This is a genomic window from Planococcus chinensis (assembly GCF_020071995.1).
GTDB classification, from domain to species: Bacteria; Bacillota; Bacilli; order Bacillales_A; family Planococcaceae; genus Planococcus; species Planococcus chinensis_A.
In genome coordinates, this window is the sequence record NZ_JABWTK010000003.1 from 340,120 (window position 1) to 397,507 (window position 57,388).

Consider the following 57,388-nt stretch of genomic DNA (forward strand, 5'->3'; position numbering starts at 1 on the left):
ATTCAACGCGAAACCAAGCAGCCGCTTGAGTTTCCTTCAGCGGGCAGTGTCTTTAAACGGCCGCCTGGCAACTTTGCCGGCAAACTGATCCAGGAAAGCGGACTTCAAGGCAAAGGGTTTGGCGGAGCGGAAGTTTCGACGAAGCATGCAGGCTTTATCGTCAACAAAAACAATGCGACGGCAAATGATTATATCCAAACGATTGAAATGGTCAAAGCTGCCGTCTTTGAAAAATTCGGCATTGATCTGGAACTGGAAGTCAAGATCGTCGGAGAAGATGCAATTTAACAAAAGCGATGTGCCCTTGAAGGGGCCATCGCTTTTTTCTATGGAGGTATACGCTTTTCATTTTCCTATTAAAGGAATTTCTTCCTCTGCGGTCGAAAAGATATAAGAGTACAAATTACACAATAGACACGAGGAGGAAAAAAAGTGGGGGAAAAGCCGAAGAATAGAAAGTGGCTGAAGTGGTTATTAGGGACGATGGGGGTATTGCTTGTGCTGGCAGTTGCAGCGCTTGTTTTTGTAAACGTTTACATAGGGAAGTCGAGTCCGGTGATTGAAGGGGAGAATACGGTGGCCATACTGGACGGGGACGTAAAAGTCACGCGCGATGAAATCGGAGTGCCGCATATCAAAGCGGATTCTGACGCGGATTTGTACCGGGCACAAGGATATGTGCAAGCTCAGGACCGGATGTTTCAGATGGATTTGTCGCGCCGGCAGGCAAGCGGCCGCTTAGCGGAAGTGGTGGGTGCGGCAGCTGTCGATACAGACAAATTCTTCCGGACATTCAGCTTGCGAGATGCAGCTGAAAAATCATGGGATGGCTATAACGATGAAGCCAAGCAAGTGCTTGAATGGTACGCAGAAGGCGTCAATGCTTATATGGAAGAAGCAAAAGAAGAAGGGACGTTGAGCTACGAATTTGCTTTGCTCGGGTATGAACCGGAGGAGTGGACGCCGGTCGATTCATTGACCATCGGCAAATTCATGGCATATGACTTGGGAGGCAACTGGTCGACGCTTGCCATCCGCCACTGGGCACTTAATGAGTTTTCGGAAGAAAAGGCGCGGGAACTGTTTATCAAGTATCCGGAAAATGCGCCGTCCATCATCGAAGCGAATTTGGAGCAGCCGGTGAAGGTGGCCGGACAATTTGATGCATCGGTCATTCCGCCTGAATTCAATGGCAGCAACAACTGGGTCGTGTCAGGAGATAAAACCGAAAGCGGAAAACCGCTGCTCGCAGACGATCCGCATCTTGGACTCAGTACACCGTCTATCTGGTATCAAATGCATTTGGAATCGCCTGAGCAAAATGTCAGCGGCGTCATCTTTGCCGGCATTCCGGGCATTATTCTTGGGCATAATGAAGAAATTGCCTGGGGTGTGACGAATGTCGGGCCGGATGTGCAGGATCTTTACATTGAAACGCCGAACCCGGATGATCCGACCCAGTTCCGCTATGAAGGCAAATGGGAACAGGCGGAAGTACGGAATGAGCCTATCAAAGTGAAAGATGGAAAAACCGAAGAGTTCGAAGTGGTCGTAACTCGCCACGGCCCAATCATTTCAAATGTGCTTTATGAAGAAGAAGACCCGGGAGCGCTGTTCTCGATGCAATGGACAGCGCTCGAGCCGACACTTGAATTGCAGGCAGTGCTAAGCTTCAATAAAGCTTCCAACTGGGAAGAGTTTGAAATAGCACTGGAGGATTTCCAGGCGCCTGCCCAGAACTTCGTGTTCGCTTCAACGGACGGAACGATTGCGTATAAAGCGAATGGCCGGATTCCGCTGCGCAAATCCGGAGACGGCCAGCTGCCGGTGCCAGGCGATTCAGCCGATTATGGCTGGGAAGGATATGTGCCGTTTGATGAATTGCCGAAGGCGGTGAACCCGGAAAATGGCTTTATTGCGACGGCGAACAATGAAGTGGTCGACGATTCTTACCCTTACCACATCACGGATTTCTGGGCGCAGCCGTACCGCTATGAACGGATTGCGGAAGTACTCGAAGCTTCGGATGACTTAACGCCCGAAGACATGATGGCGCTTCAGATGGACCAGAAGAATTTATACGCGGCTGAATTTCTGGATAGCATGATTGCAGCGGTTGAAGGGGAAACGGACGAATACGATGACTTGTTCGAAATGATGAAGAAATGGGACCAAGTGGACAGCAAAGATCAGGCAGCACCGCTTGTGTTTCATAAATGGATAAAGCAATTGCCGAAAACGATGCTGGCGAAAGACTTCCCTGAAGATGTCTATGAATTGCTGCCTGGCAAAAACCATATCACGGATCAGATGATGCGGGAGGCGTTCAGCGGCGAGGAAGGTGAATGGGTTACCGAATACGGCGGCACAGGCAAATGGCTGACCGATGCGCTCAAAACAAGTTTGGGTGAAATTGAAGAAGAATTCGGCAAAGATTTTAACGATTGGAAATGGGGAGAAGACCATCAATTGACGTTCCCGCATCCGATAGCTGGTGCTTCTCCGGTGCTTGGGCAATTCTTGAATCCGGATCCGGTGCCGATCGGCGGGTCGAACATTACGGTCCAGGCGGCGGCTTTTGATGCCGAAGGCAATGTGAACCACGGTGCTTCGTGGCGGTTTGTCGCAGACTTAAGTGATTTGTCGAGCGCTTACCATATTGTCGGGCCGGGGCTCAGCGGCCATATGAAATCGGATTACTTCCATAACCAGGTGGATGATTGGGCCGAAGGGGATTACCACGAAACAAAAATCGGGGAAGAGGCAGAAGGAAGCACATTAATTTTAACGGCTGATTGAGTTATACTGAAAGAAAACGATATGGGGCGGTTTTCTTGAAACGACTATTAGCGGTCGGCTTCGGCGGGATGGCGGGTTCCCTGCTCCGGGCCGGTGTTTATGCAGCGGTAACTTCTGCTGGCGGTTTATGGGCAGTGAATCTTGCGGGCAGTTTGCTGATCGGTTTTATCGCAGCCCGTTTTCCGGGTAAATCGGCTGAATTCCGGCTGTTTCTATCAACCGGCCTCATTGGTTCTTTTACGACATTCTCCGCCTTTTCCGCTGACTGGTTTCGCCTGATGGAAACTTCCTTCTGGCAAGGAATGGTGTTTGCTGTTTCCATGACCGCAGCTTCTGTAATGGCTGCAGCGGCAGGATTGGCGCTTGGCAGAAAGCGGGGAGCCAGATGATTGCAATTGCTGTAGGCGGATTTTTCGGTGCCATGGCGCGGTACGGATTTTACTGGCTGGCAGAAAGCCGGGCGAAGCATCCGAAATTCGCAACCTGGTTCGTCAATAGCGCCGGTTCGTTCGCAATGGGTGCGTTAATCGGCTCTGGAAACCATTCGGCTTTCTGGCTGACGGGCTTTCTCGGAGCCTTCACCACGTTTTCTACGATGGCATTGGATGCTGTAAAAGACTTTGAGGACGGCAAATGGCTTCAAGGAATAAGTTATTTGGCGTTCACCTTGCTTAGCGGAATTGTCTTGTTCGGTGCGGCATACACTTGGCTATAGAAAAGGAGTTGGGGTCTTAATGGATACCAAGAACTCTTGCTTATAGACAAAAGAATTTTTACACATGATAGCGGAAGTAACATATAACAGGACATCCCGGATCCTCCGTTTCAGCCGGACGCGTTCCGCGGGCTTGCGCCGAACTAACTCGGAACTGGCGTCCCGAGTGGATTTCGGCACTTCGCTATCCCGCAGGAGTCGCCGGCTTCCACTCTGGATTCTGAACCTGAAGGCTATCCAGAGGTGTCGCTTTACCTCATAAGGTGTCTGTTTAAGCTTCAACCCGATTCACATTCACCATCGAATCAAAGAGGGACACTCCAACCGGTTCGGCCACGGAGACTCCTGTGGGACAGCGAAAGCTGAAGACCCCGCAGGCAAGACATTGGCCGAAGAAAGTGAGGCCATGTCTTTGCGACGAAGCTAGCGCAGCGATGCAACGCTCTTTCATGTTTCGAAGCTAGCGAAGCGATGCAGAAACAGGAGCAGCGGGTTTTCAGAGCGGCGAGGAGGCTGAAGCTGAGCCCACGGAAAGCAAAGTGGCCAGTTCGGTTGGTTTTATCCGTCTGTATTTATCCAATCTAAAATTTGTCTATAGTAAAAAGGAGTTGGCCCCAAACGGGTGCCAACTCCTTTTTAATTAAATGCGCCTTTTTCAATTACGCGGCCTAAACGTCCCGTGGTCGTTTCTGCATGGAACAGCGACTGGTAAATGGCTTCTTCCGTCGCTTCGACACTCGCCTGGAACAATTCATTCATCAGCGGATGGTCATCCCTTAGGATTCGGGAAGCTTCGAACGCCTCTTTTGCTTGATGTGAAATGCGCTGGGCATTGGAGAAGGCGATAATGATATCGCCGCTCCCATTGCTGATGGAGGTGCCGGTCCGCCCAAGTCCGATTGCCGCGCGTTTAGCCAGGCGCTTCAGCTGACGGCTGTCGAGCGGGGCATCAGTAGCGACAACAATAATAACGGAGCCGTCCGGCTTGTCAGGAGCCGGTTCATCAGCTATCCAGTTGGTCAGAATGATGTCTTCTTTGCGCCCGAAATTGGTCAACGCCAGGACGCCGACTGTAAAACTGTTTTCCTCGGCCCGGGCGATGCGGGATGATGAACCAATGCCGCCTTTAACGCCGTAGCAGATCATGCCTTTGCCTGCTCCGACAGCACCTTGTAAAAAATCTTTGCGTGCATTATTAATGGCTTGTTCCGCATGAAGAGGTGTGACGGCCATACGGCGCATTGAATTCAAATAACTGTCGTTGCATTCGCCGACCACTAAGTTAAGTGAACTGGTTGAGTCGCCGATTGCCGGATTTTCCCGCAACATCCAATTCATCGTCCCTTGCAGTACAGCAGCGACACTGAATGTGTTTGTCAGCATAATCGGTGATTCCAAAAGTCCGAGCTCATCAATTTGGACGAGGCCGACTGTCTTGCCGAAGCCATTTAAGACAAAACTCGCCGCCGGCACTTTTTCTTCAAACCAGTTGTCCGGATGCGGCAATATAGCAGTGACGCCGGTACGGACGGCTTCTGTTTCTGATATGTCTTCTTCCAATGTGACATGTCCGACGGTTACGCCTTCGACATCTGCAATCGAATTCAATTTCCCTTGTTCCACTAACCTCACCATTTTCTTTTTGTTTGATTATACCAAAAAGAGCAGTTCCCAAAAATGCTTTCGGGAACCGCTCTTTCTTATTGTCCAGATGCCGGCGCTAAACCGGCGCTTCCGCTTTTCTTATTTAACAATGATGACCGGTGCCTGCACGCGCTTGGCCACTTTGTGGCTGACGCTGCCAAGCACCATTTCCTGCAGTGAGTTCAAGCCGCGGCTGCCAATAAAAACGACATCGTAGCCGACTTCGTTGGCGTGCTTCACAATCGTAGGGCCGGGTATGCCGTGCAGGGTTTTGGTTTCAAATGCCACTCCGGCGGAACGGAAAATTTCTTCAAGCGGCAATAAATGCCTGCGGCGCTCCAAATGGACTTCGTCGCTGCTTTGCCCGTGAAGGACTTCCGTACGCCCTTTTTCGTAATCAATAACATACAGGAGCGTCACGACTGCATCCGGGTTTGATTTGGCCATCTTCACGGCTTCCTGGGCTGCCCGTTTCGAGTGGTCCGAGCCATCCGCTGCAACTAAAATCTTCTGATACATTCCAAGTTCCCCCTTAATGTTGGCTTGAACTTCCTCCGGCATTTTTATAAGTGGCAAGTGTACTGACGAGTTTTTGGCTAGATGCATTAAGTCCGGTAATTTCGACCGTTTGCGCTTTTGCTTGCAGGCGGCCTATTACGTGGTCAATGGCACCCACTCCTGATTCATCCCAGACGTTAGCGTCTGAAAAATCAAGGACAATGTGTTCGGCCGGTTTGATCTGATCAAAAGCAGAAACAAAATCCTGTGTGGAAGCAAAGAATAATTGGCCGTGTATGGTATAAATATTCGACGTGCCTGCATCCATTCCTTTTTTGTGCACTTCCACTTTGGAAATTTTAGCGGCAAACAAGACGGCGCTTAAAATAACACCGGCGAATACGCCTTTTGATAAGTCATGGGTATAGACAACGACAACGACGGTCAGCAGCATGACGATGGCATCCGATTTGGGAGCTGTCACCACGTATTTAAATGAACCCCAATCGAATGTACCGATACAGACCATCACCATGATGCCGGCGAGAACAGGCATCGGAATCTGGACGACCCACTCGCCAAGGACGATGATCAAAAACATCAGCACCACACCCGCCACAAAAGTCGACAAGCGTCCGCGTCCGCCTGAACGGACATTGATGCCGGACTGGCCGATCATCGCGCAGCCCGCCATGCCGCCGAAAAATCCGGTAACAAAGTTGGCGATGCCTTGGCCGCGGGCTTCCTGGTTTTTATCGGAATCCGTTTGAGTGGCATCGTCCAGGATTGAAGCTGTCAACAGCGACTCAAGCAAACCGATGATTGACAAGGCAAGAGCCGTTGGGAAAATGATTTGCAAAGTCTCGAAATTGAACGGAACATTTGGAAGGAAGAAGCTGGGCAAGGTTTGGGAAATCGTGCCGAGGCTTCCGACATTCTGCATGTCGATGCCGGTATACATCACCACGCCGGATAACACCAAAATGGCAATCAGCGGCGCCGGAATGGCTGTAAAAAACCGGGGAAGAATATACACAATGGCAAGCGTCACCCCGACAAATACATAGGTCATGGCGTTAACACCGAAAATGAACGGGACCTGTGCCATGAAAATCAGGATGGCCAGCGAATTGACAAAGCCGATCATGACCGCGTTTGGAATGAATTTCATAAAACGGGCAATTTTCAAAACGCCAAAGAGAACTTGCAGAACGCCCGTTAAAATTGTCGCTGCCAGAAGGTAATCGAGCCCGTGATCCCGGACAAGCGTCACCATGGCAAGCGCCATGGCGCCGGTTGCCGCTGAAATCATAGCGGGGCGCCCGCCGACAAAAGCGATAATGACAGCGATGGAAAATGAAGCGTATAAGCCGACCATCGGATCGACTCCAGCGATGATGGAAAAGGCAATCGCTTCCGGGATTAATGCCAGTGCCACGACAATGCCGGAGAGGATATCTCCGCGGATATTGCCGAACCACTGCTCTTTGTATGATAAGGTGTTCAAAAAATTCCACTTCCTTTTGTTTGGTTTGGTGTCCAGCAACTACGCTTTTCTTAAATGACTTCCGACTCTCAGAGAAGTCCCGTGGCGTTAACAATAGCTAAAACTTTAGCATTTATTAAGAACGGTGTAAATACGGTGAACATTCAAATCTGCGTTTGACTATAATTATCTGAACATTTATACTGAAGCTAACAATCAAATGTATGTTTGAATGAAAGCGGGGATAGTTTTTATGAGAGAACTTTGCGAAGTAACAAAAGTGCATCCGGATGTGGTGGAGAACGTCCAAAATCATATGGCGGACTTAACGGAAGTGGCAAGTTTATTTAAAGCACTTGCGGACGAAACCCGCTTGAATATCGCATATGCGCTGACAATTGAAGAAGAAATGTGTGTGTGCGACATCGCTGCCGTCATTGGCTCATCTACAGCGACAGCTTCCCATCATCTTCGCTATTTGAAGGAGCGGGGGCTTGCCAAATCGGTACGGAAAGGCAAGCAAGTCTATTATTCCTTATCCGATAGCCATGTCTATCAGCTTGTGACCATTGCCCATGAACATGCGAAAGAGGGTGAACGGGATGCAAAAGACATACCGTCTTGAAAATTTATCGTGCACGAGTTGTGCAGCCAAATTTGAAAAGAATGTGCGGGAACTGCCGGACATCAACCATGTGAATTTGAATTTTGGCGCATCCAAACTAACGGTCGACGGCAATGTGTCCATTGAAGAATTGGAAAAAGCCGGCGCGTTTGACCATATCCGCGTGTTTCCGGAAAAGGAAAAAGTGGAATATGTGCCGTTTTATAAGCGCCGCCAATCGATTGAGACGATGATCTCGCTGCTGCTTCTGGTTGCAGGGGTTATTGTTTCTTTCCAGACTGCAGAAAGCGATCCGCTGGCGATTGCCTTGTTTGGCGGATCGATCTTGGTCGGCGGCTACGGGATGTTTTGGACAGGGCTGCAAAATTTAACAAAGCTTCAATTTGATATGAAAACCTTGATGACCATCGCAATTATCGGCGCGGTCATTATTGGGGAATGGCGGGAAGGCGCCGTCGTCGTATTCCTGTTTGCAGTCAGTGAAGCGCTGGAATCTTTTTCGATGAACAAAGCGCGCCAGTCGATCCGCGGCTTGATGGATTTGGCACCGGCACGTGCACTGATTCAGCGCCGTGGGGAATTGATGGAACTGAATACGGAAGAAATCCGCATCGGCGACATTCTGATTGTGAAACCCGGACAGAAAATCGCCATGGACGGTACGGTTTTAAGAGGAGCTAGTTCTGTCAACCAGGCGGCGATTACCGGCGAATCGATTCCGGCTGCAAAAGAAGTGGGCGATGAAGTGTTCGCAGGGACGCTCAACGAGGAAGGTGCACTTGAAGTCACTGTCACAAAACGGGTGGAAGACACCACTATCGCAAAAATTATCCACCTCGTTGAAGAAGCGCAGGCCGAGAAGGCGCCGTCGCAAAAATTCGTTGACCGGTTCGCCAAATACTATACCCCGGCCATCATCGCCATTGCATTCCTGGTAGCTTTAGTGCCCGGTTTCGTAACCGGCAACTGGGAATTGTGGGTGTATCAGGGTCTTGCAGTGCTTGTCGTGGGCTGTCCATGCGCATTGGTCGTATCGACTCCAGTGGCCATCGTCACAGCGATCGGCAATGCAGCGCGCCAAGGCGTTTTGATCAAAGGCGGCATCCACTTGGAAGAAACGGGCCGTATCAACGCCATCGCATTTGATAAAACGGGGACTTTAACAAAAGGCTACCCGGAAGTGACGGACGTCTTTGCTGAAGCCGGTTATGAGAAAGAAGAAGTATTGAAAATCGCCGCTTCAGTCGAAGCAATGTCGCAGCATCCGCTAGCCCGTGCTATTACGCTTGAAGCAGAGACGGTTTATCCATATGCCGATTTCAGCTCGGTTACCGGCAAAGGTGCCCATGCCATTGTCAACGGCCTGCGCATCTATGTGGGAAGTTTGAGCTGGGCGGAAGAATATGGCTATACGGTTCCTGAAGCCTACCGCACATTGCAGGAAAGCGGCAAATCGGTCATGGCAGTCTTTTCGGAAATGGAACTGATCGGGGCTGTTGCCGTGGCGGATGCCATCCGGACAGAAAGCCCGGAAATCATTCGCAAACTGAAAGCAATGGGCATTGTGGAGACGATTATGCTGACGGGAGACCATCCGGTGACAGCGCGTGCCATTGCATCACAAATCGGTGTTAAAGACGTACGGGCCGGGCTCATGCCGGAAGACAAACTGTCAGCGGTCAAAGAGCTTCAAAAAGAGTATGGCCGCGTTGCCATGGTCGGTGACGGCGTCAACGATGCACCGGCGCTTGCAGCTTCCTCAATCGGCATTGCCATGGGCGGAGCGGGAACCGATGCAGCACTTGAAACAGCGGACATCGCCTTGATGGCCGATGATTTGGAGAAACTTCCTTATACAATTCGACTCAGCCGAAAAACTTTGCGTATAATAAAGGAAAACATTGTTTTCGCGTTAGGCTTAAAAATTATCGCGTTGCTTTTGATTATTCCAGGCTGGCTGACGCTGTGGATTGCCATATTCGCAGACATGGGCGCGACGCTGTTGGTCATCATGAATGCCCTGCGGCTTGTGAGAATACAAAAGTAAGCAATAGCTTGGGGGATATGGGATTGAAGTTAACAGAGTGGACGATGGAAGAACAGGAACAGCTCATTGAATTTATGACAAATAATTCCTGGCCATTCCATGGCCAGGAACATCCGGTCCGTGCATTGATCGAAAAAACGATCGAAGAAGGCGGCTATAAATCGGACCAAGTCCGAACGTTTTGGATTGAAAATGATGAAGGCGAACAAGTGGGGGTCGTGAAGATTTTTGATCTGCAGGACGATATACCACTTTTCGATTTGCGGATTGCGGATCCCTACCGGGGCAAAGGATATGGTCCGAAAGCGTTGAAAATGATTGCAGATTTCGTCTTTTCGCTGCCGGAAAAGAAAATCCGGCTGGAAGGCAATACACGCCACGACAACTTTGCCATGCGCAAAGCTTTTGAACGCACGGGCTTTGTCAAGGAAGCCCATATCCGCCAAACTTGGTTTTCACCAAGAGAAAACCGCTATTACGATGCGGTGACTTACGGCATGACCCGGGAAGATTGGGAAGCAGGCGTAATCACGCCAGTCCATTGGGACGATGAATTCCTCAATGAAAAAAAGTCGAATTTCAATCCGGTGCTTTTTGATTTTCCGGATGAATTCGACTCCAAGCGGTTATTGATCCGCTCTCCGAGAAGAGAAGATGCCGGCCACATTTACGAAGCGATACTTCGCTCAATGGAGTCGCTGCGCCCGTGGATGCCGTTTGCCCAAAAAAAACCGGTGCTTGCGGAAATCGAGTCCAATTTGGTGGAATCGGAAGCGGATTTCAAGCTGCGCAAAGATTTGCGGCTGCATTTCTTTTCAAAAGAAACGGGAGAATTCATCGGATCATCGGGTTTGCACCGCATCGATTGGGAAGTGCGGAAGTTTGAAATCGGATACTGGGTGGACCATCGTTTTGAAGGGAAAGGGTACGTGACAGAGGCGGTAGAACGCATTAGCCGCTTTGCTTTTGAAGAGCTGGGGGCGAACCGTGTGGAAATCCGGTGTGATCCGGAGAATGTGCGGAGCCGTGCAGTTGCCGAACGCCTGAATTTTGAACTGGAAGGCATTCTGCGCAATGATTCGATTTCACGAATTGACAACAAATTGCGCGACACCTGTGTCTATGCAAAAATAAGACAATAAAAAGGCCGGGGACAAAGTGTCCCCGGCTTATTTATTGGTAAGTGGCTATACGCCTTTTCTGCCAGAAATTAAGTTAATAACTAAGATGATAGCCGCGATGATCAAAAGGATGTGAATCAATCCGCCGGCGACGTCCATTAAAAATCCAACTAACCAAATAACAATAATGACTGCTAAAATAATCCAAAGTATACGTCCCATGTTCCTCACCTATCCTTTCCGTTCAGATAGTAATAAGTACCCCTAAATATTTCGCGTCAAACATCCAGAATATTGGAATTGTCTTGAGGGGCTTGGAGGCAAGTTGTTTCAAAGGTTGGGGTATAGTAAACTTAAAAGAGTTACGTTAGGGAGGAACCGACTTTGCCTACTCCAAGTATGGAAGACCATATTGAAATCATTTATTCATTAATTGAGCAAAAAGGATATGCACGTGTATCAGATATTGCGGAAGCTTTATCCGTGCTCCCTTCTTCAGTTACGAAGATGGTGCAAAAACTGGATAAAGACGGTTATCTGATTTACGAGCGTTACCGGGGGCTTGTCCTGACACCGCGTGGGCAAAAGCTGGGGAAGCGTTTGTTGAAACGGCATGATTTACTGGAGCAATTTCTTCGATTGATTGGCGTTGATGAAGACCTCATCTACAAAGATGTGGAAGGCATCGAGCATCATTTAAGCTGGAATTCCATTAACCGCATCGCGGATTTGGTTCAAATGCTGGAAGAAAACCCGGATTTACTAATGAAACTGGAAAAATTAAAGAACGAACAAAAAGAGAGTTAATTGAAGGAGGCTGCATGATGGCATTGCACCCAGGAGTAAAAACAACATTACGCATTTTAGACCGGTCAAGTTCACAATGGGTTTTATCGGACGGTTCAGGCGACGAAGTACTGATGAACGCATCTGAATTGGAAGAAGGGCAAGAAGTCGGTGAAGTTATAGAAGTCTTTTTATACCGCAACCGCCAAGGCGGAATATCGGCTACCCCGATGATTCCGCATATTTTGCCGAGTATTTACGGTTGGGCGAAAGTGCTGAAGGTATCGTCGCGAGAAGGCTTGGTCGTCGATATCGGCACTACGAGAGAAGTATACGTCCTTCCGGCGGATCTTCCGCAATTTGAAGAGTTGTGGCCGAAACAGGGTGATCATATTTTCATGACGCTGCGTACAGACCGCTATGGTGATTTATACGGACGTTTGGCAACTGAAGAGAAAGTACAGGAACTTAGCATGCCTGCACCGGAAGAAGTGTTCAATAAAGATTTGAAAGCACGTGCTTACCGATTGCTGCCGGTCGGCTCATTTATGCTGTCAGTTCCGGAAATGTACCGGATTTTCGTACACGAAACGGAGCGTATAGAAGAGCCGCGCCTTGGGGAAGAAAAAACGGTTCGCATTATCGGCGTGAAAGAAGACCGCACATTGAACGGTTCTCTATTGCCGCGGAAACAGGAACGCTTATCGGACGATGCCGAAATGATTTTGAGCTATTTGAACGAATCAGGCGGCAAAATGCCGTTCACGGATAAATCCACGCCGGACGAAATCCAGGAAATCTTCGGCATGAGCAAAGCTGCCTTTAAACGTGCTCTTGGCCGTTTGTACAAAGAACGCCGCATCGTCCAAGAAGAAGGCTGGACAAAACTGATCGGTTAATGCAACCTTTTCAAATTAAAAGCGTACTAATTTGAGGAAGGGAGCAATAAATTATGAAAAAATTGATTACAGGAATTACCTTAACTTTCGCATTGGCATTTATGCTGCCGCAGGCCGGTTCAGCAAATGTAGGGATAAATGAGAAATTCGGTTTGCCAATCGTGGTTTATGGAGGCAACTTATCCGATGCTGAAAAAGAAAGCGTCGCGAAAGAGCTGGACGTAGCCGGAGAAGCTGAAGTCGAAGAAATCGAAGTGACGGGGCAGGACCTGGTCACTTATATTAAAGACGGCGATTCAAGAGCCCGCATGTATTCTTCAGCAAAAATCACCCGCAAAGATGCAGGGGCAGGGCTGGTTATTGAAATTGTGACGCCTGACAATATTACGCAAGTAACGAACGAAATGTACGCCAATGCCATGCTGACAGCGGGAATCGAAGACGCAACAGTAGAAGTGGCAGCACCGAAACCGGTAACGGGCCATTCGGCGCTGGTCGGCATTTACAAAGCTTATGAAGTAAACGGTGAGCAGCTGGATCCAGAACGCACGGATGTAGCCAATGACGAATTGGCAGTTGCCACTGAAATAGCAGACAGCGGTGTAGAAGATGCAAAAGTAAGTGAACTGTTAACAGAAATCAAAAAACAGATCGCTGAACAAGATCCGGCAACCAAAGAAGAAGTCCAAAAAATTGTGGAAGAACAATTGACCAAACTGCAAATTGAATTGAGCCCGGAAGACCGTCAATTATTGGTTGACTTGATGGACCGCATCCGCAAGCTTGACATCGATTTTTCGAAATGGTCGACACAGCTTGAAGACTTGAGCAAAACAATTGAAGACAAAATCGGCACAGTCGTAAACGACGAAGGTTTTTGGCAAAGCGTTAAAAACTTTTTCAACAAACTGATCGACGGAATCCGCGGCTTAGTGAGCTGATGACAAAACAGGTGAACCCAGGAATGTGGGTTCACCTGTTTTTTATTGATGTCAGAGAAGGGAATTCCTCTTATTCTTTCGGTTTCAGTTTCTTGCGCACCAAAAAAGAACATGCTATGATAAGGTTAATATCTCGAATTCAAGATAATTTAAAAGGAGGCACTACTATGAAACTAGAAGGCATTCACCATGTATCGGCGATTACCGCCAATGCAGACAAAAACCACGATTTTTTCACCCGGATTTTAGGCATGCGGCTTGTAAAGAAAAGCGTCAATCAGGACTCCACTTCGTCCTATCATTTGTTTTATGCAGATGCAGTCGGCACACCGGGGACAGACATGACGTATTTTGATATTCCGATGGCTGGCCGGACGTATCCGGGAGTTTCCAGCATCAGCAATACCGCATTTCGCGTACAAAGCAAAGAAGCCATACCGTATTGGATCGAGCGCTTTGAAGAATTCGGAGTTCCGCATGGCGAGCCCGAGGAAATCTTTGGTCGTTTGGCTTTAACTTTCCAGGACTTTGAAGGCTCACGGCTGATGCTTGTAGTAGACGACGGCTCAGGCATTGAGCCTGGTATTCCCTGGACAAAAGCGGGTGTGCCGGAAGAGTTTGCAATTGTTGGGCTGGGTCATGTGAGACTGACTGTACGCAAAAAAGACAAGACGGCCAGAGTTTTGACAGACATACTCGGGTTTGAACAAATCGGTTCCTACCCATCAAAAATTGAAGGCATGGCAGATATTTTGGTGTTTTCGACAGGAAAAGGCGGCCCTGCTGGCGAAGTACACTTAGAGGAGCGTACAGACTTGCCGCCGGAACGTCCCGGAAGAGGCAGTGTCCACCATGTCGCTTTTCGCGTTAAAACTTATGAAGAGTACAGCAAATGGAATGAGTATTTGCGTTCGAACGGCTTTATGACATCCGGGGAAGTGGATCGCTATTATTTTAAAGCCATTTATTTCCGTGAACCGAATGGCATTTTGTTCGAACTGTCCACCGATGAGCCGGGCTTTGCAACGGATGAACCGATGGACAGTCTAGGTGAAAAATTGGCTTTGCCGCCTTTTTTAGAGCCGAAACGCGAACAGATTGAGGCATCGCTTCGGCCGCTTGCCATTAACAAGTAACAAGGAGGAGGAACGGATATGAATTTTGATTTAATTGAACTCGGGCAAGAGGAATTTGCTTACCGTCTGGAAGAAGACGGAACGATAAAAGCGGAAATCACATGGACGCAGATGGCGAACGTGATGATTATTGAGCATACATTCGTAGATGAATCGATGAGGAACCAGGGGATTGCCAAGAAATTATTGGATAAAGCTGCTGATTATGCGCGGGAAAACCAATACAAAATGGAGCCGGTCTGTTCCTACGCAGTTGTGGCTTTCGATCGCTATAAAGAATACGACGATGTAAAAGTATAAAAATAAAAGCAACAAAAAAGCAATCCTCTATTTTCTTATAGTGGATTGCTTTTCTATGTCGAAAGTATGTAGCTGTTCATTTTTTTCCTCCGCATCATAGGGCTGTCATAAAGAACACAATTGCTGTTAAAATTGAAGCTCCGCCAACGCCATACATAAAGTCTGCTTGGTTAAATATTAACTTATTTTCCATTTTATAGAACCCCTTTCAAATGTTTGATATTATTAAATTACCCGCTGTGCATGGTATTAAACAGGTTTTGTTCATCTTTTTAAGGGAATTGAATAGGTGAAAACAAAATCTCCTTTATGAACATGGTATTTTAATAGGAGAAATTTTTGAAAGAGGTGACTTAGATGGATAGTCAACGCGATGTAAGCAGAGGCGCAGAAAAGGCGCTGGGCATTATTGGAATCATTTTTAACCTTTTAACGATTGCACTACTTATCTTTTCCATTTTGAGCTTTGGAAACTTACAGAACAATGCAGAATTCCGTCAATACATGGAAGACGAACTGATGGCTGATCCAACATTGTCATCAAGCCCGGAACAAGTTGAAATGATTGTTGATGGAGTAATGGCAAGCTTTGGAGTGGTAGGCTGGATCATTGTTGCACTTCTAGCAATCAGTACAATCTTTGCCTTGCTGGCAGTTGCCCGCCTTGGAAGAAACCGCAATCCGAAGTTGGCCGGCATTTTCTTCATCATCGCCGGGTTGTTTGCAGGGATCTTGTCTTTGACTTCGATCCTGTTCTATATTGCTGCAATTATGTGCTTTGTCCGCAAACCGCGCAACAACGGCAGAGAGATCCGGGATGACGGCAGAGGGCTTCGAGACGATGACAGAAACAGCACAATGCGCCACGAAAACGAGAGATTGCGTGATGACAACCAGTCTCTTCACCGTGAAGAACAGCGCCTTCGTGAAAAAGAAAACGAGCTGCGTGAAAAAGAAGAGCAGCTTCAAAGAGAACGCCAAGTACGCCAAACAGAAGAACAGCTTTCAAAAGAAGACCTGGTCCAGCGCGAGGATTTAAAGCGCCGGGCAGACGAACGCCTGCGTAAAGACGGCGATGACACGCCGCGCAGACCTTTATAGAAATCAAAAAAACACCTGCTTTTTACAAAGCAGGTGTTTTTAAGTCGTATACATATTTGGCAGTCCGCAGCGGATGCCCTTCAAATAACTCTTCGAATTCCTCGACAAATTCAAAACCGTTTGCCTCATAGAAGTTTCGGCCTTTTGTATTTTCGCTTTCCACATAGACGAATAACTGTGACCCTTCAATAAGATAGGAAAGTCCGCTGTTTAACAGCTGCTTGCCATATCCATTGCGCTGGTATTGAGGTTTTAAATAAATGGCGATCAATTCCGCATCGCCGTCCTCATCCAGTTTAGTGAAATTGGCAAAACCGATCGGCTCGTCTTCGTGCATGGCCAAAAGCACAATGGTCCTATTTATTCGCATTTCCATCATGGAAGTTGAGTAGGATTTATCTAAAAAACTTTTTTGGACGGGGGAGGGGATAATGCCTTCGTACGTATCATGCCAGCTGACATAAGCTATTTCCTGGACAGATGCTATATCTTCAATCGTGCCTGCGCGAATCAATGTGATCACCTCTAAAATTCTTTACGTAATGATAACAAAAAATCACCCGAATAGCCAATGATGTGGAATAATGATAGAAAAAGGAGGAGATATGATTTGAACTGGGAGACCTATCATTTTGATGAACTGACAGCGAGCAAATTGTATGATTTTTTAAAGCTGCGTGTGGATGTATTTGTAGTGGAACAAAACTGTCCGTATCCGGAACTGGATGGGTTGGATCAGGAGTCCGTCCACCTGGCGTATACTGAAAACGGCCAAACTTTGGCGTATGCGCGGCTTGTTCCAGCAGGCATTAAATACGAACTGCCCTCGATCGGCCGGGTGATTGTCCATCCTTCTGCCAGAAGCCGCGGCTTAGCGAAAGAATTGCTTGTCAAAGCGATGGATTACATTGTGACAGAGTGGCAGGCGAATGAGATTCAACTTCAAGGCCAAGTATATCTCCAAAATTTCTATGAATCGTTCGGCTTTTTGCCAATATCCGAGGCTTATGATGAGGATGGCATTCCACATGTCGATATGAAGTTTACAAAAAATAAAATGTAGGGCCTTTTTATGTATATTTTATGAGGAAGCGGGTATATATCAAAAAGGTAGAAAATACAAAGGAGTGAATGGGATGGCAAGAGGCAGAGGATTACTGATTGCAGGTTTGGCAGCTGGCGCTTACTCGTATTTTAAGAAACCGGAAAATCGTGAAAAAGCGACTGTCGCTTTTAACAATGCGAAGACGAAGGTGAATTCATTTATGGAATCGCAAAACTTGGACAAACTGAATAAATCAGAGGCAGTATTGAACACGACCGATTCACGTGAAGATGAAAAAGTAACCGAGGCTACAAAGCCAGGTGTTCAGTACTACAACGAAAATGCACAAGACAAAAACACAAATACAAAATTATCATCGAACGATACAAGTGGGGAGAAAGCGGAGAACACCGATTCGCTCTCACCGGAACAACGGATCAATACAGATAATATATAAAAAAGGATGGTTTTCGAACCATCCTTTTTGCTGCCCATTATTTTTCTTTTGTCAGTAAAACCAGTGCTGCGGCAGTGAGCAATAATCCTCCGCTTACCATAAACCCTTCATTTGGATTTAACTCGAGGGCGCCAGTGAAACTGGATCCGCCCACTACTCCCAATGAAAAAAAAGCATAAAAGTAACCATAGGCTTTTCCGCGGAAATGGCTTTGGGTTGAATCAATCAATAGTGAATTGATGGAAGGGAATAAAAAGGCGAATCCGATTCCATAGAGGCACATAGTGGCATACATCCATGGAACAGCAGAGACGGAGCTCAATAGGAACAAGGAAGCCCCCATTACGGAAAATCCAAAAATGAGCGTTCGGATCGGAGCAATCTTATCAAAAATCCGATTAATCGGCAAAAGGAATACCAGGATTGCTGAAATGCCGAAAATGCTCAGCAACAAGCCGCTCATTTCGGAAGGATAGTTCAACCCTTCCACTTTTAACGGCAGCATGTATGCCAGTACGCCTTGGGAAAACATCAGGAAAAAAGCTCCGGAAAAAGCAATGAGCAGCCCGCGGTTCCATACGACAGGAGACTTGGGTTCTGCAGCTACTGTTTTTGCCATGATTTTTTGTTTTTTTAGAAGGAAAAAAGCGACGATTCCCAATGCCAAAAGAAGGGTTCCAGTTAAAGCCATCATTTCCGGCGTGCTTGTCCGGCTCGCATAAATGGCACCGAATGCCGGGCCGATAATGGCTGCAAGCCCAACAAATGCACCGGAAACCGCTGCACTTTTGCCGCGCTTTTGCTTATTGGCCGAGTTGGCCATATAGGTGAAAGCGGCAGGAACAGTCAATCCTGCTGCCAGCCCATGGACAAATCGAACCGCAAGCAAGCTATACGGGCCGTCTGCCCATGCATAGGTAAACAGCAAAATGCCGCTGGTTAGCAGACCGGTCACCAAAATAGCGTAAGGCCCTTTTTTATCAGAGAAAATGCCGGATAAAATATTCCCGATGACATTCGACAAAGAATACATTCCAACGGCCAACCCTGCCAAGAAAGGCGTAGCGCCGAGCGAAACGGCAAATGGGCTCATGATCGGCAACTGGGCAAAGAGGTCAAAGAAAGTGAAGAAAATGATGATCAATATAAAAAAACGCACAAGAAGCCCTCACCTTCAAAAATAAAATCTTCATGGATTAGTATTACCCCAAAGAAGGGTAAAAGAGAAGTATGACCACATTATAGCACCGGAGGTACCTACATGAAAAAAGCCATGTTTATCTTAAACCCATCTTCTGGTAAAGAGAAGGCTTCCGATTACCGGGAGCAAGTTGTCTTCACACTGGAATCTATGGGATATAGCGTTGATACAAGAGAAACAGAAAAGCAGGGAGATGCCACCCACTTCGCGCGGGAAGCAGCGGAACAGCAGTATGACTTTGTAGTAGCCATGGGAGGGGACGGCACGATCAATGAAGCGGTTTCCGGACTCGCTGAACAGCCGCATCAACCGCTTTTTTCCCTCATCCCACTTGGAACGGTGAACGATTTTGCACGGGCGCTTGGCATTTCGCTGGATCCGCCCCAAGCAATCGAAGCGTTAAAAAGTGGAACAGAAAAATGGGTGGATATCGCCAAAGTTGGAAAGCAGTACTTTATGAACATTTTGGCACTTGGGCAAATTGCAGAGTCCACTTATGAAGTATCTCCGGAACAGAAAACACGGCTTGGAGCTTTGGCTTATTTTATCGAAGGCGTTAAAGCGATTACATCAGATGCCGAAGAATACTTCACCGTGGAACATGACCACGGATATTGGGAAGGCGATGCCAAACTGGTATTGGTCGCACTGACCAATTCAGTGGGCGGTTTTGAGAAGCTGGCTCCTGAAGCATTGACTGATGATGGATTGCTTCATGTCTACATTGTAAAAAATGCGGCTTTGCCGGCTTTTGTCCGAATTGCTGGAGCGATGCTGATCGGAAAGCTCGAAAAAGATCCGGCAGTGGAAGTAATTCACACGACAAAGGTTTCAATCGGGACAAATGAACCAATGTTCTGTAATATTGATGGGGACGAAGGCTGTGCGACTCCATTTGTGATTGAAGTACTGCCCCGCCACATCCGTGCTTTAGTTCCACCGGACAAAGAAGAGTTAGAAGCATAAAAACACAAGCGCCGCTTAGCTTCCACTGTTTACTATAAAATGATAAAAGTAAAATGGCCGGCCATTTTCAAAGGGCCGGCCTTAAATTTGTCTTATAAAAAATGGCAATTACATAGTTTTTGTGAAACCTTTTTAGCAGTAATACGTTATATATAATATAGTTTTAGGGAATTTATTTCCTATTTGTAAGGACTAAGGTAAAAAATTCTTACTGTTTATGACAAAAAAATTTAAAATATATGGTAAAAACTATGTTATTCTAATCAATTTCGGTATATAGTAAAACTAACGGCTGCAAAATCTGTACAAAGAAAGACGGGGAAAACATGAATATTATCGCAGTGCCTACGATTCAAGAAACCATTTCCAAGATTTTCATGAATGAAAGCGAAACTTTGAGCCAATTCGAAGGGGTAGAAAAGTTTTACGAAATCGAAACTCAACTGATTTATGAAATCAATCATTTGGAAAAAGAACGTGCAAAACAGACACTGAGAGTCTTGATTGATTTGATTGCTGTTCGTTCTGGAAAAGAAACCATCCGGCAAGTACGCAACTACTATATCGTCTTGTCATCTGTAATGGCGCGTAAATTATTTGAAATGCGGGTTCCACCAAAGAAAGCGTTCGCTTTTAATGTAGCTTGTGTGGAATTAGTCGAAAAACACATGAACGATTCTGAATTCCTTTATGTAGCAGATGAATTGATCGAGTTCTTTACATCGATTATTTCTGAGCGCAAACAGCCTTCTTTTGGCCACCAGACGGTCAACAAAGTGGTAATGTTTATTAATGATGAGGTGGAACGCGACCTATCAGTGGAAGACATCGCAAAACATTTCAATATTTCCACAAGCCATTTGTCCCGCATCTTCAGAGAACATGCTGGTATAACGCTTGTAGAATACTTGAATGTTCGGCGAGTAGAAGAATCCCAATATTATCTGCGTCATTCAGATAAAGGGATTTCCGATATTTCCAAGCAATTTCATTTCTGCAACCAAAGTTATTTCACACGGATTTTCAAGAAATATACAACTGTCACGCCAAAACAATTCCGCGACAGCCAGCATATTCCGTACTTCCGCTATAATTTGCCAAACGCGAAATAAGGAGAAGCAATTCTCCTTTTTTTCTTGCCTTTTCGGAGGCAGTCTTCCAGTTGCAGCCGTATTTTCGTCACAACTGGCAAGAAAATAAATGCTTCTGGAGTGTCTGATTGAATTTTATGCGTCTTATAGGTATACTTCTTTATAGTTGAAAAAGGTGAAGGTGACTAAAGTGAAAAAGAAATTAACATTACTATCTTTGCTGACAGCGGCTGTGTTGCTGTTAAGCGGTTGTTCATCAGTAGAGAATAAAGAAGGATTTTTCTATTCGATTTTTGTAGCGCCATTTGATTTTTCCCTCGATTACTTAGGGGCTTTATTTAATGGGAGCTATGGCCTGGCAATTGTAGCGATCACGGTAATTATCCGTCTTGTTCTAATGCCGTTCATGCTGCGCACGTATAAGCGCCAACAAGGCATGAAAGTGAAAATGGACAAATTGCGCCCTGAGATGGAAGACATTCAAAAACGTTTAAAAGAAACAAAAGACAAAGAAGAACAGATGAAAATCCAGCAGGAAATGATGGGGCTTTATAAAAAGCATGATGTGAATCCATTGAATATGGGATGCTTGCCTGTCATTATTCAAATGCCGATCATCATGGGTCTATACTTTGCCATCCTTTATTCTCCGGATGTGAAATCCCACGAGTTCCTATGGTTCAACTTGGGAAGCCCTGATATTTTGATGACATTGATTGCTGGAGCGGTTTATTTCTTCCAGGCACGTGTATCGTTGTGGACCATGCCTGAACAGCAGCAGAAACAGATGAAGCTGTTCATCTATATTTCACCGATCATGATTATGTTTGTATCGTTCAGTTCGATGGCAGCTTTGCCTGTTTACTGGGCAGTCGGCGGTATCCTATTGATTATCCAAACATTCATTGGACGGAAATTCTACTCGAACCACCCGGAAGTGGCGTTGGAATCTGTAGAAGAGAAAAAATAATTAAGAATAGCCGGCAAATCTGCCGGCTTTCTTTTTTTGGAGATGAATTTAGTGAATAACAAATTGATTCAAGGACTGGCAATTGCAGCCCTCAGTGTGGCGTCGCTTGTTTTTCTGATTATGGGGAATCTCGAAGTCGCTGTTTTGTTTATGACATTGCTCTTCGTGTGTACCAACAGTTTCCGTTACCGCCAGATGAAGGAGCGGGGAATGGACCGGGAAGCCAAATGGATGCTCGGAATGGCCATTATTTTCGCCGTGTTATTTGTAGTGGTTTTGGCAATGATTTTTATATAAAGCGCAAAAAGCAGCACAAGCCTAGGGCATGTGCTGCTTTTCTTATAGGTTAATGCTGTCGTCAAACAGCTGATGGTTGTTCGGTATATTCGAATTTCTCTTTTTGGCGCTCTTCCAGTAAAGCATCCAATTGGTGCATGAGAATTAAGATGTCTTTTTCTGAGATTCGTTTCAAATTGCCCAGCTCCTTGTAATTGTATATACATAGGTATTCGTATATTTCACAGGACTTTTGGGGGTCGGAATATTAATATTGAAACTTTTTCCGAGTCGCTAACACCACAATGATAGCCGGCAATGAAAAGCTGACCATGCCAAGAAACGAAAGGCCGGGGGAAATTTCATACAGGAAGCCGCCTGGAATCGTCAAAAGAGCAACACTTAAGCTCATGGCAAAAGCTGCATACATCCCTTGCGCTGCAGGCATATGGCTAGGTGCAAGTTTTTGGGAAATATATTGGATAAAGGCAAAATGGGCAACACCGAATGACAAAGCATGAAGTGCCTGCGACAAGATGAATACCCAGACGGATGGGAAGAGAAAAACCAGAATCCAACGCAAAGTAGAGCCGGCACCGGCCAATAAAAACATGGAGGAGACACTCCAGTTCCGGAACACATGATCCGCTTTTGCAAAAAAGAGGATTTCAAACAAAATAGCGATATTCAAGATAAATCCGATGTAAAAGCTGCTGACGCCTGTGTCCTGGAGATACAGAAATCCAAAATTGTAATAAGCGGCATGTGCTCCTTGGAGCAGGGTTGCCACCAATAGCAGGGTTAAAAAGGATTTGGATTTCAGCAGTTTTTTAGCTGCGTGTTTGCTGTCGCGGTTTTTCGGTTTTGGTTTAATCTGCAGTTGAGCGGGAGAGGTAGCAGATAAAGTCACGGCCATAAAGAGAAGGCCGGCCAGCATGACCCATAAAATGGCCCCTTCCTGCCAAAGAGCTGTTGCGCCTCCCACAATCAACAGCGCAATCGTGTATCCGAGCGAGCCGTAAGAACGGCTTTTGCCGTAATGAACCTGTTCGGTCTGCATCAAGACAGTAGCTCCGCTTTCCATTCCCGGAAGAATATTCGGATAAACCATATTAAATAAGAACGTAATGGCAAAGAGCAGGATATAGGAATTTGCCGGTATGTATAAAGCCATAATTACTACAGAAGCGAAAGCCAGAAGCTGCATAAGCTTCCCTAGTGATAACAGGCGAGTCAGCAAAGGGAAAAACAAGAAAGTGGAGAGGGCACGTGCCGCCATACCGGCCCCTAAAATGATGCTTGCAGCTGAAACGCTCAATCCTTTTTCATTGGTCAGCCAGCCAGTCCAGTATGGCAGGAATACCCCCCAAGTGAAAAAGAAGGCAAAAAAGTTAAGTGAAAGCCATTTTTGATTGTTCATAATCGATAACCTCATATTCCATTAAACTTCTAATTTCAGTATATCGGATGTCCAAGGGTTAGGGGAGAAATCCGGCGGAAGAAATGGTAGAATAAGAAAGAATTAGACAGAAAGAAGGCACATGATGAAATCACGCTCTCCGATAAATCCAAAAAATAAAAAAGCATATATAAAGTGGGCATCGATAGCTGCCGCCGCTTTGGTGGCGCTGGTCGCCGTATTCTGGCTCTATACCGAGGAAAAAAGTACAGATCCGGTGAATAATAATAGTGCAACAGCTCCGTCCCAAAGCCAGCAGCCGGCAACTTCGGAAGACAGTCCTGAAGAGAAAGCAGCGAAAGAGGAGGCTGCCAAAGAACAGGCAGCAAAAGAGAAAGCCGCGGAAGAACAAGCAGCAAAAGAGAAAGCAGCTGAAGAACAGGCGGCGAAAGAGAAAGCGGCCGAAGAAAAAGCGATAAAAGAACAAGCATCGAAAGAAGCAGCAGAAAAGAAAGTCGCCGAAGAACAGGCAGCGAAAGAGGTTGCAGAAAAGAAAGCTGCTGAAGAAAAAGCCGCAGAACAAAAGGCAGCTTCCGGCAAAAAACTGGATGCTACCCAATACGCGGAAGATACGGCGCTGCCTTCAAAACCGACAATCATATCCGGTGTTTTATTAGCGAACAAGCAACATCCGTTGCCGGCGACTTATGCACCCGGTGAAGTAAAAGAGGCAAGAAGTGCATTTGAATCCATGCGGGCGGATGCGTTAAAGGCCGGCATCGATTTGACGGCTTTCAGCACATACCGGGGTTTTGACCGCCAAAAAGAATTATATGCCGGCTATGTAGCAAAAGACGGCCAGCAAGCTGCGGACCGTTACAGTGCACGGCCAGGATATTCCGAGCATCAAACAGGACTCGCGTTTGACATCGGCGAATCCGGACAAGAACAGCATTGGGCTTCATCTTCTTTTGGTGATACCAAAGGCGGAAAATGGCTGAAGGACAATGCCCATAATTATGGATTCATCCTCCGTTATCCAAAAGGCGCGGAAAACATTACAGGCTATATGCACGAATCCTGGCATTACCGTTATGTTGGGAAAAAAGTGGCTACCGATATTCATTCCAAAGGAATTACATTAGAAGAATACCTTGGAGTAAATTAAAAGATCGTCTCCTCCGGGAGACGATCTTTTAATTTGTAGACAAAGTATAAATGAATAGAGGTGCATAAAACCAACCGGACCGGCTACTGCGCTTTCCCGCGGGAGTCTCCGCTGTTTTACTCCATATCAAGAAAGGGCAGGAAACTACAGGGTGCTTGATTTTCCCGCTTCTTTACACGTGACATCTTGTAAAGAAGCAGGAAAATGGAATGAAGCGGAAGGCGGCGACTTCTGCGGGAAAGCGAAGCCGTCGAGACCCTGGAGTCGCAAAGCGACGAAGCGGCTCGGCGCGAGCCCGCGAAAAGCGTCCGCCTGAAGCGGAATGTGTCAGACTGTCAGGGGTTCTCGACAGTCTAAAAAGATCGTCTCCTCCGGGAGACGATCTTTTTTATCGTTTAGAGAATCGGCGATAACAGTCTGGCAATCGATTCTTTTGTTTTGATCATTCTTGTTCGTGCATAGTAAAGGCCAAGTGTCAGCTCTTCGGATAGCTCCATATCCTGATAGAACAATTCGGCCAGTTCACTAGAGACTTTATGGTCGTAAATAAAAGCATTCACTTCAAAATTCAGCTTGAAGCTGCGGACATCAATATTGGCTGTACCGACCGTTGAAACTTTGTCGTCCACCACGATCATTTTCGTGTGAAGAAAACCATTGTCGTAGATAAACACACGGGCACCGGCTCGCAGCATCTGGCCGGCATAAGAATAAGTCGCCCAGTATACAAAAGGGTGATCCGGTTTGTTCGGGATCATGATGCGCACATCAATTCCCGATAACGCCGCAATCCGCACCGCGTCGTAAAAGCTGGGATCTGGTATAAAGTAAGGCGTCTGGATATAGATGTATTCCTCCGCCATGTTGATCATTTTCAAATAACCGTCTTTTATTTGCTCCCATTCTTCGTCAGGGCCGCTCGAAACGATCTGCATTGCCGTCTCCCCCTTTTTAGGAACTAGGGGAAAGAAAACTTCGTCGTACTCGATGTCATTTCTTGCAGAAGCCTGGTTCCAGTCCAAGATAAAACGTGTCTGCAAAGGATGCAAGGCACTTCCTTCGAGGCGAAGGTGAGTGTCCCGCCAATAGCCGAATTTCCGGCTTAAGCCCAGGTATTCGTCCCCTACATTGAACCCGCCGATATAACCAACCCGGCCATCAATGACCACTATTTTTCGGTGGTTCCGGTAATTCAAGCGTGGGTTGATAATAGGCAAAATGGAAGGGAAGAAAGTTTCCACTTCGCCGCCTGCCTTGATAAATTCTTTGAAATGCTTTTTGCTGATTCGGCGTGAACCCATATCATCATACAATAATCGTACTTTAACGCCTTCTTTCGCTTTGGCAGTCAAAGCATCCATTATCCGGTTGCCTAGTTGATCCAGCCGGAAAATGTAGTATTGAATATGGATATGGTGCTTTGCTTGCTCGATATCGTGGATTAACGAATCGAATTTAGCCCGCCCGTCATTGAAAATTTGGACAGCGTTGTCCTGTGTCAACACAGCTCCATTATTTCTTAGGTGCAAATACACCAGGTCCTGATAATGCTGCACCTGGGGATCTTTGAACGGAAATTCGTTGTCATGCAGGTCGTTCATCTGATGGGCGATTAGGCTTTCTATTCCGACGCGTTCCCGGCCTTCCCATTTAAAGAGCGTTTTTTTCCGAAGCCGTCTTCCTAACAGAAGATAGATAAAGAACCCGAAAATAGGAATGAAAAATAAGACCAGAATCCAGGCCCAAGTAGAAGTCGCGTCCCGGCGCTCGAGAAAAACAAGCGCTGCGGCAAGAAAAATATTAAGTATAAGTGTTGCAGCAGTTAGGATACTTAAGATTGATGCAGTCATAGTTTTCCCTCATTCTTTTAAAAGATCTGTATAACCAGTATAGACTATATGGCCGAAAGGAAGAAGGGAAGAGGACGTTCCGTTAAGTAAATACAACTTAAAAATATGGAAAATAAAAACATTCAACAGTGAGTTGAATGTTTTTACGGCTTAATCGATTTTTTCTTCTTGTTTCAACTGCTCGACAATGCCTTCCACTTCTTTGCGGGTGATTTTTTCCTTGCCTGATTTCAAAGCTTTTAATGTGCTATGGGCAAGTGCAAGCGGAACTTTGCAGAACATCAAAATGCGTTTATTTTTAATGGACTTAACGTATAAGTCGGCTTGAGCCAAATTATCATTGGCGTAATTGAACATATCATCACGGTTCCAGCCGTCTGGAACAAATGTAACGCCGCGTTCGAGATCTTCATCGTAGTTGCGCAGCATATTGACGGCTTGCAATCCGCGTCCAAAAGCAATGGCGAGCTCCGGATCGGTTTCCGTGCCGTCGTGCCATTTCCATAAATCGGACAGCATCGTACCGACAAGGCCGGCGACATAATAAGTATAATCATCCAGCTCTTCTTTTGTTGTAATGACCCATTTTTTCTCTACCCATTTTGCCATTCCGCCGGCCATGATAGCGGTAGATTCATTGATTTTACCAACAATCTCCTCGGGGCAAACGCTGATCCAGTCAGCAAGGCGCTGAGTTACAGGAGGCAAAATATGTACATATGGACGGATTAGTTCCTGATAACGATCCCGGTCGAATTCCGTGTGAAGCATTTCACTGATAGCCAGCAGCAAATGCTGTTTGATGTCGTCGTCCATTTCAGGATGGTCTTCAATTTCGTCGATTGCGCGCATACAAAGATAAGCGGAAGCGACGGTTTTTTTTAATGTCGGTTCCAAAAAATTGATTGGGATGAAAAAAGTCCGGCTCGTTTCTTTCAACATGACCATGGACTCTTTTTGCAAATTCGCGACTTTACTCATCTCAATTCCTCCTGTTCGTAGGCAAGATATAAGCTTCGTACAGATAGTGTGATATAGCGGCACTGCTTTAAATCACGAAACTGCCTTTCTACTAAATATAAACCAAATAGCTAAAAAAACAAATATTTACTCGAAATAACGGATGGCAACGCATGAAAATAACCTTTTCCAGCCGCTCTAAAGGGCTGGAAAAGGTTAATCGGAATGAAAGTGTGTCCATGCCTCATGTATGCCTCCGGCAAAGCCTTTTTTCGCCCGGAAAATACGAGGATGCTCATCGCTTTCCAATAATTCAGGCTGGGCATTGCCCACAATGACAGAAGGGAAGCCAAGCGTCAGCATTTCCAAATCATTGCCGGAATCACCTGCAACAAGAAGTTTGGCATCTTCAACTTTGTATTTGTCGAGAAGGTACTGAAGGGCGCGGCCTTTGCCGCTTTCTTCCGGTACAATATCAACATCTTTGCCGCCGCTGAAAATCAACTTATGCGGAATGCCAGACGCCGCCAGCTTGTTCTTAAACTCTTCAACCGGTTCTGCATCTGTAACGTAATAAGAACAGCGGTTTTCCAAAAACATCGGCTGTTTGGTAAGGCCGGGAACGGTCGAAGCAATAGCATGAATTTCTTCCGGCATCCAATTTTCCTGGATCCGTTTTTCCCATTCCAAGTCTTTTTCGAATGAGTTGCCGATATAAATACTAGAGCCCACATCCGTAACCAAGATATCTGGAATCGGAAGATTCTCTTCTTCAATTAGCGACAATGCGGAATCGTAGTATCGGCCAGTAATGTAAATCAAGGAAACGTCATAAACCTGTTGTTCATAAAACTCCAGCAATTGCTGGAGGCCGTCTGGGTCACCCACCAGTGTTCCATCCAGGTCGGTTGCCAGTATATGTTTTGTTTTCTGCACTTGTAATCACCTCATACATTGAATTGACACGATTTGAAATAGATGTCCAGTCAAAATCACGGTTGGCAATACGAACAGCCTGACGGCTCAAACGCTCAACCAACAATGTGTTTTTTGACAATACTTCCATTGCAATGGCCAAATCTATTTCATTTTTCGGTTCAACCAAAAGTCCGGTAATGCCGTTTTGTACTACATTTTTCAATCCGCCGACATCCGAGGCGATTACAGGGCTTCCGCAAGCTTGTGCTTCTGCGGCTACCATGCCGAACGATTCGTAATAACTTGGCACAATGGTTGCAGTCGCAATATTGAATAACAGCGAAAGCTGCTCTTGTGATTGAGGTCCTAAAAATTCCACGTGCTCTTCGATTCCTTTGACGGCATTGCGCAATTTTTCATCAAGCGGCAAACGTGTTTCTACATCAATGGCGTCTTCTTCACCGCCAGCAATTAACAGACGCGGTCTTAAGCTTTCGTCACCTTTTTGGATGAGCAATTGGAATGCTTCCAACAAAGTGAAAATGCCTTTTGTTTCTTCCAATCTGCCAGCGAAAACAAAGAGGGGGGCGTCATAGCCGGCTTTTTTTCTGAGATGTGTACGGATTCCACGCACTTTGAATGCTTGGTCAACTCCAATGGGGATTACTTTAATAGGAGAAGGCGAGTTGACATTGTGTTGAATCAACTGTTTTTCATTGTTGGTTGTTGCCAACACTTCATCTGCAACTTGTAAAATTGCTCTTTCCGCTTTTATGCGGCGAGCGTCCCGAATCCCTGTCGCTTTCGCTTTTGCCCAGCCCAGTGAATGGGAAGTATGGACAAGCGGGAGGCCGAATTCTTCTTTTAATCGTTTGCCGATCAAGCCGGACAGCCAGTAATGCGTGTGGACAAGATCATATGAAGAAAGCAGCAGCGTGCTTTTCATTTCTTTATAAAATGCTGGAAGCATTGTGTACATTTCATCTTTTGACACGAAACCTTTATGGCCTGCTTCAATACGGATTACGCGGCAGGCAGTCCCGAATTTTTCGATTTGCGGTGCTGAAGCGTCGCACCAATGTGTAACGACATCTATTTGCCAGCCATTTTTTTCAAGGGCAAGAGCTAATTGTTTTACGTAATTATTTTGGCCACCGGCTTGTTTACCGCCTAATTTTGCCAGCGGATCTCCGTGGTCAGAAACAAATAGCGCCTTTTTCGTCATCGTGCTCATCTCCATTCCTTATAATAACAGTTTCTAAAAAAAACGAGACTGGACTATTTGTATTCCCTTTTTAGAAATATCTAAACATTAAATTTTTAATTCTTTTCGGGTCTCTAAGATTTTGAAAGAAATAACCGTAAAAACCCCCTGAAAGCAGTACTTTCAGGGGAGCTGCAGTTATTGGGCTTTTGGCTGTTCTACAAATTTTCCGTATTTTGGTACAGCAACTTCCTGAAAATTATTGGCTAAGTTTACTAAACCTTTCGCAAGGGCAGCGCCGCGCATCGGTTTTCCATGGCCGGTTGCAGCTACTGAAGGTCGAAGCTCGACAATCTTGACAACGGATTCCCAAGCTGAACGCCAATCAGGCGTTAAGTAAACCGGCGGGCCGTGCACTTCCCGTTTTTGCGTCAGCACTTTGTAAAGCGAATCTTGTTTGACGGTGACAAATGCGTCGCCGGCAAGCAATACTCGTCCATGAGGCCGGAATAAAGAGACATGTCCTTCAGTATGGCCGGGTGTATGAATCCATTTCCAACCCGGCATTTCGGGAACCGTGCCGTTAGCCGGCAATTCGTGGAGATGTGCAGAAATGTCAATTGCCTTATACGGGAATTCCCATGACATTTTGGCTACCGTTCCACCGTCCACTTTATGATCCGGTGCCGGATAATCGGAAGCCCCTTTTAAGTATGAAAATTCAAGAGGATGGGCATAGACCGGAACCCGATGTTCTTCAAGGATGTCAATCAAACCGCCGACATGGTCAAAATGGCCATGTGTCAGGATGATGGCTTTTAAGCGATGGTCGGGTCCGAAAAGGTCTGCGGCTTTGGATAGGATGCGATGCCCCGATCCTGGCATTCCGGCATCGACCAATACCCATTCGTTACTGATTTCGGGATTGCCGATAAAAAAGACGTTTGCTATTTGGGTGGTATAGCAATAAACCCCGGGTACCACTTCAGTGCCAGATCCATCCCGGATGGATGTTACCGGCAAGATTTTTTCAGTTGATGAACTTCTTTCCATTCAAATTCCTCCTTCAAGGTTCCTCGTATGATTCTATATATTGCTTTACCCCAAAACTGGATTTCAAATCACCTAACGCAGGCTTTTAAAGGGGAGCTGTTTGAGTAAAGACAGTATCTCCAGTAAAATGAAGACATATAGAAACTTGAAACAAAGTGGAATAAAAAAATAGGAACTAGGTGTTATACATGAAATCAGTCATTATTATCGGCTCTGGCATACTGGGTGCTTCTGCCGCTTACCATGCTGCAAAATTAGGTTCAACTGTCACATTGATCGACCGCGAAGACGCCGGACAAGCGACCGGTGTAGCGGCAGGCATCGTCTGCCCCTGGATTTCGCAGCGCAGAAACAAGGCATGGTACGGCCTGGCAAAAAGCGGAGCCGCTTATTATCCGGAGTTAATAACGGAACTGGAACAGCTGGGCGAAAAAGACACCGGCTATAAGCAGGTGGGCATTGTCAGCATCCATGAAGAAAGCAAATTGGACAAAATGGAAGCGAAAGCGTATGAACGCCGGGAAGATGCTCCGGAAATGGGGGAAATCAACCGTTTGTCTCCCGTTCAAACGAAAGAGCTGTTTCCTTTTGCCTCAGATGAATATGGGTCTTTGTTTGTCAGCGGAGCGGCGCGTGTGGAAGGCCATGCGGTCAGGGATGCTTTGATCCGCGCAGCTGTGAAACTCGGTGCCAGAAAAGTTACGGGCAATGCCCGATTGATTATAGAAGACTCAGAAGTGACAGGAGTCCGCACAGAAACAGAAGAGTTTTTTGCAGACAGCATCGTTTCAGTAGGCGGCGCGTGGGCGGCTGAATTGTTTGAACCGCTCGGATTGGCTTTGGACATTGTTCCGCAAAAAGCCCAAATTCTTCATATGCATGTAGAAGAAGACTCGGTAGTCGACTGGCCGGTGGCAATGGTGCCTTACGGCTTGTATGTTGTGCCTTTTTCAGGCGGCCGCATCATGGCTGGTGCAACACATGAAAATGATGCCGGATTTGATACGAAGCTGACCGCCGGCGGCATCCATCACATTCTGGATAAAACATTGGACGCTGCTCCGGGGCTCGCTGCTGCAGAAGTGACAGGAGCCGGCACCGGATTCAGGCCGTCCACCCAAAGCGCATTGCCGGTGATTGGCCGGGTCCCGGGCCATCAAAACTTGTATATGGCCAATGGCCTCGGCTCTTCCGGCTTAACGGCTGGACCTTATATGGGCAAAGAACTGGCGAAGCTGGCAATTGGGCAACCTATCGACATCGATTTGAGTCTATATAAAGTAGAAGAAGTATTCCGGGAAAAATAGGAAGGCGGGAATCGTGTGTATTGGTGCAAAGTTGCTCGGACACAAGCTGAATTTGACGAAATCGCCAAATTGAATTATGAAACCTTCGTAGAAGAAATCCCACAGCACGACCCGGATCCTTCCGGCGCACGCATTGACCCTTTCCATAATCAAAACACCTATTTGATTGTGCTGTCGGATACCGCCATTGTCGGCATGATTGCCCTTCGCGACGAACGCCCGTTTTCGCTTGACCGGAAAATCGGGGCAGTAGAAACGTTTCTTCCGCATTTTGAGAGAATGTGCGAGATCCGGCTGATGGCGGTCCGCAAGCCACATCGCAATGGCCGCGTATTTTTCTTGCTGGCCCGTGCGCTGTCCGATTACTGTTTTGAAGAGGGGTATGACGCTGCCGTCATTTCAGGAACCACGCGGCAATTAAAGCTTTACGGCCAAATCGGTTTTCAAGCGTTTGCGGAGCCGGTGGGCCAAGGAGAAGCGATGTTCATTCCGATGGTGACAACGCGCCGGCAATACGCAGAATCTGTAGCAGCGAGGCTGCAGACCAAAAGAAAATTATTTCATCCAGGGCCTGTGCAGTTGACCGAAGAACTCGCAGCGCCTTTTCAGGACCAACCGGTATCCCACCGGTCTTCCACATTCCAGGCGCTTTGCCAGGAAGTACGAAACCGGCTGCAGCTATTGGCAGAAGCGAATCCGCATCTATTGGCCGGAAGCGGCACATTGGCCAATGAAGCGATGATTGCCCAGTTGAAAAAGGAACAAGCAAAAGGATTGATTCTTGTAAACGGGGAATTCGGCAAGCGGCTGAAAGAACAAGCCGTCAGGTGGCAGCTTTCTTTTGATATGTTGGAGGAATCATGGGGCCATGCTTTCTCATTGGATCAAATCAAGGGGAAACTTGCTGGCGGAGAATACGGCTGGCTGCTGATGGTGCACGGGGAGACGTCAGTCGGCATGCTGAATGATTTGGATGCTATAGGGGAATTGTGTGTGGATGTTGGAGTGAAATTATGTGTAGATGCTGTCAGCACATTCGGCGCTCTTCCGTTTTCATTGAAGAACACTTGGCTCGCCACGGCGGTAAGCGGAAAAGCGGTTGGCACCGTAAGCGGCTTAGCGATTGTTTTTTCTCACCACACAATTGAACCCGATCCGCTGCTGCCTGCTTATCTCGATATTGGCTTGTATGGCAATAAGGTGCCGTTCACTTTGTCTTATCCGCTGTTGAAAAGTTTCAAGGAGGCGCTGGGTGCCTATCCAAAAAGGTATTCACTCTTAAAGGAACGCTTTGAAATGATGAAAATGGCAACTGCCACTTGGCCGGCTTTAGCAGATGGCTATCCCATGCTGCTCACGTTCAAAGCGGAAACGGACTTCAAACAGTTTCCGCTTGATGCCCACTTGTCGGGTTTTGAGCTGCACGCCAAAAGCGGCTATTTGAAAGAGCGCAATTTATTTCAGATTTCCTGTATTCAGCCAAGTTTTGAAGTAGATTGGGAATCGCTCATGAAATTTCATAAAGTTTATACGGAGTATCACCAACTATAAAAACCCGCCGGCCGGCGGGTTTTTTCTATTGGACAATTTGCGCATATACATCCAGGATGAATTTTTTGTAAGGCAAGTCCAGCATCGGTTCGATGTTTTCTTTGGCAATTGCCGCATGCTTTACCGCTAAATCATGTTGGCCTTGCTGTTCATAAATCAGCGCCAAGTACGCGTCTTTTTCGTAATTCATCGATAAGTCGTAAGGGTGGTGAAGGTGTTCGTAAATCTGGTGCTTTTTTAACCAGAAAAGCGCTTCATCTAATTTTCCTTGCCCATATAACGCTTTTCCTTTCTCCATGTAAAACTGGAAATTGTCTTCGTCCTTGTATTTTTCGAGGTTGATATCAATAATTTTCTCAGCTTTTTCGTATTCATGCACAAAGGAAACTAAATAATGGGCCTCCAGTAAATCGAGAGTCGTTTCAATTATTTCATCTTCCGAGAACTCCGCGAACAAACGAAGCTTGCCGACGTAATAGTCTTTGCGTTCAATATCGTTGGATAGCATGGCATGAAAACTCATCACCCGGTAAAGGTCATTGATCTTGTAGTAAATCTGGCGTTCCCGTGAATAATCGATTCCTTCTTTTAAAACCCGCAGCGCTTCGGCATCTTCTCCGACGGCAAAGTACAGAATGGCTTCGAGGAAATCGAAGTCGAGCTTTTTCAAGGAATCAATGACGGCATCCCGTTCTTCAAAAGAACGCCGTGAGTCTTGGAGCATTTTTAAGGCTTCCGTATATTCATGTTGCTGGAACGTTACCATCGCCCGGAACATATGGACATCGGCGCTGTTATTGACCAAATGCAGCCCTTCGTACATGGCTTCCGCCCGTTCCAATACCAGTTGCCAGTCCGGGAGCTTTGCGTAATATCGGCAGCGGCTATAGATTTCCAAAAGCCGGGCGGACTCGTAGCGGTACGGGAGTTTTTCGGCATACGGTTCGATTTTATCGACAATCGCTTTAAAATCATCCGGCTGGTACAGATCTGCTTTATAAAGCGTTTCAACTTCCTGGAGAAGTTCGCGCAGTTCCGTTGTCGGCACTTCCTCAAGCAATTCATTTGAATGGACCCCGAGCTGCCCTGCTATATAAGCCAAGCTTTCCATAGAAGGTTTGGCTTTATTGTTTTCTATCAAGCTGAGCATGCCTTTCGTCATGACATCGCCTGCGAGCGTCTGCAAGGTGAGGCCTTTTTCTTTGCGCAATTTCTTGATGCGTTCGCCTAATGTTTCCACTTTATCACCTCTTTTAAATATTAGTTTAATTATATTAAACTTTTTATTGCATTGCCAGTTTTCGTGTGTTATATTTTGTTTAATTAAATTAAACTTATGTAAAAGGGAGCTGGGAAAATGTCAGAAGCGGCAAAGCTTAAACGGGCAAGTTACCATTTGTACACATTCACGGTCAGTAAATTGATTTCAACTTTTGGCAGCAGTGTTTATGCATTCGGGATTAGCTTATACGTTTTAGCTTTAACCGGATCGGCTGCAAGTTTCGCCATCAATCTCATCAGCAGCATTTTGCCGCGGACGATTTTGGCTCCGCTTGCCGGCTACGCGGCTGATAACTATTCTAAGAAGAAGCTGATCATTATATCGCAGCTGGGCGGCGTTCTTTCGGTTGGCGGGTTGCTGGCATATAGCATGATTGCTGGATTGTCGCTGCCGGCCATTTATGCAGCAACGGCTTTAGTGTCGATTTTCTCCATGTTCAATGGCGTCACATTTTCAGCATCGATCGCAAATTTGATCGATCCAGACCGGATCCAAAAAGCGATGGGATTTAACCAGTCAGCGGTTTCACTTGCTGCAATCGGCGGACCTGTCATCGGAGGCGCTTTGTTCGGGTTTGTTGCCATGAATGTTTTTCTCGTCATTGAAATTGCGGCTTACCTCATCGCGCTTGCCCTTGAAATGACGATGAATTTCCGATTGTATAGCAATGTCGAAGCGAAAACAGCCGAACAGCCAAAGCCGTCGGTGATTCAAGGGATGAAAGAAGGCATCGCTTATTTAAAAGACAACCGGGTCATTATGGTCATTGTAACGACCGCCGTGGGGTTGAATTTCTTTTTCTCCGCACTGATGATCGGCTTGCCGTTTATCGCCATTCAACAATTAAAAGTGGAATCGGTTCATTTTGGCGTAATCGAGGCGATGATTGCAGTCGGCATGCTGGCAGGATCCATTTACTTCTCTGTCCGAAAAGAAGTGAAGTTCCCGTTGCTGTTTTCCAAACGGGCCATTCTGGTAATGTCCGTGCTTCTGGCTGCACTTGGCGTGCCGCTCATCCTCGAATTTTCTTATAATGTGAACGTCGCTTACTTAATTATTCTTATGCTCGCTTTTGGTGCATCGAATGTATGCGTGAATACACCAATTGGCGTCATGATGCAAAAAGATGTTGCTGAAGAATACCGGGGTCGCGTCTTTGGAATTTTGGAATCGATGGCAATGGCGATGATGCCGCTTGGGTATTTGTTATTTGGCTTATTGTACGATGTGGTTCCAGCGGAATACGTGGTTTGGGGAAGCAGCTTATGCCTGGTTATTTTAACGGGGTATATGATCCGGACAAGTGTAATCAAAGCAGCATATCCAGAACTTGGCCATGCTCCAGAGAACATGGTAATCCAAAAACAATAAAAATTTGGCCAGCCGGACTCCAGCTTAGGAGACGGCTGTTTTTCATTTTTCAGGTTTAGCTATTCTTCTGAAGGGAAAAATGCCAGAGACATGAAAAAACCAGAGAGGATGAAGCAAAATGGAAAAAGACAAACCAGAAAATTTGCCGCCGCAAGAACAGGAACGCCAACCGGGCTTTGAATCTGAAATGACGCCGGAGCCGGATTTCACCGGCAACCTGGCTGGGAAAGCGAAGCGTTTGCCTGGGAAAACAGCATTGATTACCGGCGGGGACAGCGGCATTGGACGCGCAGTGGCCGTGGCTTTTGCAAAAGAAGGGGCGGACGTCGCCATCGCCTATCTGGATGAACACGAAGATGCGGAAGAAACGAAGAAACATGTCGAAAAAGAAGGAAGACGCTGCCTTCTGATTGCAGGCGATATCGGTGATGAAGCATTCTGCCAGGAAGCCGTGCAAAAAGTGGTCGATGAATTCGGCAAACTGGACATTCTGGTCAACAATGCAGCCGAGCAGCACCTGCAGGATTCGTTGAAAGACATAACGGCAGAACAATTGGAGCGGACGTTCCGGACAAATGTATTCGGCATGTTCCACGTCACCAAAGCCGCGCTCGACCATTTAAAACCGGGAAGCTCGATTATTAACACCACTTCCATCACGGCTTTCCAAGGGATGCCGACATTGATTGACTATTCTTCTACAAAAGGGGCCATCCTATCGTTCACACGCGCCTTGTCCGGATCCCTTGCAGAACAAGGAATCCGCGTCAATGCTGTGGCGCCTGGCCCAATTTGGACGCCGCTTATTCCGGCATCGTTCCCTGCAGAACAGGTAGAAAGTTTCGGCAAAAATACGCCGCTTGGCCGTGCCGGACAACCGGATGAACTGGCACCGGGCTATGTGTACCTGGCGTCTGACGATTCTTCTTACGTTACCGGGCAAGTTCTGAACATCAATGGGGGGACACCCGTCTAAGATCTAAAAAAAGCAAGCACCTCACAAAGAGGTGCTTGCTTTTTCGTTTGTCTGCAATGTTTTGGCAGAGCTTCTGTAGACGATGATCAACCCAATGCTGAGCAAGGCCAATAGACCCGACAAGTAATAAATCGATCCGGATTGGAGCGTCAGGAGCCAAGTGAAAAACAGCGGTCCGATGATGCGCCCCATATTATCCATGGAATAAGTCATGCCGGCAGCGGTTCCGTATTTCCCGCCGGACTCTTTTGACGTAAGCGACACCAGTACCGTACGGGCTAGGGCGTTGCCGGCTGTAAAAATGCTGAGGGCAATGCCGGCGAAAATCAGGCTGGAAGTGAACGGCAATAAAAACAGTCCGGCCGCTGTAACGATTTGCGCCCCGATGATCCACTTGGTTTCGGTTCCATCTTTGACCCGGCGGACAACGCCGCCCTGGATGGCAGCGTCAACAAACCCGCTGGCCATGAAAAGGTAGCCAAGCTGCAGCGGCGTAATTTCGATCTGGTCGATTTGAAACAGCTGAAATGTCGATTCCAATCCGGCCAATAGGAAAGTCACCGTAAATGAGAACAGGAACAGGTAACGGATGCGGTAGTTCCAAAGCATAGCGGCTCCTTGCGGAAGCAATTTCCGCTTGACCGCTTCACCCGAACGATCCGGTTCTTTTAAGACGATGCTGGCATATACCATCAGTGCGAGCACCAGGATGGCAGATGCAGTAAACGGCAAAGAAAGTGAGACGGCGCCGAGCAGCCCGCCGATTGCCGGACCGAATATAAAACCAAGGCCGATGGACATGCCAAGCAGCCCCATGTATTTATTGCGCTCTTCCGAGGTGGTGATATCCGCAACATATCCGGTTACCGCTGTGTATAGGGCACCGGAGAACAATCCGCCGATGATGCGCGATGCATACAATAAAACCAAATGGTCGAGGAATAAAGAAAATAAAAAGAAGCTCAGGCTGAAACCGGCTAAGCCGGTTAAAATCAGTTTTTTACGGCCGACATTATCAGACAGCCGGCCCCAAAGCGGCGCGGTGAAAAACGAGGCGAGGGCATAAATGGTAATCAGGCCGCCGACGTGGATATCTGCATATCCCTGCTGGACAACAACTTCCGGCAGAACCGGAATAATAATGCCGAACCCTAAGTAAACGAAAAATTGGACAGACATCAACAATAGAATGGTTTTTTTCATGGGAAAACTCCTGCTTTCTAAAAGGCTCTACTTCCATTTTACCTTTGTTCAATAAGAACAACAATCCGGGAAAAGCCAAAAAGCGGTAGAAGCGGTGAAGAAGAATAGCAGTGCGGTAAAAAAATAATGCAACGTAAAACCGCTTCTCAAGAAAGGATTTACAAATTTTTTACTTTGTCATCAAAATGAAAAGTTTAAAGTTCTGAAAAGATGGTATTATATGCATAGACACAGAAAAGTCAACTAATAACCCGTACATACGAAACTGACTGCCATTTTAAACGTCAATAACAGTATGAAAATATAAAGAGGTGATCTGGATGGCGAAAGACGTTGAAGTTCGCAAAATCGTTTCAAATTTATCGAAACTGGGAATCCAAGTAAACATCGCAAAATCTCGTGTAGAATTATTGAAAGCTCTGGCTTTGCCGCAAGCACCGCAAATTCAATAATGAATGCAAAAAAACTCCGACGCCCGGCGTCGGAGTTTTTTAATCGATTTCTTTATCGTTGCCAAACATATAGTTCCGATGATGGAATTTCATGCTGAACACGATGCCGATGGCCAGCATATTTCCGATCAATGAACTTCCTCCGTAGCTGATGAACGGAAGAGGAATCCCAGTGATGGGCAAAAGCTGAATCGTCATGCCGATGTTTTGAAAAACGTGGAACGTAATCATGGCAATGATTCCCGCACAGACATATGTGCTGAAAGTGTCTTTGAACTGAAGGGTGATTCTGGTCAAATGGTAAATCAGCATAAAGAACAGGATAATGACGGCACTGGCTCCGATAAACCCGAAATCCTCGGAAATGACGGTAAAGATAAAGTCCGTGTGGTTTTCAGGAACATACACTTGCCGGCCTTGGTAACCTTTGCCGAACACTTCGCCTGAACCGATGGCGTTCATCGCAGCGATCAAGTTATAGCCGCCTGATTCTGCGTAGGAATACGGATCAAGCCATGTGTATATCCGTTCGAACATATACGGCTTCAAACCGAAGGCGCTTGACAGGAAATCCTGCATGTAAAGAGTCATCCATAAGAGGAGTGATCCAATTATGGCCACGCCGCCGAAACTTGGAGCGATAATTTTCCATGTGATGCCTGAGACAACTGTCAGAGCAAGCGTAATCGCGATAAAGACGAGAGCGGTTCCCAAATCGGGCTGAAGCAGGATAAACCCGAGCGGAATCATCAGACAAAATAGAATTTTTCCCAGTAGAATGAAATCGGTTTTCAAGGTCTTTAGCGGATTGTTTTCATGGTGGGAAGAAATCATCTTGGCCAAAGCCAGTATATAGAAAGTTTTCATGAATTCCGCCGGCTGGATATTGACGAACGGCGTATGGAACCAGGCTTTTGCACCGTTGACAGGTGCGGCAATCTGGCCAGGGCCGTCCGGAGAAACCATTAGCACAATCAGAAGCAAGATGCCCAGTCCGTAAAGGTAATAAGCCATCTTTTTATACTGTTCAGGGTCGAAGTACATCAGTATGCCAATCATACAGATGGAAATAAAATAAAAAAGAGCCTGCCTCGGAACGAAATTCGTCAAATACTGCCCTGACGTTTGTGCAGAGGAAATAGCAATCAAAGAAACGGCGAAAAAGAGAAACAATATAAAAGCGAGCGGCCAATCAATGCGATCGGAAAAGCTCTTGTTAGTATGCATTTGCGTTCACCTGTACTTTTTTAGGATTGAGAGTCGGTTTACATTATAGCGTATTCTCATCGAATGTGCCTATACCAAAAGTAATGACGCAAATAGAGCTAGGATGTTTCATATTTCATGGGAATGGTCGTATAATGTAAAAAGGAGATTGGAGTGGGGGATATGGTCAAAAAACCGTTAAACGCGGATTATTACATACAGCATTTATACATTTACTTAAACGAAGCCGATCAGTTCGCTCTTTTTAGTGGCTTAACCTTCGCTCAATTTTTGAACGCTGTGAAGATGCCCAAAAATCTTCTGTTGCTCAAACATCCATATGAAGATGCATCATTCAATATGCATACTTATATGGAATTTGTTGGACAGGAAGATTTTGTGCAGCTTCGAAAAGCACTGGCTCATAAAAAAAGCGAATTTTGCTGGATCGATTTTAAAAACGAGAAGCAATTAAATTCTTTGACTCCCCAAGAGCAGGCCGAATTGTTGTATATTGGCCATAAAAAAGAAACAGTGCGCCCTCCTTTTTACGCAGACTTGCAAAATGAATTTGTTTATTTATCGAGCGAAGAAGAGCAGACAACTAAAATTTATTTCCGTTATATGGAACGGTTAAATGAACTGGTGGGTAATTACTTTACCCAGCTGATCCGCAAAGAAACGAGCGGCCAAAATTTCTGGCGCCGCAAACCGAAAGATCTGGTGCCGGAAGTGCCGCGGGAAATTTTAGCTTCGTTGAAAAATGATTTCCGTGAAGGGGCTTTGATTTCACTGGCGGATCCGGAGAAAACAAAGAACACAATCGAATTGCATATTCGGTCAGTCGAAGAAATTTCGTTCCTGGACGAATTTTGGTCAGACATCCGGGATTACACGAAACAGGAAGTCACCCGCAAGATCATCTTTGACCGAAAAACGAAGCAATGGAGATAATACCCGGAGACGGGTATTATTTTTTTGTTTGAATGCCTGGGGGGCGAAGCTGAAAGACGGAACTTTTTTGGCCGGCGCCTGGAAAAAATTTTTCGTCTTTCACTGTTCGTGATAAACTAAGCAATATGCAAAAGGAATTTAAGAACATGAAAAGAGCCGAAAAATTCGGAGCTGGACATAAGCGGAGGTTTAACGGATGAAAAAACGTATTGGTTTATTATATGGCGGCAAATCGGCAGAACACGAAGTGTCGCTCTCTACTGCGCTGGCAGTTACAAATGCTTTAAACTTTGAGAAGTATGAAATATATCCGATTTACATTACCCAAGAAGGGGAATGGGTAAAGGGTCCGGTGCTGGAAGGCCCGGCCCAGACGATCGAACAGCTGCAATTGGCGGAAGGTTCGCCGCATCCACATGACATTTCCGGTTTCTTGCCTGAAGAAGCTGAAAAGAGTCTGGAAGTCATTATTCCATTGCTGCACGGACCTAACGGAGAAGACGGCACCGTCCAGGGCTTGCTGGAAGTGATGAATTTGCCGTATGTGGGCAATGGCGTGCTGGCCTCTTCCGCCGGCATGGACAAAGTCGTGATGAAGCAGCTGTTTGAAATAGCCGGTTTAAACCAAACGCCTTATGTGTACTTTATCCGCCGGGAATGGCAGAACGACCAGAGTTTCTGGGTAAATAAAGTGGCGAATGAATTGAAATGGCCGGTTTTTGTGAAACCCGCTAATTTAGGGTCGAGCGTCGGCATCAGCAAAGCGGACAACGAACAGGAACTGATTGCGGCTGTAGAAGAAGCGTTGAAATTCGACCGCAAAATTGTGGTGGAACAAGGCGTGGTAGCCCGCGAAATCGAAATCGGCGTGCTTGGAAACGATGTGCCGGAATGCTCGGTCGCTGGTGAAATCAAGCCCCTTAAAGCGTTTTACGATTACCAGGCGAAATACAAAGACGGCAATACAGCGATGATTATTCCTGCAGAACTGGATGAAGACGTTTATGCCGAGCTTGTCGCTTCAGCGAAAAAAGCATTTAAAGTACTGGATTGTTCAGGCCTTGTCCGCGCCGATTTCTTCGTGACGGCATCAAATGAAATCCTGATCAACGAAGTAAATACTTTGCCAGGTTTTACGCCGTTCAGCATGTTCCCGCTGTTATGGGAAAACACGGGACTGCCTTATCCAGAATTGATTGAACGCCTTATTGCACTAGCCATTGAACGTTACGAAGACAAGCAATTATTGCAAGTAAAAATGGATTGAGTGGAGATACCCGATGAAAAAGAAGATTGAAGAACTGGCCAAATGGCTTGATATAAAAACAAGTTTTAAAGGAATTGAAATCACAGGCGTGTCAATCAACACCCGAACGCTTCAGCCTGGCGATTTGTTCATTCCGTTCCGCGGAGAAAATACCAATGGGCATAAATATGTCCAACAGGCGTTTGAAGCAGGGGCCGCTGCCGCACTTTGGCAGCAGGATGAGCCGAACCCGCCGAAAGATGTGCCGCTGCTGATTGTTGAAGATCCGAAAACGGCGCTTCAGGAAATGGCGAGAGCGTACCGCGATGAACTGTCGACTGTCGTGATTGGCATTACCGGGTCGAACGGCAAGACATCGACAAAAGATTTAGTGGCAAGTGTGTTGAAGCCTTATTTCAAAGTGCAAAAGACACAAGGAAATTACAATAACGAAATTGGCTTGCCTTTGACGATTTTGTCATTGGATGAAGACACGAAGTTCGCAGTTTTGGAAATGGGCATGAGCGGTTTTGGGGAAATCGAATTTTTGTCACTGCTTGCCCGTCCGGATTATGCGGTCATCACCAATATCGGCGAAGCCCATATGCAGGACCTCGGTTCCCGCGAAGGCATTGCCAAAGCGAAATTTGAAATCATAGCCGGTTTGGAAAGCCACGGGAAATTATTCTACGACGGCGATGAGCCATTGCTTCAGCCTTTCGTCGAAGACTTCCCGCAAGCTGTATCGTTCGGCTTTGACAACAATAATGAACTGGCTGTTACGGATATTAAAGCGACTGAAAACGGCAGCAGCTTCCAGGTCAGCGGAATTATTGATGCACCGTTCTCCATTCCGGTTCTCGGCGAACACCAGGTGAAGAATACATTATCCGCCATTTTGATTGCGTTGGAAGCCGGTTTGTCGGAAGAAGACATCCGCAAATCGTTGAAGAATGCAGCCTTGACCGATATGCGCATGCAGATCATTCCGGCCAAAAACGGCGCAACATTTATTAACGATGCTTACAACGCGGCACCTTCTTCAATGAAAGCGGCGCTGAATTTTGTGCGGGAAACAACCATGAAAGAAGACAAATGGCTTGTGCTTGGCGATATGCTGGAACTTGGCGACAACGAACAGGAATACCATGAAGCCATTCAAGCCTCTATTTCGGAAGACATCCACGGTGTTTGCCTGTACGGGCCGCGCATGAAATGGCTTTATGAGAAAATGAAAGACACTTACCAAGGGCAATTGATCTGGAGCGAAAGTGATTATGCGCCAATCGTTCAATTTTTGGAAGAGCGCATTACAGCGGATTCACTGATCCTTGTTAAAGGATCCCGCGGTATGGCACTTGAACGGGTTGTTGAACCTTTTATCGAAAGTTAACAAACAGCGGGGGATTTTGCCCCCGCTGTTTTAAATTATCCGGAAAATCAATTTTGCCAGATTCAAGAAGCCGGATTTAATATAGAAGACAAAGCTTCGAAAGTCAGAGGCATGATCTTAAAGGAAAGTAGGAGAGCCGCTTGAAGACAGGGGTTTTGTGCATTCACGGGTATACCGGCGGTCCTTATGAAGTGGAGCCGTTTGCCGAGTTTATTGAAAAGCATACGGATTGGATTGTGAAAGTGCCGACGCTTCCGGGGCACGGCAGAGAGTTGAACTTGCGGGGGACAAAAGCCGAACATTGGATGATGGCTGCGGAGATTGCGCTGCGGGAATTGAAGAGAGAAACGGACCGGGTCATTATTGTCGGCTTTTCAATGGGCGGCTTGATCGCTATGTATCTGGCCCTGCGTTATAAAGTGGACCGGCTGGTACTGCTGAGTGCAGCTGCCAAGTATATCAGTGCGGCACAGCTTCTAGCAGAGATGAGAGAGACGATGGCAGATGCCGTGAAAAGGCAATTAAAAAACAATGAGTTTTTTCAGCAGTACAAATACAAATTGACGCATACGCCTCCGGGATCAACAGCGGAATTTTTAAAAGTGGTCAAAATGGTGGAACCGCATTATCAGCAAATCAAAGTGCCGGCTATCATTGTACAAGGAAGAAAAGACGGCATCGTCCCGGTTTCTGCTGCTGAGCATATTTATGACAACATCGGTTCTGAAGAAAAGCACATCATCCATTCCGATTCCGGCAAGCATTTAATCTGTTACAGCGACGATTGCGAAGATTGGTTTATGCAAGTCCTTGGATTCATGAAGAAGGGCGAAGAGTAAACTGATTATTAGAACCTTTGCGTATTGATTGCAAGTACTTGGAAATCGTGCTATTCTAATGAAAGCAATGGATACATTTTTGAGACACTCTTCCCTGTGAAGAGTATTTTTTTGAGCAAAACGGTTTGTTCTACTTATTGGGCATGAAAAAACCCGCCGATCAGACCGCTCGGCAACGCCCGAGCTTTTTCTGTTCACACATCCCCTCTGACTTAAAACTACAGAGTATGATTTTCGACGTGAAACTTCCTCATAAAGGCTCGACTTTGTCACGATTTCATCTAAAATGTACACCATTTGTAAATAAGATGAAGACAAAAGGAGATTGAAAAAATTTGGTAAAATTTTCAGAGTTAAATATTAGCGAAACAACTTTAAAGTCCGTACGACGCATGGGGTTTGAAGAAGCAACACCAATCCAGGAAGGTACGATCCGTCTTGGCATGGAAGGCAAGGACATTATCGGGCAAGCACAGACTGGTACTGGTAAAACAACTGCTTTCGGTATTCCGTTGATTGAAAAAATCGACACTAAAGATGGCAACGTCCAAGGTTTAGTTATCGCACCGACACGCGAATTGGCTATCCAAGTTTCTGAAGAACTTTACAGACTGGGCCAAGATAAAAACGTGCGCATCCTTTCAGTATACGGTGGCCAAGAAATTAGCCGTCAAATCCGTGCACTTAAAAACCGCCCACAAATTATCGTTGGTACACCTGGACGTCTTTTGGATCATATCAACCGCCGTACGCTTAAATTGGACAATGTAAACACATTGATCCTTGACGAAGCGGACGAAATGTTGAACATGGGCTTCATCGAAGACATTCAAACAATTATGTCAAGCGTTCCAGAAGAGCGCCAGACTTTGTTGTTCTCAGCAACTATGCCGGATGCAATCCGCCGCATTGCAGAGAAATTCATGAAGACTCCAGAAATCGTTAAAATCAAGTCAAAAGAAATGACTGTTGAAAACATCGAGCAGTTCTACGTTAAATCGGTAGAACGCGAAAAATTCGACATTCTTTCACGCCTAATCAACGTTCAACAACCGGAACTTGCAATCATTTTTGGTCGCACAAAACGCCGGGTGGACGAATTGGCAAAAGCTTTGAATATCCGCGGCTATGTAGCTGAAGGAATTCACGGTGACCTTAGCCAAGCAAAACGTATGTCTGTATTGAAGCAATTCAAAGCAGGCAAAGTAGACATTTTGGTTGCAACTGACGTAGCAGCTCGCGGACTTGATATCTCAGGTGTATCACATGTATACAACTTTGATATTCCACAAGATCCTGAAAGCTATGTTCACCGTATCGGCCGTACTGGCCGTGCAGGTAAAAAAGGAGTCGCAGTCACGTTCGTAACACCACGTGAAATGGGCTACTTGAGCATCGTTGAACGCACAACTAAGAAAAAAATGGAAGCTTTAATCCCACCAACTGCTGACGAGGCTGTATTAGGCCAAAAACGCGTTGCGATGGAACAATTGCAAGAAATGACTGAGAAAAACAACTTGGGCGACTACCGTACATTTGCGGCAGAAATGCTTGAGAAGTTCGATGCAGTTGACTTGATTGCAGCAGCTCTTAAAACATTGACGAAAGAGCCGGAAGATGTACCGGTTTCTATCTCTGAAGAACGCCCATTGCCATCCCGCGGAGGCGGCGGCTATAAAGGCAAAGGCGGACGCAGCAGTGGAGGCGGCGGTTATAAAGGCAGCCGTTCTACTGGATCAGGCCGTCCATCTTCAAGCCGTTCAGGTTCAGGCGCTGGACGTCGTCGCGAAGGCGGCAGCGGTGCAGGCCGTCCAGGACGCACTCGCCGTCACGAAGGGTAAGAAAAGCGGAAGCGCCTGTTCAGCCCCGACAGGCTTAAGACCTCGAGGGGCTAGGCGCTGCAGCTAGACAATAAGAAAAGCGGAAGCACCTATCTAGGCACTACCATATAAAAGGCGGATACGAAACAGGAAACTGTTTTCGTATCCGCCTTTTTTGCGTAGCGGTTCTCAGGTACAATGAGAGTGAAACCCATCACGTTTAAAATCGTATACTAAAGCAAGACACGCGAATGGAGAGAAGTGCATGGAGCATCAACCGAAAAATCAGATTTCCAGAAAAGGGTTAACAGTTTGGCGATTGTATGGAATGATTCAAACGTCTATCATTGCAGTCCTTGTCATCGGAGCAGGAGTGCTCACGTACTTTTTCGACTGGCCACAGTGGCTTTATGCCGTTTATGGGTTAATCGTCGTGGCATATGGTATTTTATTCATTTATTTATTTCCAAAAATCCGCTGGGAGCGCTGGCGCTACGAAGTGCGCGAACAGGAAATTGAATTGCAGCACGGCTTATTTATTGTGAAGCGGACATTGGTGCCGATGGTAAGAGTTCAACATGTCGATACCGAGCAAGGTCCGATTTTGAGAAAATACGACCTGGCCGAAATTTCAATCTCGACGGCCGCGACTACGCATACCATTCCAGCTTTAATTACTGAGGAAGCGGATGAGCTGAGAGCGAGAATTTCTGTGCTGGCAAGGGTGGCGGAAGATGATGTCTGAAACCTATTATAAATTGCATCCTATCTCGGCGCTGATCAACTTTGTCAAAGGGCTAAAAGAACTGATCGTTCCGTTTCTGGTCGTATTCGGCGTTAATCTTTTCCGTGACGGCGGCCTCAGTGCGATGTTCAATCAAGGCTGGCAAGGGCTGATTCCGGTGATCATTGGATCAGTTGTTTTGATATTTGTGCTGATTGCCGGAATCATTAAATGGAAACGGTTTGTGTACTGGTTCGAAGACGGCGAACTGCGGATTGAATACGGATTGTTCGTCAAGAAAAAGCGTTATATTCCTTTTGACCGTATTCAAAGCCTCAATTATACGGAAGGAATTTTTCACCGGCCGCTTGGATTGGTGAAAGTGAAAGTGGAAACAGCCGGATCCGGAAAAGTCGGGCAAGCCGAAGCGGAATTGACCGCTATCTCCCGGGAAGATGCAGACCGGATTGAGCAGAAAATGGAAGAAGCGAAACGCGGCGTCCAGCGGGAAATGGCGGTCGAATTGGATAGGGCTGCGGTGGAAGAGCAGGTTGTGGAAGAAAAGAAACCTGCTAAGACGCTGTACCGGATGACGATGAAAGAGCTTTTGGTGCTTGCGACAACCTCCGGCGGAATCGGAGTGGTGCTGTCAGCCGCCGCTGTTTTTCTGTCCCAGTTTTCCGAATTGATTCCTTATGATGCAATTTATGAGGAAGTCATGCTGTTTCTCCGTTTTGGTTATTTGATTGTGGCCCTGACTATTTTTTTCGCCTTGTTGATTGCGTGGGTGATTTCTGTCGTATTGGCCATTTTTGCGAACTATCAATTCACCATCCAAACGGATGAAGACCATATCTACCTGACCAGAGGATTGCTGGAGAAAAAGAAAGTATCGGTTCCGTTCAAACGGGTGCAGGGCATTAAGATTTCACAAAACCCTTTACGCGAATTATTCGGTTATGCCACGGTGACTGTGGAAAGCGCCGGCGGATCCATCGGGGATAAAGATGAAAAAATCCGCTTGTTCCCGCTGGTGAAAAAATCAACGATGCTGCCGGTCCTGCAGGAATTATTTCCGGACATGGACTGGCAACCGTCCATGGCAAAAGCGCCAAAACGCAGCGTTCACTTTTACTATCGCCTGGACTTTCTTTGGATGGTGCCAACTGTTGCGGCAATTGGCTACTATTTTTATCCGTACGGCCTGTTCGCATTGCTGATTGTTCCGGTTATTGTCCTATTGGGCATCTGGCAGCACAGAACAGCTGGCTATGCTTTAGCCAATCGGCAATTGACGATGCAGTTCCGGGGGATCAGCAAGCACACTTTCTTTATGATGAAGAGAAGGGTGCAGGCAATCGATGTGACCCAAAGCTATTTTCAGCGCCGGAAAGGTTTGGCATCCATTCAATCGACGATTAAATCGGGGATGATGGGGGCGACGGCACGGATCGAGCATATGGAAAAAGACGATGCCAGCCGTATTCTGGCTTGGTATGAACCATCTGATCAAAGAGCCGCCAATGCAGAAAAAAGTCAGCCGGAGTTATATTCCGGCTGACTTTTTAGCTTGTAGACAAGGGGTGAATTAGGTGTATCGTTGTTTAGACTTCAGCGTTTGTCGGGCCTAAACAGGTGTTTCCGCTTTTCTTTACTTATCTTTTCTTTTTCCAGCTGACAATCCGTTTCGGATGGAAATAGCTTAACCCGATCAGGAAACCGGCAATGAGTCCGGCGATATGCGCAGTGGCGTTGACGTTTGGCGTCAGGAAAGTCATGATTATACTGATGACGATAATTGGGAGTATAATTTGTCTAAGCTGAGGCAGCGCCCTGCGCCCGTAATACAGAAGGGCTCCAAATGCTCCGAAAATGCCGAAGATTGCTCCACTCGCGCCCACATGCAGGTAGTCCAGTGGCTGCAGCAAATAAGTGGCAAGAGTTCCGACGAATCCGGCTACTGCATAAATGGTGATAAACCGGACTTTTCCGGTCAGCCTTTCCAGCTCGGGGCCGAATAGGAACAATGAGAACATATTGAATAGCAAATGCATGATGCCGCCGTGCAGGAACATCGGCGTGAAAAGCCTCCACCATTCTCCGTTGGCAATCATCGCATTAGAGCCAACGCCGTAATAAAAGATTCGGCTGCCTAGAATAGGCACCCATGTGAGAACGTGCACCAACAGATTAAGTGCAATCAAAGTTGACACAACTGGATACAAACGCAGATACTGTTTGAAACTTTCTGTGCGAATAAACATTTTGTCACCTCGATTTCATTACCAATTATTATACCTTCTTAGTGTTTGCGATTGAAAGGAGAAACAATTATGATTACTGGAATCGGTTTGGATATTGTGGAATTGCACCGGATCCGGCGGCTTGACGACAGGTCTTCCAAATTCCGTGAACGCATCTTGACGGAACGGGAACTTTCCGAATACGCTGGGTTATCCGACAGGCGGAAAGTAGAGTTTCTTGCTGGCCGTTTTGCCGCGAAAGAAGCTTTTGCCAAAGCCAACGGCACCGGAATCGGGGAGTTGTGTTCATTTGCCGATATTGAAATCCAAAAAGATGAAAAGGGCAAGCCGAGCATTTATTTCCGCCAGCAGGAAATTGGCTTTGTTTCCATTACTCATACAAAAGAGTACGCTGCTGCGCAAGTTGTTTTACAATCTTAAAAAGTAAGTGGGGATATGACATGACAGAAAACTACAGACCGACAAAAGCGGTCATAGATTTGGGTGCGATCGAAAAAAACTTGGCCGCTTTCAAAGAACGCAGCCAAGGGGCTGAATTGATCGCCGTGGTAAAAGCGGATGCTTATGGACATGGAGCCGTTGAAGTTGCCCGGCGTGCGGTGGAATGCGGCGTGGATTTTCTTGCAGTGGCCACTCCGGATGAAGCGTTATACCTCCGGAACCAGGGTTTCCAAACAGAAATTCTGGTGCTTGGCGCGACACCGGCATCATTCCTGCCAGTAGCGCAAAAAGAAGAAATTGCGGTAGCCGCTATTTCACTAGAATGGCTCCAAATGGCAGCAGCTTCTGTGGAAGCTGATCTTCCCCCTTTGAAAATCCATCTGAAAGTCGATACCGGCATGCGGCGGGTAGGGGTTCTGACAGAAGAGGCGCCAAAAGCCATTGAGTTTATCCGCCAGCATCCATTTGAATTCACCGGCATTTTTACTCATTTTGCTACAGCAGACGAGGAGTCGGGAGAATTATTTCAACGCCAAGTTCGTGAAATGAAGAGTGTCATCGATCACTTGGATGACCCCCAAGTCCTGGTCCATGTATCCAATAGTGCAGCGGCCATCATGCATCCCGAACTGGCTTATGGGGCCGTTCGCGTCGGCATTTCGATGTACGGCATTGCACCGTCGCCTTATATAGAAGACAGAATGCCATTCAAATTGCTTCCGGCCCTCAGCCTTGAAACAGAAGTGGTCCACGTGAAAAAAGTGAAGGCCGGGGAAACCTTGAGCTATGGAGCGACTTACCGCAGCGAAAAAGACGAATGGATTGCAACGCTCCCGATCGGCTATGCGGATGGCATGCTGCGCGGGCTTCAAGGGCAGGATGTCTTGGTTCGCGGAGAGCGGATGCCGATTGTCGGCCGCATCTGCATGGATCAATGCATGATCCGTTTAAATGAACAAGTTCCAGTTGGTGAAAAAGTGCAGCTCATCGGCAAACAGGGAGAAGGGTTGGTCCGAATTGACGAGTGGGCTGAGAAACTTGGGACCATCCCCTATGAAATCCCATGCATATTGACAAAAAGAATCCCTCGAATGTACCATTAAAAGCTCCGATTGCCAAAAGAACCTTTTCACGACAGCACTTCGATGTTAAGATGAAAGGGTGAGCCAGAGAAAGAACGGTATTTTTGGAGGTGTCGGCTGTGTACGAGAGGTCAAAGACAAAGAAAGTGGTAGTAAAACTGCCAAAACAACTGTTATCAGAGTTGACTACTCATTCAGATGAACTCATTCAAGAGCGCGGAGACTATGTTTATGTGTCTACGCAGCGGGTAATAAAAAATGTATACGATTCACATCATATTCGAGAAGCAATGATCAAGGGCTACGTGGAGATGTCACAAATCAATTTATCAATCGCTTGTGAATGTTCTCATGCCGAGTACGAAGCGGAGCACACGACCGTGCGACTTGTAAGCGGAGGGTGACAATTTGATTGTAAAACGTGGTGACGTTTTTTTTGCAGAACTTTCACCAGTTGTCGGGTCTGAGCAAGGCGGGACCCGCCCTGTATTGGTGATACAAAATGATATAGGAAATCGGTTCAGTCCAACCGTTATCATTGCAGCAATTACTGCGCAGATCCAAAAAGCGAAATTGCCGACTCACGTTGAAATCAATGCGAAAAAGTATGGTTTTGAACGTGATTCGGTCATCTTGCTTGAGCAGTTGCGGACAATTGATAAATCACGTTTGACTGACAAAATTACCCAGCTTGACGATGAGTTGATGGAAAAAGTGGACGAAGCACTTGAAATCAGTGTCGGCCTTGTTAAGTTCTAAGCATACATACTCCTGAAAACATCCGAAGTATCCATTCTTCGGGTGTTTTTTTATTGGGTGAACGAGAAACTCGGGAGATAGCTGACAAAATAGATGTGAAAAAAATAGTTTTCCGATACAATAAAAGATAGAGTATATAAAAACCAATAGGAAGCAAGTGTTATATAGTGATTCAGGGAGGGTTCTAGAAACCGATGAATAAGAAAATGGCTGGATACATCCAGGAAAATTCCACGGAGATTATTTCGAAGTGGCAGGAATTGATGAAAAATGAGAAAGATGAACGTTCTTTCCAAGTGATGCCGACCGATTTAATGAATCAGACGAGCAAGGAATTTGCTGATTTGATGGTCTCGAATTTATTGGAAAGCCATCAAGCCTATGAAAATCGGTTAAACGATTTCGCAGAAAAAGTAGTGCGTCTGGGCTGGTCGATCACATTCGTGACAAAAGCGATCAATCATTTTTCAGAAGTGGTATTTGAAGGCATGGAAGAAAAAGGACTCATCACAAAAGACAATTTCCGTGATTTTTATAAAGAATTCAATAATTGGATCATCCCGATCCGGGACAGCACAATTGATACATATTCAAAAACTTGGGAACGGACAGTGAGTCTGCAAAAGATTGCGCTCCAGGAACTTTCTGCGTCGCTTATTCCTGTCTTTGACAAAGTATCGGTTATGCCGCTTGTCGGAACGATTGACACAGAGCGCGCGAAACTTATTATGGAGAACTTGCTTGAAGGCGTGGTAAAACACCGGGCGGAAGTAGTGCTTCTGGATATTACGGGCGTTCCGGTCGTCGATACGATGGTCGCACACCACATTATCCAAGCGGCAGATGCCGTGCGTTTAGTCGGTGCGAAATGCATGCTCGTGGGCATCCGTCCGGAAATTGCGCAAACGATTGTAACGCTTGGCATCAATTTGAACGAATTTACAACTACAAGCACGCTGCAGCGTGGAGTAGAGCAGGCACTGGCATGGACAAATCGCCAAATCGTGGAGGTTGAAGAAGAATGAACTTTCGAATTCCAATTTTAAAGCTGCGGGATACGCTTATCGTATCCATCCAATGGGAACTGGACGATCAAACGGCCATCCAATTTCAAGAGGATTTACTGACGAAGCTGCACGAAACGAGTGCACGCGGAGTTGTCATTGACTTAACATCAATCGATTTTATCGATTCATTTATCGCAAAAGTCCTGGGAGACGTCATCAGCATGTCAAGCCTAATGGGAGCGCGAGTGGTTATTACCGGTATCCAACCAGCAGTGGCTATCACTTTAATCGAATTAGGAATTCGACTTGAAGATGTAATGACAGCACTGGATCTAGAAAATGGCTTGGATAAACTTCAACTGGAATTGGAGGCTTAAATATGAGCAACCAGTCTTCGGTGGAAATATTGACGGAATGGGATATTGTCGCCGCAAGGCAGCTCGGGCGCAATGTGGCGAAAGAGCTGGGCTTTGGCACAGTAGATCAGGCTCGCATTACGACGGCTATCAGCGAGCTTGCCCGAAATATATACCTTTATGCCGGTCAAGGGCGGATTGAAATTCAGCAATTAACGGAAAATGGCGTTAAAGGGATTTTGATCATTGCAGCAGACCAGGGACCTGGAATTCCAGATGTGCGAAAAGTGATGGAAGACGGGTTTTCAACTTCAGGCGGTTTGGGGGCAGGTTTGCCTGGTGTCAAACGGTTAATGGATGAATTTAAAATTGAGACAATCCCGGGTGAAGGGACAGACATTAGAGCTACAAAATGGCTTCGATAGGGGGAGCACACTATGGTCCACAAAATCGAAAATCAATATAAAGAAATTTTGAATCAGTATATGCAAAGACAATCTGAACAAAATCTGTATGTGGGTCAAAACTTCAGCCGCCAGCTTATTTCTGAAAACATTTCTCCGGAAGAAGTGATCAGTGTCCATAAAGCGGCGATGCAGGAAATTTACAAGGAGCTGCCGGATGTTGTCTGGCATTCCTTCGATTTTCTGATTGAAATGATGATCAATTACGGATTGGCTCTACAGGAACGCCAAAGCTTACTGCAGCGCCAGGAAGAAATACGGGTGGAAATGGATTTGGCGGCGAATGTCCAGGAGACATTGCTGAAGACAAAATTGCCGGCCTTAAAAGGTTTGGATATTGGCCTCTTGTCAATCCCGGCCCGCAAAATGAACGGAGATTACATATATTTTATCAGTGACGAAGAAGGCCATGCCGGAATCGCCGTTGCCGATGTAATCGGCAAAGGGCTGCCGGCAGCTCTTTGCATGTCCATGGTCAAGTTCGGCATGGACAGTTTGAACAATTCGCCGGCCAGCCCAAGTGAAGTATTGGGTGTCATCAACCGGGTAGTTGAGAAAAGCATTGATGATTCCATGTTTGTTTCCATGTTCTATGGCCGCTACGATGCAAGCACTGCGGCATTGACTTATGGATCTGCGGGGCATGAACCGGCTATTTTGTACCGCTCAAAAACGGGCGAATTCGATGAATTGTATGCGAAAGGGCTTCTTCTCGGTGTTTCTCCGGCTGCAGCGTATGAAGAACATACCGTCCAGCTGGAAGAAAACGATCTGGTCATTATGATGACGGATGGCGTGACAGAAGGGCGCACCGATGAAGGGTTTATCGAGCGTGAAGTTATTTTTGAGCTGATTCAGCAGAAAAAAGATGAACCGGCTCAAATCATTGTCCAGCACGTTTATGATGAGCTCGAACGCATGCAGAATGCAGAGCTTCGGGATGACTTTACACTAGTTATTTATAAAAAAGTCTAATCCTAGGTTTAAGGACCGCTTACAAGTGGTATTTAAACTTACGATGGCTTTTTTAAGTTCAAGCGAATTAAAGAAAAACGGGGTGTCAAATAGATGAATATTCAAGTGGAACTAGAAGAAACAGACAATAAATTAAAAGGCTATATACACGGGGAAATTGATGCGCATACTGCGCCGGTTCTTCGCGAAAAATTAGAAGCTTACCAAACCCAAGATGGCATAAATGCAGAGTTGGATCTTTCCGACGTTAATTATATGGATAGTACTGGATTAGGCGTATTTGTAGCATTCTATAAATCAGTGAATGCTAAAGGCGGACATGTGAAGCTGACTGGCCTCTCATCCCGTTTAAAACGGCTATTCGACATAACTGGTTTGGGCGATATCATGGATATCGAATCAGTTGGAAAAGGTGGTAATTGATATGCGTCCTTTCGATTATGTTGAAATGAGGGTTCCTGCTAAATCACAATATGTAGGGGTTGCCCGTTTGACCATTTCAGGGTTGGCAAGCCGTATTGGATTTACATTTGACGACATTGAAGATTTGAAAATTGCTTCAAGTGAAGCGGTGACAAATGCGGTTCAGCACGCTTATACAGAAGGCGAAGAAGGCGAAGTTGTTATTGGTTGTGCCCTTTATGGAGACAAAATTGAGATAATGGTTGCCGATCATGGGCAAAGCTTTGACTTTGAAGAGACGAAAGCGAAAGTTGGTCCTTACCACGATCAGGAAGAAGGCGCTTTCCTTCGTGAAGGAGGTCTTGGCCTGTACTTAATCGAAACCTTAATGGATGAAGTGAAAGTCCATCATCAGGAAGGCGTTACAGTCTTCATGACAAAGTATGTTGGAGGAGAGCAGGTGGAAGAGGATGTCGAAACGATCTCATCCTAATCAGCCAACCAAAGAGCAAGTGCTTGAATGGATTGAGGCTTACCAGAAAAACGAAGATGAAGAAGCCCAAACAATGCTTGTCATGAATTACAAACGGCTTGTTGAATCGATTGCACGCAAATATTCCAATGGTAAATCTTACCACGAAGATATTGCACAAGTAGGCATGCTTGGGCTTCTTGGTGCCATCCGGCGCTACGATCCTTCTTTTGGCAGAAGTTTTGAAGCCTTTGCAGTTCCGACAATCATCGGTGAAATTAAACGATTCCTGCGGGACAAAACGTGGGCGATCCATGTGCCGCGCCGTATTAAGGAATTAGGACCTCGCATCAAGTCGACGGTTGAAGTGCTGACGCGTGAACTTCAGCGTTCGCCGCAAGTATGGGAAATCGCCGAGTATTTGGATGTTGATGAAGATGATGTACTGGAAGCAATGGAAATGGGCAAGAGCTATCAGGCTCTTTCAATGGACCATTCTTTGGAAGCCGATTCAGATGGCAGTACAGTAACCTTATTTGACGTTGTCGGACAAGAAGACGATGGTTACGAAAAAGCGGATCAGCGCATGCTTGTAGCGAATGCGATGAATGTGCTTTCTGAACGGGAAAAGCAAATCATCCAGTATACCTACATAGAGCAGCTGAGCCAAAAAGAAACCGGAGACAAGCTGGGGATTTCCCAAATGCATGTTTCCCGTCTGCAGCGCAAAGCGATTAAAAAACTACAAGAAGCCATCTTGGCTGCCGGCGGAGTCTCATAGTGGAGAAAATCCAGCATAGTTTTGTTGATGCCTATATTTTCAACGAAGCAAAAAAAGGGAATTATGAATCTGGGGACAGCTACCATACTGTTCTGACAGACGATTATTTCATTTGCTCCGTAGCCGATGGTCTCGGGAATGGCCCTGTGGCACGAGAGTCCTCACAGGTTATTCCTCAAATATTAGAAAAGTTTCATCATGAAACCATTGATGAGCTGATGAAACGGTTCAATGATCTGATGGTCCAAAAACGCGGGGCAGCTGTTGCAATCTTCAAAGTGGACTTTAAGAAAAAGACACTTGAATACAGCTGTGTCGGAAATATCCGGTTTTATTTATACCGGAAAGGGACCGATGAAATGATTTATCCTTTGCCTGTCATGGGCTACTTATCAGGACGCCCGCAGAAATTGCGGACGCAACTTTACACGTATGTAGAAGACGATCTGTTCCTCATACATTCTGATGGAGTGGAATTACGAAATCCGAAAGCAATGATGCGCCAAGCAGGAATTCCTGAACGCTTGTATTACGATATCCTGCGTTCGATTCAAACTGGTGATGACGCAACATTTATAGCAGGAAGCCTACTCAAATGAGTGGGCTTCTTTTTTTTGCCTTCTTTTTTAAACCAAAACCGAAACCAAAACCAAAACCAATTAATTTTACTTAAAATTCTGATAAAATCAAAAGGTTTTAATTCTATGTATTGAAAGCGCTTTCTCATACACTTCTATATATCAAAGAGCTTCGGATTGTGGATATGAAAAATACACGGTCCAGAGACCTTGTTGCTGCAAAAGCCTTGGGGAAACGCAGATAAATTTTATCCGGAAGGAGGAATGTGAAAGTACAGCGGCTTGGATTAGTGGACCGATTGCTGTAATTAGGGCAATGCCGGTTCAGGTGTAAGATGAATCGAATCAACGAGGAGGAGTGATGAGAATGGCTTTATTGAAAAAAGGGATTACGTACGAAACCAAATTGGTTATGCTCTTTTTTGTAGCTTGGGGATTTTTGTATTTGGATCGACAGGCTATATCGATGCTAATGCCGATGATTATTGAAGATATTGCGCTCAATAATACAAAAATCGGCCAAATCAATATGTGGCAAACAATCGGTTTTGCGATTTCCGCACCGGTTTTCGCCATACTTTCAGACCGTTTGGGCCATAAAAAGAAAATCCTGTTTTGGGCTACGCTCGTCACATCGATTCTTGCGCTGATTACCATGTTTGCGGGGTCTTTCAACTACTTGCTGATTGTGCGGACTTTGCTTGGTGCCAGTGAAGGGATTATCCTGCCCTTATCCATTTCAATGCTGGCAGCCGTTTCACGTCCGACCACTCTTGGGCGGAATATGGGGCTAGTGTATGCCGGGGCTGCTGTAATCGGTGTTGCGC

Annotated in this window: 61 protein-coding genes (2 of these 61 running past the window's edge); 45 read left to right on the forward strand and 16 right to left on the reverse strand. The window is 46.3% G+C overall.

What is annotated here, in order from left to right; genetic code table 11:
* The 4 genes from murB to HU147_RS07265 all read left to right on the forward strand — a co-directional run.
* Window positions 1-288, forward strand: partial view of a UDP-N-acetylmuramate dehydrogenase gene (murB, locus tag HU147_RS07250; protein WP_224075613.1) — the 3' portion only. The gene continues 630 nt to the left of window position 1, outside the view; 288 of the gene's 918 nt are visible here — the last part of the coding sequence; its start codon lies beyond the left edge, outside the window; its stop codon occupies window positions 286-288.
* 195 nt (window positions 289-483) lie between these two features.
* Complete coding sequence (locus HU147_RS07255; RefSeq protein WP_263427780.1) at window positions 484-2,799, forward strand: penicillin acylase family protein; 2,316 nt, start codon at window positions 484-486, stop codon at window positions 2,797-2,799.
* Window positions 2,800-2,834: 35 nt separating this feature from the next.
* Complete coding sequence (locus HU147_RS07260; protein ID WP_224075615.1) at window positions 2,835-3,188, forward strand: fluoride efflux transporter FluC; 354 nt, start codon at window positions 2,835-2,837, stop codon at window positions 3,186-3,188.
* Entirely contained in the window at window positions 3,185-3,514 is a 330-nt protein-coding gene (locus tag HU147_RS07265; protein WP_224075616.1) for a fluoride efflux transporter FluC, read from the forward strand. The genes HU147_RS07260 and HU147_RS07265 overlap by 4 nt, the downstream gene beginning before the upstream one ends.
* A gap of 636 nt (window positions 3,515-4,150) precedes the next feature.
* Here the strand turns inward: HU147_RS07265 and HU147_RS07270 are convergent.
* The 3 genes from HU147_RS07270 to HU147_RS07280 form a co-directional block, all read right to left on the reverse strand.
* Complete coding sequence (locus HU147_RS07270) at window positions 4,151-5,149, reverse strand: P1 family peptidase (RefSeq protein WP_224075617.1); 999 nt, start codon at window positions 5,147-5,149, stop codon at window positions 4,151-4,153.
* A gap of 108 nt (window positions 5,150-5,257) precedes the next feature.
* Window positions 5,258-5,677: a universal stress protein gene (locus HU147_RS07275; protein ID WP_224075618.1), complete on the reverse strand. Its 420-nt coding sequence runs from the start codon at window positions 5,675-5,677 to the stop codon at window positions 5,258-5,260.
* 13 nt (window positions 5,678-5,690) lie between these two features.
* The gene (locus HU147_RS07280; RefSeq protein ID WP_224075619.1) at window positions 5,691-7,163 is read right to left on the reverse strand and encodes a SulP family inorganic anion transporter; all 1,473 of its coding nucleotides are present in this window, start codon (window positions 7,161-7,163) and stop codon (window positions 5,691-5,693) included.
* A gap of 232 nt (window positions 7,164-7,395) precedes the next feature.
* Between HU147_RS07280 and HU147_RS07285 the strand changes: the two genes are divergently transcribed.
* From HU147_RS07285 to HU147_RS07295, 3 genes are read left to right on the forward strand one after another with little or no spacing between them, the layout of a single operon-like run.
* Complete coding sequence (locus tag HU147_RS07285) at window positions 7,396-7,767, forward strand: ArsR/SmtB family transcription factor (protein WP_224075620.1); 372 nt, start codon at window positions 7,396-7,398, stop codon at window positions 7,765-7,767.
* Window positions 7,745-9,814 carry a heavy metal translocating P-type ATPase gene (locus HU147_RS07290; protein WP_317985499.1) on the forward strand — a complete coding sequence of 690 codons (2,070 nt, stop codon included), beginning with the start codon at window positions 7,745-7,747 and terminating at the stop codon, window positions 9,812-9,814. The genes HU147_RS07285 and HU147_RS07290 overlap by 23 nt, the downstream gene beginning before the upstream one ends.
* Before the next feature lie 23 nt (window positions 9,815-9,837).
* Window positions 9,838-10,956, forward strand: coding sequence for a GNAT family N-acetyltransferase (locus HU147_RS07295; RefSeq protein WP_074509319.1), 1,119 nt, complete (start codon window positions 9,838-9,840; stop codon window positions 10,954-10,956).
* Window positions 10,957-11,001: 45 nt separating this feature from the next.
* Here the strand turns inward: HU147_RS07295 and HU147_RS07300 are convergent, their stop codons facing one another.
* Window positions 11,002-11,157, reverse strand: a complete 156-nt coding sequence (locus HU147_RS07300) for a lmo0937 family membrane protein (RefSeq protein WP_115650567.1) — start codon at window positions 11,155-11,157, stop codon at window positions 11,002-11,004.
* Between the two features lie 162 nt (window positions 11,158-11,319).
* Between HU147_RS07300 and mntR the strand changes: the two genes are divergently transcribed.
* The 6 genes from mntR (at window position 11,320) to HU147_RS07330 (ending at window position 16,098) form a co-directional block, all read left to right on the forward strand.
* On the forward strand, window positions 11,320-11,742 hold the full coding sequence (gene mntR, locus HU147_RS07305) for a transcriptional regulator MntR (protein ID WP_036807501.1): 423 nt from the start codon (window positions 11,320-11,322) through the stop codon (window positions 11,740-11,742).
* Window positions 11,743-11,759: 17 nt separating this feature from the next.
* Complete coding sequence (locus HU147_RS07310) at window positions 11,760-12,620, forward strand: CvfB family protein (protein ID WP_224075622.1); 861 nt, start codon at window positions 11,760-11,762, stop codon at window positions 12,618-12,620.
* A gap of 53 nt (window positions 12,621-12,673) precedes the next feature.
* Window positions 12,674-13,561 (forward strand): DUF1002 domain-containing protein, encoded by an 888-nt coding sequence (locus HU147_RS07315; RefSeq protein ID WP_440137292.1) that lies wholly within the window; start codon window positions 12,674-12,676, stop codon window positions 13,559-13,561.
* 167 nt (window positions 13,562-13,728) lie between these two features.
* Window positions 13,729-14,697, forward strand: a complete 969-nt coding sequence (locus HU147_RS07320; protein WP_224075623.1) for a ring-cleaving dioxygenase — start codon at window positions 13,729-13,731, stop codon at window positions 14,695-14,697.
* A gap of 18 nt (window positions 14,698-14,715) precedes the next feature.
* A complete protein-coding gene (locus HU147_RS07325) occupies window positions 14,716-14,997 on the forward strand; it encodes a GNAT family N-acetyltransferase (RefSeq protein WP_224075624.1) in 282 nt (93 codons plus the stop codon).
* Between the two features lie 357 nt (window positions 14,998-15,354).
* Window positions 15,355-16,098, forward strand: coding sequence for a DUF4064 domain-containing protein (locus HU147_RS07330; protein WP_224075625.1), 744 nt, complete (start codon window positions 15,355-15,357; stop codon window positions 16,096-16,098).
* A 22-nt stretch (window positions 16,099-16,120) separates the two neighbouring features.
* Here HU147_RS07330 and HU147_RS07335 read toward each other — a convergent pair whose 3' ends face one another.
* Complete coding sequence (locus HU147_RS07335; RefSeq protein ID WP_036807488.1) at window positions 16,121-16,612, reverse strand: GNAT family N-acetyltransferase; 492 nt, start codon at window positions 16,610-16,612, stop codon at window positions 16,121-16,123.
* A gap of 96 nt (window positions 16,613-16,708) precedes the next feature.
* Here HU147_RS07335 and HU147_RS07340 point away from each other — a divergent pair, with 96 nt between their 5' ends.
* Together HU147_RS07340 and HU147_RS07345 are read left to right on the forward strand one after the other, a co-directional pair.
* Window positions 16,709-17,161 (forward strand): GNAT family N-acetyltransferase, encoded by a 453-nt coding sequence (locus HU147_RS07340; protein ID WP_224075626.1) that lies wholly within the window; start codon window positions 16,709-16,711, stop codon window positions 17,159-17,161.
* 73 nt (window positions 17,162-17,234) lie between these two features.
* On the forward strand, window positions 17,235-17,600 hold the full coding sequence (locus HU147_RS07345; protein WP_224075627.1) for a hypothetical protein: 366 nt from the start codon (window positions 17,235-17,237) through the stop codon (window positions 17,598-17,600).
* 37 nt (window positions 17,601-17,637) lie between these two features.
* On the opposite strand, the gene HU147_RS07350 is transcribed toward HU147_RS07345, so the two are convergent.
* Entirely contained in the window at window positions 17,638-18,759 is a 1,122-nt protein-coding gene (locus tag HU147_RS07350; protein WP_224075628.1) for an MFS transporter, read from the reverse strand.
* A gap of 102 nt (window positions 18,760-18,861) precedes the next feature.
* On the opposite strand from HU147_RS07350, the gene HU147_RS07355 reads away from it, so the two are divergent.
* The 4 genes from HU147_RS07355 (at window position 18,862) to HU147_RS07370 (ending at window position 22,125) form a co-directional block, all read left to right on the forward strand.
* Entirely contained in the window at window positions 18,862-19,767 is a 906-nt protein-coding gene (locus tag HU147_RS07355) for a diacylglycerol/lipid kinase family protein (RefSeq protein ID WP_224075629.1), read from the forward strand.
* Between the two features lie 326 nt (window positions 19,768-20,093).
* The gene (locus HU147_RS07360; protein WP_224075630.1) at window positions 20,094-20,879 is read left to right on the forward strand and encodes a helix-turn-helix domain-containing protein; all 786 of its coding nucleotides are present in this window, start codon (window positions 20,094-20,096) and stop codon (window positions 20,877-20,879) included.
* A gap of 169 nt (window positions 20,880-21,048) precedes the next feature.
* Window positions 21,049-21,828, forward strand: coding sequence for a membrane protein insertase YidC (yidC, locus tag HU147_RS07365; RefSeq protein ID WP_224075686.1), 780 nt, complete (start codon window positions 21,049-21,051; stop codon window positions 21,826-21,828).
* Window positions 21,829-21,870: 42 nt separating this feature from the next.
* Window positions 21,871-22,125, forward strand: a complete 255-nt coding sequence (locus HU147_RS07370) for a hypothetical protein (protein ID WP_224075631.1) — start codon at window positions 21,871-21,873, stop codon at window positions 22,123-22,125.
* Window positions 22,126-22,372: 247 nt separating this feature from the next.
* Here HU147_RS07370 and HU147_RS07375 read toward each other — a convergent pair whose 3' ends face one another.
* Window positions 22,373-23,524 carry a 3-phenylpropionate MFS transporter gene (locus tag HU147_RS07375; RefSeq protein ID WP_224075632.1) on the reverse strand — a complete coding sequence of 384 codons (1,152 nt, stop codon included), beginning with the start codon at window positions 23,522-23,524 and terminating at the stop codon, window positions 22,373-22,375.
* A gap of 121 nt (window positions 23,525-23,645) precedes the next feature.
* Between HU147_RS07375 and HU147_RS07380 the strand changes: the two genes are divergently transcribed.
* Complete coding sequence (locus tag HU147_RS07380; protein WP_224075633.1) at window positions 23,646-24,671, forward strand: M15 family metallopeptidase; 1,026 nt, start codon at window positions 23,646-23,648, stop codon at window positions 24,669-24,671.
* A gap of 395 nt (window positions 24,672-25,066) precedes the next feature.
* On the opposite strand, the gene cls is transcribed toward HU147_RS07380, so the two are convergent.
* The 5 genes from cls to HU147_RS07405 form a co-directional block, all read right to left on the reverse strand.
* Entirely contained in the window at window positions 25,067-26,521 is a 1,455-nt protein-coding gene (cls, locus tag HU147_RS07385) for a cardiolipin synthase (protein ID WP_224075634.1), read from the reverse strand.
* Between the two features lie 150 nt (window positions 26,522-26,671).
* Complete coding sequence (locus HU147_RS07390; protein ID WP_224075635.1) at window positions 26,672-27,502, reverse strand: squalene/phytoene synthase family protein; 831 nt, start codon at window positions 27,500-27,502, stop codon at window positions 26,672-26,674.
* 195 nt (window positions 27,503-27,697) lie between these two features.
* Entirely contained in the window at window positions 27,698-28,417 is a 720-nt protein-coding gene (locus HU147_RS07395) for an HAD-IIB family hydrolase (protein WP_224075636.1), read from the reverse strand.
* Window positions 28,362-29,624, reverse strand: coding sequence for a glycosyltransferase (locus tag HU147_RS07400; protein WP_224075637.1), 1,263 nt, complete (start codon window positions 29,622-29,624; stop codon window positions 28,362-28,364). The genes HU147_RS07395 and HU147_RS07400 overlap by 56 nt, the downstream gene beginning before the upstream one ends.
* 177 nt (window positions 29,625-29,801) lie before the next feature.
* A complete protein-coding gene (locus HU147_RS07405) occupies window positions 29,802-30,656 on the reverse strand; it encodes an MBL fold metallo-hydrolase (RefSeq protein WP_224075638.1) in 855 nt (284 codons plus the stop codon).
* A gap of 188 nt (window positions 30,657-30,844) precedes the next feature.
* Between HU147_RS07405 and HU147_RS07410 the strand changes: the two genes are divergently transcribed.
* Both HU147_RS07410 and HU147_RS07415 read left to right on the forward strand, forming a co-directional pair.
* The gene (locus HU147_RS07410) at window positions 30,845-31,963 is read left to right on the forward strand and encodes an NAD(P)/FAD-dependent oxidoreductase (RefSeq protein WP_224075639.1); all 1,119 of its coding nucleotides are present in this window, start codon (window positions 30,845-30,847) and stop codon (window positions 31,961-31,963) included.
* A gap of 15 nt (window positions 31,964-31,978) precedes the next feature.
* On the forward strand, window positions 31,979-33,514 hold the full coding sequence (locus HU147_RS07415; RefSeq protein ID WP_224075640.1) for a GNAT family N-acetyltransferase: 1,536 nt from the start codon (window positions 31,979-31,981) through the stop codon (window positions 33,512-33,514).
* A 25-nt stretch (window positions 33,515-33,539) separates the two neighbouring features.
* On the opposite strand, the gene HU147_RS07420 is transcribed toward HU147_RS07415, so the two are convergent.
* Entirely contained in the window at window positions 33,540-34,754 is a 1,215-nt protein-coding gene (locus tag HU147_RS07420; protein ID WP_224075641.1) for a helix-turn-helix domain-containing protein, read from the reverse strand.
* A 117-nt stretch (window positions 34,755-34,871) separates the two neighbouring features.
* Between HU147_RS07420 and HU147_RS07425 the strand changes: the two genes are divergently transcribed.
* Both HU147_RS07425 and HU147_RS07430 read left to right on the forward strand, forming a co-directional pair.
* Window positions 34,872-36,167 (forward strand): MFS transporter, encoded by a 1,296-nt coding sequence (locus HU147_RS07425; protein ID WP_224075642.1) that lies wholly within the window; start codon window positions 34,872-34,874, stop codon window positions 36,165-36,167.
* A 118-nt stretch (window positions 36,168-36,285) separates the two neighbouring features.
* Entirely contained in the window at window positions 36,286-37,143 is an 858-nt protein-coding gene (locus tag HU147_RS07430) for an SDR family oxidoreductase (protein ID WP_224075643.1), read from the forward strand.
* Between the two features lie 21 nt (window positions 37,144-37,164).
* On the opposite strand, the gene HU147_RS07435 is transcribed toward HU147_RS07430, so the two are convergent.
* The gene (locus tag HU147_RS07435) at window positions 37,165-38,346 is read right to left on the reverse strand and encodes an MFS transporter (RefSeq protein WP_224075644.1); all 1,182 of its coding nucleotides are present in this window, start codon (window positions 38,344-38,346) and stop codon (window positions 37,165-37,167) included.
* Window positions 38,347-38,666: 320 nt separating this feature from the next.
* On the opposite strand from HU147_RS07435, the gene HU147_RS19405 reads away from it, so the two are divergent.
* The gene (locus HU147_RS19405; RefSeq protein WP_263427764.1) at window positions 38,667-38,798 is read left to right on the forward strand and encodes an Lmo0850 family protein; all 132 of its coding nucleotides are present in this window, start codon (window positions 38,667-38,669) and stop codon (window positions 38,796-38,798) included.
* Between the two features lie 39 nt (window positions 38,799-38,837).
* On the opposite strand, the gene HU147_RS07440 is transcribed toward HU147_RS19405, so the two are convergent.
* Window positions 38,838-40,025: an FtsW/RodA/SpoVE family cell cycle protein gene (locus tag HU147_RS07440; protein WP_224075645.1), complete on the reverse strand. Its 1,188-nt coding sequence runs from the start codon at window positions 40,023-40,025 to the stop codon at window positions 38,838-38,840.
* Between the two features lie 162 nt (window positions 40,026-40,187).
* Here HU147_RS07440 and HU147_RS07445 point away from each other — a divergent pair, with 162 nt between their 5' ends.
* The 7 genes from HU147_RS07445 (at window position 40,188) to HU147_RS07475 (ending at window position 48,541) form a co-directional block, all read left to right on the forward strand.
* Window positions 40,188-40,958, forward strand: coding sequence for a hypothetical protein (locus tag HU147_RS07445; protein WP_224075646.1), 771 nt, complete (start codon window positions 40,188-40,190; stop codon window positions 40,956-40,958).
* A 196-nt stretch (window positions 40,959-41,154) separates the two neighbouring features.
* The gene (locus HU147_RS07450; RefSeq protein ID WP_224075647.1) at window positions 41,155-42,225 is read left to right on the forward strand and encodes a D-alanine--D-alanine ligase; all 1,071 of its coding nucleotides are present in this window, start codon (window positions 41,155-41,157) and stop codon (window positions 42,223-42,225) included.
* Window positions 42,226-42,238: 13 nt separating this feature from the next.
* On the forward strand, window positions 42,239-43,597 hold the full coding sequence (locus HU147_RS07455; RefSeq protein WP_224075648.1) for a UDP-N-acetylmuramoyl-tripeptide--D-alanyl-D-alanine ligase: 1,359 nt from the start codon (window positions 42,239-42,241) through the stop codon (window positions 43,595-43,597).
* A 140-nt stretch (window positions 43,598-43,737) separates the two neighbouring features.
* Window positions 43,738-44,436 (forward strand): alpha/beta hydrolase, encoded by a 699-nt coding sequence (locus HU147_RS07460; protein ID WP_224075649.1) that lies wholly within the window; start codon window positions 43,738-43,740, stop codon window positions 44,434-44,436.
* Between the two features lie 335 nt (window positions 44,437-44,771).
* Window positions 44,772-46,277, forward strand: a complete 1,506-nt coding sequence (locus HU147_RS07465) for a DEAD/DEAH box helicase (RefSeq protein WP_224075650.1) — start codon at window positions 44,772-44,774, stop codon at window positions 46,275-46,277.
* Window positions 46,278-46,521: 244 nt separating this feature from the next.
* Window positions 46,522-47,001 (forward strand): PH domain-containing protein, encoded by a 480-nt coding sequence (locus tag HU147_RS07470; protein WP_224075651.1) that lies wholly within the window; start codon window positions 46,522-46,524, stop codon window positions 46,999-47,001.
* Entirely contained in the window at window positions 46,994-48,541 is a 1,548-nt protein-coding gene (locus tag HU147_RS07475; protein WP_224075652.1) for a PH domain-containing protein, read from the forward strand. Before HU147_RS07470 ends, HU147_RS07475 begins: the two co-directional genes overlap by 8 nt.
* Window positions 48,542-48,635: 94 nt before the next feature.
* Here HU147_RS07475 and HU147_RS07480 read toward each other — a convergent pair whose 3' ends face one another.
* Window positions 48,636-49,244, reverse strand: a complete 609-nt coding sequence (locus tag HU147_RS07480) for a rhomboid family intramembrane serine protease (RefSeq protein WP_224075653.1) — start codon at window positions 49,242-49,244, stop codon at window positions 48,636-48,638.
* 69 nt (window positions 49,245-49,313) lie between these two features.
* Between HU147_RS07480 and acpS the strand changes: the two genes are divergently transcribed.
* The 13 genes from acpS to HU147_RS07545 all read left to right on the forward strand — a co-directional run.
* Window positions 49,314-49,664 (forward strand): holo-ACP synthase, encoded by a 351-nt coding sequence (acpS, locus tag HU147_RS07485; protein WP_224075654.1) that lies wholly within the window; start codon window positions 49,314-49,316, stop codon window positions 49,662-49,664.
* Between the two features lie 20 nt (window positions 49,665-49,684).
* Window positions 49,685-50,788, forward strand: a complete 1,104-nt coding sequence (alr, locus tag HU147_RS07490) for an alanine racemase (protein ID WP_224075655.1) — start codon at window positions 49,685-49,687, stop codon at window positions 50,786-50,788.
* A 98-nt stretch (window positions 50,789-50,886) separates the two neighbouring features.
* Entirely contained in the window at window positions 50,887-51,171 is a 285-nt protein-coding gene (locus tag HU147_RS07495; RefSeq protein WP_036807376.1) for a transcriptional regulator, read from the forward strand.
* Window positions 51,172-51,175: 4 nt separating this feature from the next.
* Entirely contained in the window at window positions 51,176-51,526 is a 351-nt protein-coding gene (locus HU147_RS07500) for a type II toxin-antitoxin system PemK/MazF family toxin (RefSeq protein WP_036807373.1), read from the forward strand.
* A gap of 194 nt (window positions 51,527-51,720) precedes the next feature.
* Entirely contained in the window at window positions 51,721-52,551 is an 831-nt protein-coding gene (locus HU147_RS07505; protein WP_224075656.1) for an RsbT co-antagonist protein RsbRA, read from the forward strand.
* Window positions 52,548-52,910, forward strand: coding sequence for an STAS domain-containing protein (locus HU147_RS07510; RefSeq protein ID WP_036807366.1), 363 nt, complete (start codon window positions 52,548-52,550; stop codon window positions 52,908-52,910). The genes HU147_RS07505 and HU147_RS07510 overlap by 4 nt, the downstream gene beginning before the upstream one ends.
* A gap of 2 nt (window positions 52,911-52,912) precedes the next feature.
* On the forward strand, window positions 52,913-53,314 hold the full coding sequence (locus tag HU147_RS07515; protein ID WP_224075657.1) for an anti-sigma regulatory factor: 402 nt from the start codon (window positions 52,913-52,915) through the stop codon (window positions 53,312-53,314).
* A gap of 12 nt (window positions 53,315-53,326) precedes the next feature.
* On the forward strand, window positions 53,327-54,328 hold the full coding sequence (locus HU147_RS07520) for a PP2C family protein-serine/threonine phosphatase (RefSeq protein WP_224075658.1): 1,002 nt from the start codon (window positions 53,327-53,329) through the stop codon (window positions 54,326-54,328).
* Window positions 54,329-54,421: 93 nt separating this feature from the next.
* Window positions 54,422-54,751, forward strand: a complete 330-nt coding sequence (locus HU147_RS07525; RefSeq protein ID WP_224075659.1) for an anti-sigma factor antagonist — start codon at window positions 54,422-54,424, stop codon at window positions 54,749-54,751.
* Between the two features lies 1 nt (window position 54,752).
* Window positions 54,753-55,223 carry an anti-sigma B factor RsbW gene (gene rsbW / locus HU147_RS07530; RefSeq protein WP_036807356.1) on the forward strand — a complete coding sequence of 157 codons (471 nt, stop codon included), beginning with the start codon at window positions 54,753-54,755 and terminating at the stop codon, window positions 55,221-55,223.
* Window positions 55,201-55,983 carry an RNA polymerase sigma factor SigB gene (gene sigB, locus HU147_RS07535; RefSeq protein WP_036807353.1) on the forward strand — a complete coding sequence of 261 codons (783 nt, stop codon included), beginning with the start codon at window positions 55,201-55,203 and terminating at the stop codon, window positions 55,981-55,983. Before rsbW ends, sigB begins: the two co-directional genes overlap by 23 nt.
* The gene (locus HU147_RS07540; protein ID WP_224075660.1) at window positions 55,983-56,582 is read left to right on the forward strand and encodes a PP2C family serine/threonine-protein phosphatase; all 600 of its coding nucleotides are present in this window, start codon (window positions 55,983-55,985) and stop codon (window positions 56,580-56,582) included. The genes sigB and HU147_RS07540 overlap by 1 nt, the downstream gene beginning before the upstream one ends.
* Window positions 56,583-56,928: 346 nt before the next feature.
* Window positions 56,929-57,388, forward strand: partial view of an MFS transporter gene (locus HU147_RS07545; RefSeq protein ID WP_224075661.1) — the 5' end (the start) only. It continues 791 nt past the right edge of the window; only the first 460 of its 1,251 coding nucleotides appear in the window; its start codon is at window positions 56,929-56,931; the stop codon falls past the right edge of the window.

What these genes read in the sequence shown, in the direction of transcription:
- HU147_RS07290 (WP_317985499.1), top strand. Translation starts at nt 7,745, where the DNA reads ATGCAAAAGACATACCGTCTTGAAAATTTATCGTGCACGAGTTGTGCA.
- HU147_RS07440 (WP_224075645.1), bottom strand. Translation starts at nt 40,025, where the DNA reads ATGCATACTAACAAGAGCTTTTCCGATCGCATTGATTGGCCGCTCGCT.
- HU147_RS07455 (WP_224075648.1), top strand. Translation starts at nt 42,239, where the DNA reads ATGAAAAAGAAGATTGAAGAACTGGCCAAATGGCTTGATATAAAAACA.
- HU147_RS07475 (WP_224075652.1), top strand. Translation starts at nt 46,994, where the DNA reads ATGTCTGAAACCTATTATAAATTGCATCCTATCTCGGCGCTGATCAAC.
- HU147_RS07425 (WP_224075642.1), top strand. Translation starts at nt 34,872, where the DNA reads ATGTCAGAAGCGGCAAAGCTTAAACGGGCAAGTTACCATTTGTACACA.
- HU147_RS07450 (WP_224075647.1), top strand. Translation starts at nt 41,155, where the DNA reads ATGAAAAAACGTATTGGTTTATTATATGGCGGCAAATCGGCAGAACAC.
- HU147_RS07505 (WP_224075656.1), top strand. Translation starts at nt 51,721, where the DNA reads ATGAATAAGAAAATGGCTGGATACATCCAGGAAAATTCCACGGAGATT.
- sigB (WP_036807353.1), top strand. Translation starts at nt 55,201, where the DNA reads ATGTCGAAACGATCTCATCCTAATCAGCCAACCAAAGAGCAAGTGCTT.
- HU147_RS07315 (WP_440137292.1), top strand. Translation starts at nt 12,674, where the DNA reads ATGAAAAAATTGATTACAGGAATTACCTTAACTTTCGCATTGGCATTT.
- HU147_RS07275 (WP_224075618.1), bottom strand. Translation starts at nt 5,677, where the DNA reads ATGTATCAGAAGATTTTAGTTGCAGCGGATGGCTCGGACCACTCGAAA.
- HU147_RS07390 (WP_224075635.1), bottom strand. Translation starts at nt 27,502, where the DNA reads ATGAGTAAAGTCGCGAATTTGCAAAAAGAGTCCATGGTCATGTTGAAA.
- acpS (WP_224075654.1), top strand. Translation starts at nt 49,314, where the DNA reads ATGATTACTGGAATCGGTTTGGATATTGTGGAATTGCACCGGATCCGG.
- HU147_RS07325 (WP_224075624.1), top strand. Translation starts at nt 14,716, where the DNA reads ATGAATTTTGATTTAATTGAACTCGGGCAAGAGGAATTTGCTTACCGT.
- HU147_RS07380 (WP_224075633.1), top strand. Translation starts at nt 23,646, where the DNA reads ATGATGAAATCACGCTCTCCGATAAATCCAAAAAATAAAAAAGCATAT.
- HU147_RS07300 (WP_115650567.1), bottom strand. Translation starts at nt 11,157, where the DNA reads ATGGGACGTATACTTTGGATTATTTTAGCAGTCATTATTGTTATTTGG.
- HU147_RS07285 (WP_224075620.1), top strand. Translation starts at nt 7,396, where the DNA reads ATGAGAGAACTTTGCGAAGTAACAAAAGTGCATCCGGATGTGGTGGAG.
- HU147_RS19405 (WP_263427764.1), top strand. Translation starts at nt 38,667, where the DNA reads ATGGCGAAAGACGTTGAAGTTCGCAAAATCGTTTCAAATTTATCGAAA.
- HU147_RS07320 (WP_224075623.1), top strand. Translation starts at nt 13,729, where the DNA reads ATGAAACTAGAAGGCATTCACCATGTATCGGCGATTACCGCCAATGCA.
- HU147_RS07405 (WP_224075638.1), bottom strand. Translation starts at nt 30,656, where the DNA reads ATGGAAAGAAGTTCATCAACTGAAAAAATCTTGCCGGTAACATCCATC.
- HU147_RS07265 (WP_224075616.1), top strand. Translation starts at nt 3,185, where the DNA reads ATGATTGCAATTGCTGTAGGCGGATTTTTCGGTGCCATGGCGCGGTAC.
- HU147_RS07370 (WP_224075631.1), top strand. Translation starts at nt 21,871, where the DNA reads ATGAATTTAGTGAATAACAAATTGATTCAAGGACTGGCAATTGCAGCC.
- HU147_RS07430 (WP_224075643.1), top strand. Translation starts at nt 36,286, where the DNA reads ATGGAAAAAGACAAACCAGAAAATTTGCCGCCGCAAGAACAGGAACGC.
- HU147_RS07255 (WP_263427780.1), top strand. Translation starts at nt 484, where the DNA reads ATGGGGGTATTGCTTGTGCTGGCAGTTGCAGCGCTTGTTTTTGTAAAC.
- HU147_RS07310 (WP_224075622.1), top strand. Translation starts at nt 11,760, where the DNA reads ATGGCATTGCACCCAGGAGTAAAAACAACATTACGCATTTTAGACCGG.
- HU147_RS07515 (WP_224075657.1), top strand. Translation starts at nt 52,913, where the DNA reads ATGAGCAACCAGTCTTCGGTGGAAATATTGACGGAATGGGATATTGTC.
- HU147_RS07445 (WP_224075646.1), top strand. Translation starts at nt 40,188, where the DNA reads ATGGTCAAAAAACCGTTAAACGCGGATTATTACATACAGCATTTATAC.
- alr (WP_224075655.1), top strand. Translation starts at nt 49,685, where the DNA reads ATGACAGAAAACTACAGACCGACAAAAGCGGTCATAGATTTGGGTGCG.
- HU147_RS07510 (WP_036807366.1), top strand. Translation starts at nt 52,548, where the DNA reads ATGAACTTTCGAATTCCAATTTTAAAGCTGCGGGATACGCTTATCGTA.
- HU147_RS07355 (WP_224075629.1), top strand. Translation starts at nt 18,862, where the DNA reads ATGAAAAAAGCCATGTTTATCTTAAACCCATCTTCTGGTAAAGAGAAG.
- HU147_RS07435 (WP_224075644.1), bottom strand. Translation starts at nt 38,346, where the DNA reads ATGAAAAAAACCATTCTATTGTTGATGTCTGTCCAATTTTTCGTTTAC.
- HU147_RS07400 (WP_224075637.1), bottom strand. Translation starts at nt 29,624, where the DNA reads ATGACGAAAAAGGCGCTATTTGTTTCTGACCACGGAGATCCGCTGGCA.
- HU147_RS07410 (WP_224075639.1), top strand. Translation starts at nt 30,845, where the DNA reads ATGAAATCAGTCATTATTATCGGCTCTGGCATACTGGGTGCTTCTGCC.
- HU147_RS07480 (WP_224075653.1), bottom strand. Translation starts at nt 49,244, where the DNA reads ATGTTTATTCGCACAGAAAGTTTCAAACAGTATCTGCGTTTGTATCCA.
- rsbW (WP_036807356.1), top strand. Translation starts at nt 54,753, where the DNA reads ATGCGTCCTTTCGATTATGTTGAAATGAGGGTTCCTGCTAAATCACAA.
- HU147_RS07470 (WP_224075651.1), top strand. Translation starts at nt 46,522, where the DNA reads ATGGAGCATCAACCGAAAAATCAGATTTCCAGAAAAGGGTTAACAGTT.
- HU147_RS07525 (WP_224075659.1), top strand. Translation starts at nt 54,422, where the DNA reads ATGAATATTCAAGTGGAACTAGAAGAAACAGACAATAAATTAAAAGGC.
- HU147_RS07330 (WP_224075625.1), top strand. Translation starts at nt 15,355, where the DNA reads ATGGATAGTCAACGCGATGTAAGCAGAGGCGCAGAAAAGGCGCTGGGC.
- HU147_RS07375 (WP_224075632.1), bottom strand. Translation starts at nt 23,524, where the DNA reads ATGAACAATCAAAAATGGCTTTCACTTAACTTTTTTGCCTTCTTTTTC.
- HU147_RS07345 (WP_224075627.1), top strand. Translation starts at nt 17,235, where the DNA reads ATGGCAAGAGGCAGAGGATTACTGATTGCAGGTTTGGCAGCTGGCGCT.
- HU147_RS07520 (WP_224075658.1), top strand. Translation starts at nt 53,327, where the DNA reads ATGGTCCACAAAATCGAAAATCAATATAAAGAAATTTTGAATCAGTAT.
- cls (WP_224075634.1), bottom strand. Translation starts at nt 26,521, where the DNA reads ATGACTGCATCAATCTTAAGTATCCTAACTGCTGCAACACTTATACTT.
- HU147_RS07360 (WP_224075630.1), top strand. Translation starts at nt 20,094, where the DNA reads ATGAATATTATCGCAGTGCCTACGATTCAAGAAACCATTTCCAAGATT.
- HU147_RS07270 (WP_224075617.1), bottom strand. Translation starts at nt 5,149, where the DNA reads ATGGTGAGGTTAGTGGAACAAGGGAAATTGAATTCGATTGCAGATGTC.